This is a genomic window from Pseudoalteromonas sp. BSi20652 (assembly GCF_000239855.1).
Taxonomy (GTDB): Bacteria; Pseudomonadota; Gammaproteobacteria; order Enterobacterales; family Alteromonadaceae; genus Pseudoalteromonas.
Genome location: NZ_BADT01000210.1, coordinates 1 through 55,695 on the forward strand (window position 1 = coordinate 1; position 55,695 = coordinate 55,695).

Here is a 55,695-nt window from a genome sequence, read left to right on the forward strand (position 1 = left end):
ATCGGTGTTATCACCGAGTAATAGTGCCATCATCTCGTTTTTTTAATGTATTAACAGCCCCGACTATTTTAGCTAATGGCGTAAGCTCATCAGCCATTGCATAGGCTTGCTCTTTAAATGGCATTGTAACGTTAGCACCAACACCACCTTGCTCAAAAAAAGACGATACTGTTTTTTCAAAGTTATCGATAGGTGCTAATATTGCGCGATAGTCGATTTGCTCTCCCAGTGATTCAGCAAATTGTTTATGTATCGCGGGGGATTTTGAATGTTTAATTGGATTTCCAAAAACCGCATATTTGTCCATTTTAAAGCAACCTCTTTGCAGCTATATACTGCCTATTAACGATGATAAGTAATATGATTAAACGACTTTTTTCTAAATCTAAGCCAGCTCCCAAGCAACAGGCTCCTACCCCTGAAAAAACACCGTATGAAATAATAGGTGGAGAGAAAGGGGCGCGTGCTATCTCCAATCGATTCTACGACATAATGGAGTCAGATGAATACGCTAAACCGTTATATGATATGCATCCTCTGCCATTAGATCGAATTCGCCAAGTATTTTTTGAATTTTTATCTGGTTGGTTAGGCGGGCCAAACCTATTTACTGAAAAACATGGCCAACCAATGCTACGTAAAAGACATATGCCTTTTACTATAGATAAAGCATTGCGCGATCAATGGATGTACTGCATGAATAAAACGCTGGATATAGAAATAGACAACCCGTTGTTACGTGAAGGCTTAAAGCAATCATTCTCTCAACTAGCAACGCACATGATCAATCAGCATTAAATTTGTATTTAGCCACAATGCAAAAAGGCGCTAATTAGCGCCTTTTGGATTACTGTGTAATTGTTATAATTGCCACTCTCTGGCTATCAACTCACTTGGTTGACTAGTTAACCACTCTTGTGGGCGTAAGTAATACTTATATAGGTTAGCTTCTGGACTACTTGGCTCTGGTTTATAGTTATATTCCCAGCGTGCAAGTGGTGGCATAGACATTAATATAGACTCTGTGCGACCGCCACTTTGTAGTCCAAATAAAGTGCCTCTATCCCATACTAGATTAAACTCTACATAACGTCCGCGACGATAAAGCTGAAAATCACGTTGTTGCTCTGTGTATTCGTCATTTTTGCGACGTTCAATAATAGGTAAATAGGCATCTAAAAAGCCATTACCCACCGATTGCATAAACGCAAAGCTCTGCTCAAACCCTAGTTCGTTCAAATCATCAAAAAATAGCCCACCCACGCCACGTGTTTCATCGCGGTGTTTAAGATAAAAATATTCATCGCACCAGGTTTTGTATTTTGGATAAACTTCGCTGCCAAATGGCGTACAAATGTCGTGAGCAACTTGATGCCAATGCTGTACGTCTTCTAATACTGGATAAAAAGGAGTGAGATCAAACCCACCACCAAACCACCATATTGGCTCTTCGCCTTCTTTTTCAGCTATAAAAAAACGCACATTGGCATGACTTGTTGGTACATGGGGGTTTTTAGGGTGAATAACTAACGACACACCACACGCATGAAAGCTGCGTCCTGCAAGCTCTGGTCTATGTGCTGTTGCAGAGCCTGGCATTGAAGCGCCAAATACATGAGAGTAATTAACTCCACCTTGCTCTATTACAGCGCCATTAGTGGTTACACGTGTGCGACCTCCGCCGCCTTCAGCTCGCTGCCAGTTATCTTCTATAAATTCAGCACTGCCATCTGCAGCCTCTAAACCTTTGCAAATAGTGTCTTGCAAAGCCATAAAGTATGCTTTTACTTGATTTAATAATTCGCTTTGCATATTAACCTCTAAATATTTTTCCAGTCATGGCGTCTTTTATTGTACTTGGTTGAGTATTACCACCTAACGGCTCGTCAACGTAAAAGCCAACTTGTTCTGCAAATTGCGCTTTAGCTTGATCAATACTAATTACTGTTTCTTGACCGGTTAAGTTTGCACTGGTTGATACTAGTGGCTTACCAAACTCTTGGCACAAACGTTTTACTGTTGGATGGTTTGTTACTCTTACTGCGATGGTATCAAACTGCCCTGTGAGCCATTTAGGCGTATTTTTAGATGCCGGCATAACCCATGTAATTGCCGCAGGCCAACTCGAAAAAATATCAGCGCGTTTATCCATTGGTATTTTTGCATCATCTACGTATTTTAATAATTGTCCGTAGTTATCAGCAATTAAAATAAGCCCCTTTTCAACTGGGCGTTGCTTAATAGCTAGTAGTGCCTCAACGGCTTGTTGATTATCTGGATCACAACCTAAACCATATACAGCTTCTGTTGGGTATAAAATAACTTCGCCTTGCGTTAAGCATGTTATTGCAGTGGGCGTATTTGAAAGGTCTGACAAAGTAGTCTCCAGATATAATTAAACGTTATTCAGTTGGGGTGAGCTTATGCATGCAGCTTTTTTGTGGGCATTGCAATAATGTGCCGTTTGCCATATTTCTTTCTATGACGATGGGCCAGTTACATTCAGGACACGGGTGTTCAACCGGTTTATTATTAAGCGTGTATTTACAACTTGGGTAGCAATCACAAGAATAAAATACTTTACCAAACTTATTACTGCGCGCGACTAAATGACCCTTTTTGCATTTAGGGCAACTTGGCAAAGTGTCTTCGCTTTGTTTTTCTTCATTTTCGTTAGCAATGTAATGACACTCTGGATAACCCGTACACCCAATAAACATACCGTAGCGGCCATTTTTAACCACCAGCGGTTTGCTACACTCAGGACATGCAGAATCTTCTAATATTTTGATTTCGTTACTGTCGTGATGTGCCAAAGGCCTAATAAAATCGCACTTGGGATAACTTGCGCATCCTAAAAAAGGGCCTGATTTACTATTGCGGATCACTAACTCTGAACCACACTGTGGGCATATCTCGTATTCTTTTTCGAGGGCGTGCTTGCTCGCCGAGAAAAGCGAATGGTCGATTTTACTCATGGTGATCCTAATAGGTTGGTGAATTTTCGCCTAATATACCCAAACCACTTAAAGATACAAGCAATGCCGTGCTTATCCGTTTAAGTAATTTGAGTACAATTAAGATAATTATCTCTAATGAAGAAGTTCGCTGGGTTCATCAAAAATCAAATCTTCCATTTGCTCATATGCCTCTTCAGAGCCAGGAACATTAAACAAAATCATAAGTACAATCCACTTTAAATCTTCTAGGCTTATTGTTGGTTTATCGAGTGAGGCTAAACAGTCCATTACCATTTCACGTGTTACATCGTTAATTACGCCTATTTGCTCAATAAACATTAAAAAGCCACGACACTCAGCGCTGAGCCTTTGGCATTCACTATCGGTAAATATACGAACTGCATATTTAGGATTAGCAATAAGATAAGGAGACTCATCGCTGTGTTGTAAATCGGCGAGTTGCTCTAGCCAATCGAGTGCTTTAAATATCTCAGGCTTATTAAAGCCCGCACGCAGTAGCTCATCGGTTAACTCATTTTGCTCTGCAAATATATCCGCTTCGCTATGAATGTAATTTTCAAATAGATACAAAAGAATATCAAACATATTACCTTCCTGCGCTTAACTTAATATAACCATCTAGCACGCGCTCAATCTGATCGTCTAATTCTAAATCGAGTAACCGAGCTAATACTTTATCTATTGGGTATTGAACACGACGTACAATGTCGTCTACGCTGGTTACTTCAAAGCCAATACTATTTAAAACTTCGCATTCAGAGTTGACCTGTATGGGCGTATCCTTTACATCAACATCATTTTGATAAGAAAAACTAACCTCATCAAGAATATCGGTTACATTTTCCACTAACTTAGCCCCTTGTTTAATTAAAAAGTGACTTGCCTGCGCCAATGGGTTTTTAATAGAACCCGGTACTGCAAATACCTCTTTATTTTGTTCAAGCGCATAGCGTACTGTAATTAACGAACCACTTTTAATTTCAGCCTCAACAATAAGTACACCCAACGATAATCCCGAAATAATACGATTTCGACGCGGGAAATTATGCGCATGAGCAGCTGTGCCTGGTAAAAACTCACTCACCAGCAGGCCACTTTCTAACACTTGGTCTGTTAATAGTTTATGGCGTTTAGGATAGTAAATATCAACCCCAGTACCTAGCACAGCAATGGTTTTCCCCGTACCAGCAAGAGAGCCTTTATGTGCAGCACCATCAATACCTCTTGCCATGCCTGAGGTAACAGTTATTCCTGCTAAAGTTAACTCGTATGCAAACTCTGAGGCTATTTCAAGCCCAGTAGGTGTGGCATTACGACTCCCTACAATTGCAATTTGTGGAGTAGATAATAACGAGACATCTCCCCTACAAAATAGTAATAAAGGGGCACTGGCAATCTGCCGCAGATCTTCTGGATAAAGCGCATCAAAAATACACACTACAGTAATATTGTTTTGTACGATTAATTGCTCATAATGACTTACTTCCTGCCAATTAGTATTGAGCAGATTAGTTGCCTGATTAGCAGTTAAACCTAGCTGTAGTAGCTGGTCATGAGGTAAGCCAAACAATGACTCAAGGGAATGATTTTTAGATAGTGCTAAAAGGGTTTTTATACCCAACCCTTTACACATATAAAAGGCAAGCCAGTGGGCTAGCTTGCCAGATGACTGATCCATGCTCTCTCCTAGAGCACCGACTCGCTACTTCTTAATGAATAACTGCAATATCTCCAATGCGAATTGGGTGCTGGTTTTTAGTTATTAATGCATAACTTACTTTGTCATACACTTTAAATACAATTAGCTCGCCAACTTTTTCTTTAGGCATAGTCCACGTTGTGCTTTCTTCGTCAGACTCATCACTAAATAATTGGCTCACATCAGATAAAAACTTCTCATATTTACTAGAATCTTCTGGGTAACGAGGGCCGCGAGGACCATCAATAACTGTTGGCGATTGGCGTTCTAGATCTAATACATGTCCCGCCTCTATTTTTTGTTCTCGCCCTAAGTTTAGCACTACAACATCCATTGTGCTGAATTCTCTAACTTCGCGTGGTGAAGCAATAATATTACCTGTTACAGGCTCTAAAGGACGGTGTATATCAAAGTACGCAGGTAGCATTTGGCCTTCCATTGCCGGCATTAAAAAATCACCTTGCTGAATCTCCCGTTTAACAGACTCAACACGTAATGACGAAGGCACACCATTTTGCTCATCGCCCGCTCTAAACGCACGTGCTATACCCACATAAGATGCACGCGTTGCTAACACTTCACCGGTTAAATCTGTGTAAGGGTCACCCTTGTGGTAAATGGCATATGCTTTATGTACTTGTAAGTCGCCTTTAGCATATAAAATATGGCCTAATGTTTGTGTTTTGGTATTTTCGTTAGCACCTAAAATATAAGGTTTGCCTTTAATATCGTCACTGTTCATTGCTTGCTCATAACTGATATAAGGTTTAATCATTTCAAGTGGCAAAGTAGTAATTGCATTATTACCTTTTGGTGTAATACGCCCCTGAGGTGATAGTTTTCTATAAGCTTTATTAATCACCAAACGCGGGTTTCCATCAGCATCATATATGAGCGCTAATGCATCCCCTGGGTAAATAAGGTGCGGGTTATCAATTTGAGGATTCATTTGCCAAAGTTCAGGCCATAGCCAAGGTTCATCTAAATAGATGCCAGAAATATCCCAAAGCGTATCGCCTTTTTTTACAACATACTGTTTTGGTGCATCTTTTTTATTTTAAGTACATCAGCTATTGCGGGAAACGCAGCGCTTAATGTAAGCATAATTGCAAGTAATGGAGATTTCATTGAGCTTCCTTGTATTGTTTTTTCATTATTATTGCCCAAAACCTATTAAAGGTGAACGCGAATGGCTAAAATAAGAGCATACAATACCCTAAATTAAGCACAAGTGAAAAAGGTAACTATGGCTAGGTTAGAAGTTTTAAGATTTCCAGATGAACGTTTACGTACTATAGCAAAAGATGTTGCACAAGTTGACGACACAGTACGCCAAATTGTAAAAGACATGCTAGAGACAATGTACGATGAAAATGGCATTGGACTTGCGGCCACGCAGGTAGATATTCATCAACGAATTGTTGTGATTGATGTATCAGAAGAGCGCGATGAGCCACTGGTATTAATTAATCCACAAATCATTAAAAAAGACGGCTCTACCGTTAGCGAAGAAGGCTGTTTATCAGTACCTAACTCGTATGCAAAAGTAGACCGCGCAGAAACAGTAACAGTCGCTGCACTTAACGAAAACGGTGAAGAGTTTGTACTAGATGCAGATGAATTACTGGCTATTTGTATTCAACACGAACTAGATCACCTTCAAGGTAAGCTATTCATTGATTACTTATCTCCATTAAAGCGCCAACGTATTCGTAAAAAGCTTGAAAAAGAAGCTAAGTTTGCAGATTAGTAATAAGTACCTTAGGAAAACTCAGTGACTCAACCATTACGCATTATATTTGCCGGTACGCCGGACTTTGCAGCACGTCATTTACAAGCGCTGATACAAAGCGAACACCAAATAGTGGGTGTATATAGCCAGCCAGACCGCCCTGCTGGTCGTGGTAAAAAATTAAAAGCCAGTGAAGTGAAAGCGCTAGCGCTTGAGCACAACTTACCGGTTTTTCAGCCACAGTCATTAAAAAATGATGAAGCACTAGCAGAGCTAACAAGCTTAAATGCCGACATTATGATTGTTGTAGCGTATGGCTTAATTTTACCTAAAGCTATATTAGAAGCCCCACGTTTAGGTTGTTTAAATGTGCATGGTTCTATATTACCGCGCTGGCGCGGTGCTGCACCTATTCAACGCGCAATTTGGGCAGGTGATGAACAAACCGGCGTAACAATAATGCAAATGGATGAAGGGCTAGATACCGGCGATATGCTACATATAAGCCGCTGCCCTATTAGCACGACAGAAACTAGCGCTAGTTTATATACAAAGCTTGCTGAGCTAGGACCAGACGCGTTAATTGAAACCATTAATAAATTAGCGAATGGTGAAATCACGCCTGAACCTCAAAATGATGAACTTGCTAACTACGCTAAAAAGCTTTCTAAAGAAGAAGCTAATATCGACTGGTCAATGAGTGCGCTGCAAATCGAGCGAAACATTCGCTCTTTTAACCCATGGCCAGTGTGCTTTACCCAAATGGGTGGGCAAACAGTAAAGATTTATCAAGCGCAGGTTGTGCTGCAATTAGGTGATCCTGGGCAAATTTTATCAAGCGACAAAAATGGCGTAGTAGTGGCGTGTGGCGAACACGCTTTATGTATTACGCAATTACAGCCGCAAGGTAAAAAACCAATGGCAATAAACGACTTTTTAAATGGTCGTAGTGACTGGGTTACCCCTGGCACAATATTAGGCGAAAACAATGAGTAATGTTCCAAACGTACGAGCGCTGGCCGCTGAAACTTTATATAACGTAGTTGATAAAGGCGCATCGCTTAATCAAGAACTTCCATTTGCAAGCCAAGGCCTGCCGCCTAAAGATAAAGCGTTGCTACAGCAAATTTGCTATGGGGTTTTACGCTACTTACCTAGCCTTGAAAATTATTGCCAACATTTAGTGGAAGATCCATTAAAAGGTAAGCGCAGAATATTTCAATTTTTACTCTATGTGGGTATTTATCAGCTACAACATATGCGTGTACCGCCACATGCAGCTATTTCAGAAACAGTAAACGCACTGGCCCAACTACGCGCTTTAGGCTTAAAAGGGCTAATTAACGCTATATTACGCAGTTTTCAGCGCCAACAAGTTGAGCTTGAAGAAAAAGCAAAGCTAATTCCAGTGTGTTTATACAACCATCCAAATTGGTTTATTAAGCAAGTAAAAGAAGCCTATCCTGATAGCTGGGAAGGGATACTTGCAGAAAACCAGCAGCAAGCCCCGATGTGGCTGCGTGTAAATCAATCGCAATACAGCACGCAAGAATACAGTGATATGCTAGCTGCTAACGATATTGAACACACCGTTAATCCTGATTTTATAGACGGTATAAAGCTTACTAAGCCACGTGATGTATTTTCGTTGCCTGAGTTTGATACAGGTGCTTGTTCTGTACAAGATGCCGCAGCACAACTTGCAGCACGCTTTTTAGAACCAAAAGATGGCGATACCATTTTAGATGCCTGTGCAGCACCTGGCGGAAAAACATGTCACATATTAGAGCTTGCTGATGCTGACGTGCTCGCACTTGATAGCGACTCCACTCGCCTTGAACGCGTTAAACAAAACTTAACGCGTATAGGCTTAGGTGCTGATTTACAATGCGGTGATGCTTCACAACCGCATACTTGGTGGGACGAAAAGTTATTCGATCGTATTTTGCTTGATGTACCTTGTTCAGCAACTGGCGTAATTCGTCGTCACCCAGATATAAAATGGCTTCGACGTGCATCAGACATTGTTGACTTAGCAACCTTACAAAACGATATACTTGATAGCATTTGGCCATTATTAAAACCAGGTGGTACATTGGTATACGCAACATGTTCGGTTCTTCCACAAGAAAACCAACAACAAGTTGCTAAATTTTTAGCTAATAACGATGACGTAGAGCATATTCCACTTCATGATAAAGACACGATTACAACACCGGGATTACAATTATTACCGGGTGAAAGTGACGGGTTTTATTACGCTAAATTAGTTAAAAAAGTCTAATAGCTGCACACTAAATAGTTAGCCATTTATTAAATGGCTATTTTTTAATTAACACGGGTAAATAATGAAAATAATCATACTCGGTGCCGGGCAAGTTGGCGCTACGCTTGCTGAAAACTTAGTGGGCGAACAAAACGAAATTACTGTTGTTGATATTGACGGTAATCGATTACGTGAACTTCAAGATAAGTATGACTTACAAGGAGTAATGGGCCACAGCGCGCATCCTGATGTATTACGCCGCGCTGGTGCTGAAGATGCCGATATGATTATAGCGGTAACAAGCTCTGATGAAGTGAACATGATTGCATGCCAAGTAGCGTACAGTATTTTTAATACTCCCACTAAAATTGCCCGCATTCGCTCGGAGCAATATTTAAAGTACCGCGAAAAGCTTTTTCAAAACGATGATTTACCTATCGATCATTATATTGCACCCGAAGCACTGGTCACTAAATATATTCGCCGCTTAATTGACTACCCAGGCGCATTGCAAGTACTACAGTTTGCCGATGGTATGCTCTCCTTAGTGGCTGTAAAAGCTTATTATGGCGGTTTACTTGTAGGTTATGCGCTATCTGCACTTAAAGAGCACATTCCTAATGTAGAGACCCGAGTTGCCGCTATTTATCGTCAAGGTAAAGCAATAAAACCTCTTGGCACCACCGTTATTGAAGCCGATGACGAAGTCTTTTTTATTGCTGCAACCAAACATATTCGCGCGGTCATGAACGAGCTGCAAAAGCTTGAGCGCTCGTACAAAAAAATTATGATTGCTGGTGGCGGTAACATTGGGGCAGGACTGGCTCGATCTCTTGAAAAAAACCACACAGTTAAATTAATTGAACGCAGTAAAGAGCGTGCTGAGCAACTCTCAGAAATGCTCGATAACACGGTCGTTTTTTGTGGTGACGCATCAGATCAAGAACTACTTTCAGAAGAGCATATTGAACAAGTTGACGTATTTATTGCTGTAACAAACGACGATGAAGCTAATATTATGTCAGCCATGCTTGCAAAGCGCATGGGCGCACAAAAAACAATGGTGCTTATTCAGCGCGGTGCCTATGTTGATTTAGTGCAAGGTGGCGAAATCGATATTGCCATATCACCACAGCAAGCGACTATTTCAGCATTACTCACACACGTACGCCGTGGAGATATTGTTAATGTGTATTCACTGCGTAAAGGCGCAGCAGAAGCCATTGAAGCCGTCGCTCATGGTGATGAAAGTACATCAAAAGTTGTTGGTCGTGCGATTGCCGATATAAAACTTCCTGCTGGAACAACTATTGGGGCAATAGTACGTAATGACGATGTACTGATAGCCCACGACAATACAATTATTATGTCGGGCGACCACGTTATTATGTTTTTAATCGATAAAAAACACATCACTGTTGTAGAAAAGCTATTCCAAGTAAGTGCTATATTCCTTTAACTAGTTACTCTAATTAGTTTATTTAACACGCAAAAGCCGCTGACTCAAGCGGCTTTTGTGAAGTATATTCGCGTTTTAAATTCTGTACTTTTGAACACTATTCTGAAGAAATATCATCGTTTCAGTTCAGTACGACCCAACTAATACAACTTAAACACCAACACTTAAAGAATCACTATATTTCAATGCATCGGCATAAAAATAGGTATAATTACAAAGTATTTTTATCACTGAAAAGCAAGACGCTTTAAAGCTATAAAACTAAACGCTTGGACTTATTTGAAAAGATACAATTTTGAAGTGTAATTATTAAAAGGGTTATTTTTTAAATAGTTAAGTAAAAATCACTTATTCAATAATAGATTCGAGTACCGAAGGATCTATAAAATGTTCTTTCATAAAAACTTTCATTTCATCTTCTGTCGCTAATAACTTAATACCACAACGTACACCAGAGGAGTGGTCTTTAACGCTGCACACCTCTCCTTTAAAGTTTTTATCACTGCTATTGAGCATCACAGTACATTGCATATCTTTTATATTTTCGAGTTCTTTGTCGCTTTTAACGTCAAACATAACACCCGTAAATGAAATATCTTTAATTACTCCATTAAGTATTCGCTCGTCACTTAATTTTAGTTTTGCAGGTAATAAAGTGGGTATGCGTGTTTGCGAACGCAAAGCAAATAGCTGTACTTGTTTAGGAAAGTTTATAAAAATAAGCCGTGCAGGATGAGAAGAAACAGACATAATTTGCTGACGAAATGCTATAACTTGCCCGCCTTCGCCTTCTATAAGTGCCCTCACAACAACCGTTACACCATCTCGTAAATAGTCAACAACTGCAGGTAGGCGCTTTGTATTGGGATAATTTAGAATAATAAACTTATTCTCAAGCAGGCCTATAAACTCCGTTTTAATACGCTTACTGTCCGTTGGGGTTAATATTTCTAAATCGACTATACCTCCGGCTATTAACTGATGCAGTTTTGCTAGGTTTGATGCTGGCATATCCCTTTCCCAATACAAAGTTTTATGATTAAAGAATCACTTACCCGCGCCAAAATGTGGGGGTAAATAATACTAATAAAGTAAATATTTCTAGGCGACCAAACACCATTGCAATTGTAAGTAACCATTTAGCGCCATCGGTTATAGCACCATAATGCGACGCTACATCACCCAAACCGGGGCCTAAATTATTTAAACAAGCGGCAGTGGCCGAAAACGCAGTTATGTTATCCATACCGGTGCCCATAAGCGCAAGCATGATAATAATGAACACAAGCGCATACGCAGAGAAAAACCCCCACACGGCTTCTACTACTTTATCTGGCAATGCCTTTCGACCCAGCTTGATTGAATATATAGCACGAGGATGCACTAAACGATTGAGCTCACGCACGCCCTGCAAGTAAAGTAAAAACACGCGCACTACTTTCATGCCACCACCAGTAGAGCCTGCACAGCCACCAATAAAACTCGAAAATATAAGTAAAATAGGTAAAAACAAAGGCCATGTTGAAAAGTTATCCGTAGCAAAGCCGGCTGTTGTACTCATCGAAACAGCTTGAAATAACGCCTGATCGAGGGTTTCATCGCCATTAGCAAATATTTCGTTAGAGGAAAGTACGGTAAAACAAATAACCACCAGCGCTAATTGAATACACAAAAACACCTTAAATTCTGGGTCACGTATATACACCTGTATATTACGACTAGCCACAGCGGCGTAATGCAAAGAAAAGTTAACCGCAGCAATTATTAAAAAGAAAACACAAATAAAGTTAATTACAGGACTATCAAAATGCCCTATAGATGCATCGTAAGTAGAGAAACCACCAATAGCGACCGTTGAGAATGCATGACAAATTGCATCAAACCAATTCATTCCCGCAGTCCAATAGGCAAGCGTACATGCAACTGTTAACGATACATAAATATACCAAAGGTGCTTTGCGGTATCGGCAATTCGCGGGGTCATTTTTGAATCTTTTACCGGTCCTGGTATTTCTGCACGATATAACTGCATGCCACCAACACCTAGCATTGGGAGTATAGCAACAGCGAGTACGATTATCCCCATACCGCCAAACCACTGGAGTTGCTGGCGATAAAACAATACCGACTTGGGTAAATACTCAATACCGGTAAGTACTGTAGCGCCGGTGGTTGTTAAGCCAGAGAATGCTTCAAATACCGCATCAGCGAGCGATAAATTAGGTTCTTGTAAAAATATAAGCGGCAAGGACGCAAACGCCCCAAGTACCAGCCAAAACAAAACAACAATTAAAAAGCCTTCACGTGCTTTTAAATCACCGTTTTCATGGCGGTTTGGGTAATAAGCCATCATGCCAATAACAACACTAAAGATAAATGCTAAAACAAAAGGAACACCACCACCGTCTTTATATATTAAAGACACCAGTGCCGGAGGCACCATGGTAATACTAAACAGCGCAACAAGTTGGCCAAGAATTTTTATGATGGTACGAAATTGCATTTAGCTTGTCGCTTTTATTATTAGTAAATTCAGGCTGAGTAGTATCAACCAAATTAAATCGGGTCAGTATGCATTATATGCAATTTGTGTAGGTTATTACTCTTTAATAGTTAACTCAACTGCGCCGTGACTTAAATCAAAAATATCTTTGATTGCTTGCTGAGCTTCGCGGCTATCTATTGTAATCACCCATTCAATATTAGCAGTAAATTGCTTATCAATATTAAGCACTTGATACTTTGTTTTTAATAACTGCTCAATCGCACCTTGCATGCTGTACTCACTACTCCCTGTAATTTCAACACTGGGAACTTTAAGTACCGTTTGCAATTTTACTAGTGCATTATTTAATGAGCCACCATAAGCACGTACTAACCCGCCCGTGCCTAATTTTATGCCGCCAAAGTAACGTGTAACAACAGCTGTGATTTCGCCAAGGCCTGAACCCACCAGCACATTTAACATAGGTTTTCCTGCAGTGCCATTTGGTTCACCATCGTCCGAAAAACCATAAACATGGCTGCCACCGGGGTTGCCTGCCACATGTGCCCAGCAGTTATGACGCGCATCGCTATACTTTTCTTCAATGCTTTTAATAAATGCTTTAGCTGAATTTAAATCGGGGGTATGTGCAATGTGAACTATAAACGTACTTTTTTTAATTTCTTCTTGATGAAAAACGTCAGTAGCGGGATATTTATATTCAGACATATTTTAAACTTGTAAAAAGGGGGCCAAAAGGCCCCTTTAAATAATGTACGTATTTTAACGTGTATAAACTAATTAGTGTTAACTAGAATTAATCGAGCGCTAAATCTCGTGTCATATTCTCTAAGCTATCTTCGTGAACAATAATGTTGTCTTCAATACGAATACCGCCAAATGGTTTAAATGACTCAATCTTTTCCCAATTAATAAACTGCTTATTATCGGTTTGCGCTAAATCACCAAGCAGTGAATCAATAAAGTATAAACCTGGCTCAATAGTAAACACTTGGTTTTTTTCGATCAGGCGGGTACAACGCAAGAACGGATGCCCTTCAGGCGATGGTTGATGTGTGCCCTTTTCGTCGCTCATAAACCCCCCCATATCATGCACTTGTAGACCTAGGTGATGCCCTAGTCCATGCGGAAAGAAGGTAGAGGTAATTTTACGCTCAACAATTTCCTCAGCAGGAAGGTTAACAATTTTAAAGTCACTAAGTATTTGTGCGATACGATTATGGCATTCAACATGTAAATCACCATAAAGCATACCCGGCTTTAAACCTTTACCTAGTTCGATTTGTTGAACTGTCATCGCTTGTACAAGCTCAGCAAACTCACCCTGCTTTTTAAAATCATACGTACGAGTAATATCAGCAGCGTAACCATTAAAGTTTGCACCGGCATCAATTAAAAATGAGTTGTGAGTGTGTGGCGCTTTTGGATCAAAGTGGGTGTAATGCAAAATAGCGCAGTTTTCGTTAAGCGCAACAATGTTGCCGTACGGCATTTCATTTTCGCTTTGACGTGTAGCCATTAAGTACGCTTGTTGAATATCGAACTCACTGCCGCCATTAAAAAATGTATCGCGCGCAGCTTTATGCCCATCTACTGCAATGCGGTTAGCGTTGCGTAAACATTCAAGTTCGTACTGCGTTTTATAAGCGCGGTGGTAATGAAAATAGTTAAGTACAGGCTCAGGGTTCATAATACTAAAACCAAGTGCTTGTGCTACTTCAATGTATTCACCCATGTAAGCGTATTTAGCTTTATCGTATGGTAACAACTTTTCAACTTGATCAGGTTGTAGCAATAGCTCTATATCAAAGTACTCAGCCCAAAAGTCGCGAGGCTCGTCTGGCACTTTATGCCAAAAATCTACCGGGCGATAAAATATGAGTTTTGGTTTGTCGCTGCCATTTACCACAATCCAGCAATGAGGATTGTCAATAACCGGTAACCACGCTTTAAACTGTGGATTAACTTTAAATGGATAATACATATCATCTAAAAACTGGCGCTTAGCTTGGCCTGAATGAATGACTAATCCTTCTAACCCTTCGCTATTACAAATTGTACGAGTACGCTGTTGCAGTGTTGCAATATGTTCGGCGTATAAAACGGCTAATTTATCCATTGTTAATCCATCTGTTAAATTTAACTTGCTCTGAGTCTACCACTTAAACACTAAGCGCTCAAAAAAGGGGGATATTTAACATGTAAACATCCCCCTTATTAATACCTATACCAATCGTGTTAAGTTATTGGTCGTATATTCAACCGCCCATTTTCATTTCCAGTAGCGGCGCTAATACATTTCCATCTCGGCCCATTCTTGTATGGTAAACCTGTCTGTACGCAAATACATTTTTTACGTAATCACGGGTTTCGCGATACGGAATAAGCTCTACCCATAACTCAGCCGGAATAGCGTCATCAGGTAACCAACGCTTTATACGGTGATAACCCGCATTATAAGAAGCAGTAGCCAGCACCTCATTACCGTGGTTTTCTTTTTCAAGTACTGTAAGTAACTAGTACCTAACCTAATATTTGTTTTAGGTTGATATAAACGATTGCTTGTCACACTGCTTTTATTTACATAATCAGCGGTACTAGGTAATAACTGCATTAAACCACGCGCATTAGCATGCGAGCGTGCATCAGGTGCAAAAGAGCTTTCACGCCTTGCAATAGCAATACTCCATGCCACATCTATTTTGCTACGTTTACTGTAGCGCTCAAATACATCCTGAAAAGCAAATGGAAAACGCTGATCTACGTTATCCCATGCTTTAATTTTTGCTAGAGTAAAAATAGTACTGTCGTGCCACCCTAAGTCGGTAGATAACTGCGATGCTGCCAGCTTTTCCTCATCGCTAGACGTATCCGTTAAATAATTCCACTCACGGCGTGCCGACGTAAAGCGTTCAATATCATAAAGTGCTTTTGCACGCTTAAAGCCAGGTGCATTACTTACTTTATCTACAAGTACCTTATCGACTGCTAAAGGCTGATTATTTAAATCAACGGGCAAGCCCAAACGCGCTGCTGCTAAAAAGCCGTAATAATCACGGTTAGCAGCTACTTTTTCCCAGATGTCGTTTGCTTTTTTTTGCTCGCCACGCTGTGCATAGCTATAAGCTAACCAATATTGCTGACCAAGGCTTAAATTTTCTTTACCTGTAAAAAATGCAGCAATCCCTTCCCAATCTTGGGTTTTGAGCATATTGCCCAGTTGCCACTGAATAAGCTTGCTGTCTAATCGCTCTTTAGGCACTTTATTTAGCCAAAAGCTCGCTTGTTTGTGCCCGCTAGAGGCAAGTGACAACGCAAAAGTGTAATACACATCCGCTTTTTCTTCGTCACTGTACTTAAATATTTTTTCTAGTTTTTCCCATGCTTTTAAAGCAAGCTCTTTGTCGCGCCAAACCAAACGCTTAACACCATAAATTGCTATTTGGCCTTCTTTAGCCGACTTATTTTTATATCGATATAACCCAGCAGCTGCGCTTGGATCTTTTCGTACTTTTAAATATAAATCAGCTAAGTAACGCTCCTTACTTGGCAATAAAGTTTTTAAGTAAGGCAATAAACTTTGCTTCCCGCCTTCTGCTGCAAGTGTTACACGCTTCCAAACCGTTTCGTCTTTCATGTAGCCTTTTTTACGCCACGTAGAAAATAAACTATCACAACCATTAGGTTGCGATTTACCTACAGCCCATAAGTCGGTCACCTGATTTAGAATCGCCTTTTCAGGCGCACCTAAATCAAGCTGAAAATCTAAATAAGTACAGGTAAGCCCCGTGTTAGACGTTTCACGGTAGTTGCGTATATACGCCGCTTTTTCGTTGTTCTCTTTTAAATACTCTAACCACGCTTTGCGAACAGGCCACTCAAGCGGTGTATGCTGATATATATTTAAATAGTCTTCTATCTCTGCCTGATGCTTAATACTCGGGTGACGTTGCCAGTACATTTTTTCAACATACGGTTTTAACGGATGATTTAGGTTGCTAACCGCTTGTTTAAAGTCTTGATAGCTTCCGTGCCTTACTTTTTTTCGGCATCTAAAAAGGCATCGTTATCGATACTTGCCTCGGCAGAATGAAGAGGGAAAATGAATGCAGCTGCCGCAACACTTAATAAATATTTTTTCATAATGTCCTTTAATAAAAATTAAAGTAGTGAATAAAAACTTTTCAACCACCTTAGCACCAAACCAGCTATATTTTAACCAGTCGATTGTAACCGAGTTAAATTTTTCGTTGCATTTTTAATTTAAAGCAAGCACACTGATTGAAATGCAAACTCATCGTACCAGTCTTAGTTCGTCAACTAGGGAGAATAATAATGTTATATAAAAGCGATTCCTTTGAAGTTAGCTTCCTGAAGGAAAACATCGCCGAGTTTAAGTTTTGTGTTGCAGGCTCTGTAAACACATTATCTCAAAAAACTCTTTCAGATTGCGCAGCAGCATTAAAAGAATTAGCTGCCAATACTGATATCAAAGGCATGATTTTTACCAGTGATAAAGAGCACTTTATTATTGGTGCCGATATCTTCGAATTTTTACCTACATTTACTAAACCTGAAGAAGAATTAGTAGTGTGGATCAAAAACGCAACCGACGTTTTTGATGCAATCGAAGATTTACCATTCCCAACTCTAAGCGCTATAAACGGTATGGCACTTGGCGGTGGTTGTGAGTGGGCACTTGCTACCGATTATCGTGTGGCAAGCGAAACAGCTAAAATGGGCCTACCAGAAGTTAAACTTGGCATAATGCCAGGGTTTGGTGGCACAGTGCGCTTACCACGTATCATTGGCGCCGATAACGCGATGATGTGGATTACCTCAGGCGCAGAAAACCGCGCTGCAGATGCCCTTAAAGTAGGTGCGTTTGACGCGGTAGTTAGTGCTGACAAACTTTTAGAGTCAAGTGTATCAACACTTGAACTAGCAATTGCAGGCAAGCTAGATTGGCAAGCAAAACGCAACGTAAAACTACAGCCACTTAAATTAAACCGTGTTGAGCAAGGCATGAGCTTTGCTATGGCAGAAGGTATGGTAATGGGTAAAACCAAAGGCCACTATCCTGCACCGGTTATGGCTGTACGTACTATTAAAGCAGCGGCAAACTGTACTCGCGATGAAGCAATGGCAATCGAAAACGCTAACTTTGCTAAATTAGCACGTACACCAGAAGCAGCTGCACAAACAGGTATATTTCTAGCTGACCAATACATTAAAGGTAAAGCACGTAAATTTGCTAAGCACAGCGATGTAGAAATTAAACAAGCCGCTGTGTTAGGTGCTGGTATTATGGGTGGCGGTATTGCATACCAGTCTGCTTATAAAGGCACACCTATTATAATGAAAGACATCCAACAAGATGCGCTTGATTTAGGTATGGGTGAAGCGTCTAAGTTACTAGGTGCAAAAGTTAAGCGTGGCCACATGCCAATGGAAAAAATGTTGGCAACACTTAGCAAAATTAAGCCAACACTTAACGCGTCAGACCTACAAAATGCCAACATTATTGTTGAAGCCGTTGTAGAAAACCCTAAAGTTAAGCAAGCAGTACTCGCTGATCTTGAAAAGACCATGCCAGAAGGCACGGTACTTACTTCAAACACATCAACTATTTGTATTGATTTACTAGCACAAGCGCTAGATAAGCCAGAAAACTTCTGTGGTATGCACTTTTTCAACCCTGTGCCAAAAATGCCATTAGTAGAAATTATCCGTGGCGCAAAAACCTCAGATAAAACTATTAATGCAGTAGTTGATTACGCGCTTAAATTAGGTAAATCGCCAATTGTTGTTAACGATTGTCCAGGCTTTTTTGTAAACCGTGTTTTATTCCCTTACTTTGCAGGTTTTAGCAAATTAGTGGTTGAAGGCGCTAACTTTGCAAAAGTAGATAAAGTAATGGAAAACGTATTTGGCTGGCCTATGGGTCCAGCTTACCTACTTGATGTTGTAGGTATTGATACAGCGTTCCATTGTACTGGCGTAATGGCTGACGGTTTCCCTGAGCGTATGGCGCGTGCTGATAAAGACCCAGTGACTATTTTTGCCAACGAAAAACGTTTTGGTCAAAAGAACAAAGCCGGTTTTTACAAATACGAAACAGATCGTCGCGGTCGTCTTAAAAAGTCTCATGACGAGACAGCAGTTGAGCTACTAAGCCCAATTACAGACGCACCAAAAGAATTTGATAAACAAGAAATCATCGACCGTTGTATGATTCCAATGATTAACGAAGTGCTACTGTGTTTGCAAGAAGGCATTGTTGCCTCTGCGCAAGAAGCAGATATGGCATTAGTTTACGGTGTTGGTTTCCCTCCATTTAGAGGCGGCGCGTTCCGTTACTTAGATCAAACTGGTTTAGCTAACTTTGTTGCAGCAGCAGACAAATACGCTCACCTAGGTGCGATTTACCAAGTATCTGAGCAAACTCGCAAGTGGGCCGAAGAAGGTCGTGTTTTCTATAAGGTGGAAGGTTAATATCATGAATAATCCAGTAATTGTAGATTGTATCCGCACACCAATGGGTCGCTCTAAAAGTGGTGTATTCAAACATAAACGTGCTGAAGACTTAAGCGCACATTTAATGAAAGGCTTACTTGATCGCAACCCAGCAGTTGATCCAGCATCAATTGACGATATTTATTGGGGTTGTGTACAGCAAACATTAGAGCAAGGCTTTAACGTAGCACGTAACGCAGCATTACTTGCCGGTATCCCACACAGCGTACCTGCTGTTACGGTTAACCGTTTATGTGGATCGTCAATGCAAGCATTGCATGACGCAGCACGCGCAATAATGACAGGCGCTGGCGACACTTACCTAATTGGTGGTGTTGAGCACATGGGCCACGTACCTATGACTCACGGCAACGACTTTCATCCAGGTCTTGCAACATCAATTGCACAAGCATCGGGCTCAATGGGTTTAACAGCAGAATACCTTGCAACGCTTCATGGCATTAGCCGTGAGCAACAAGATGAATTTGCTTATCGTTCACATCAACGTGCACAAGCGGCAACTGTTGAAGGCCGTTTCCGTCGCGAAATTTTAGCAATGGAAGGTCACGCAGCAGATGGTTCGCTTATATTAGTTGAAGACGACGAAGTAATTCGCCCAGAAACAACAGTAGAAGGCCTATCAAAACTTCGCCCTGTATTTAATCCTGCATCGGGTACGGTAACAGCCGGTACGTCTTCTGCACTTTCTGACGGCGCATCTGCAATGTTAGTAATGAGCGAAGAGAAAGCAAAAGAACTTGGCTTACCAATTCGTGCGCGTATTAAAGCAATGGCAGTCGCTGGTTGCGATCCATCAATTATGGGTTACGGCCCAGTACCAGCAAGTAAAAAAGCACTTGCTCAAGCCGGTATTACAATTGATGACCTAGGCGTAGTAGAACTTAACGAAGCCTTTGCAGCACAATCATTACCTGTAATGAAAGATTTAGGGTTAATGGATGTTGTTGACGAAAAAGTGAATTTAAATGGCGGCGCAATCGCACTTGGTCACCCTCTGGGTTGTTCGGGTTCGCGTATTAGCACATCGCTTATTCACTTAATGGAAGACAAAAATGTACGATACGGTTTAGCAACTATGTGTATTGGTTTAGGCCAAGGCATTGCCACTGTATTTGAACGTGTTCAAGACTAATTAGTTTAAACATGTAAAACCATCTTGGTGATTAAAAAGGCGAACTGATTTTATTCAGTTCGCCTTTTTTATTAGTCTTAATATATCAAAACATTCGCAGTAGCTTAGTGTAAATACAAAACTATTTTATGATCGGGCTTAGTTTTTACTTAACTTTTTTAACTGTATAAATATTATCAAACTAAGTGCTGATCTAGATCTAAGTAAAATAGTTAATTTATACTTAAAATTGCGCTAAACTTCTAAATTGTTAAATAGCTATACCCGAACAGAACCAGCAGTTATAAATAATATTGAACAGGCAAACTTATTATGAGCTTTGATAACCCCGATCACCAATTAGATGCCATAGGCCTTCGCTGCCCAGAACCAGTAATGATGGTACGTGCTGCTATTCGTAAAATGAGCGATGGTGAAACGTTATTAATAACCGCAGATGACCCATCAACCACTCGCGATATTCCGAGCTTTTGTACGTTTATGGATCACACGCTGGTGGCTAAAGATGCTGAAGAAGCACCGTATAGGTATGTGGTGAAGAAAGGACTTTAAACTCACGTAGGTTGGGTTGAGTTTTACGAAACCCAACGTATTTTGTAATAATCGAAATAATTTCACTCATTGTATATATCGTTTAACTTATTATCACTCCCCCAGTTACTCAGTAATTTTGAATCTTTGACATATCGATGAAAACTCGAAAAAGGCCAATTACAGACTTCAGAGACATATTTATGTTTCACAGGGTTGTAGTGGATATAATTAATATGGTTATTTAAGTCTTCTTCATCTCTAATTTTATGCTCCCAATAACGACGCTGCCAAATCCCGCGCTCTCCCTTCGCTATTCGACTTTTATTACAAAATTCTTTTGCTGGCAGCTCTCGAGAAAAGCCTGATTTTATAAGCCGCCAACGCATTGCGTAATTATTATCATCTTTTGGTAATTGCCAAATAACATGAAGGTGATCGGGCATGATAACGATTGCAATCGTCTTTATTGGATGCTTTTTTGCAACCTTTGAATATACACGACGTAATAACTCTATATTTTCCACAAGCAAAGGCTGAGATCTATCTTCCAAATTTACCGTAAAAAAATAACATGCGCCCGCCTCTAGCATACGTTTATAACGCATATTTTTATCCATAAAATAAACAGATAAATAAGAGTATAGATTAGTTTTGTTAATTATAATCAAGACAAGTTTAAGTCAAACTTATCCACGATATTGTTGCACACTTATAGCAACCACATAAACTTGTGACTGTCGTAGGTTGGGTTGAGTTTTACGAAACCCAACGTATTTAATAACCACCAAAATAGTTTTGTTCGCCACACATGTTGGGTTTCGCTTCACTCTACCCAACCTACGAAACCCCCTTGGTGTTAATGCTGAATAAATACTACAACGTCCTTGTCACAAATCCATTAACCCACTAGGTCTATTAAATAGCTAAAAATTACTTCTTCGTTATCGTCACTTGTGGCTTGTCGTAGTCACTGTAATCAATACTTACTATGTATGTGCCTTTTATTGCTGGTGTGAAACTAAAGTAGTTATAAATAGTATTACAGTCTGCGATAGCTGGTTGGCCGAGTGTTAGGCTTTGCCCTGCTGGTTGTGCATCGCTGTAACCACAGTTGTAACCTTCACTAAAATCGGCATCGGCTATTTTAAATTCGTACACTTTACCAGGCGTCGAAAATTTAACTTGTGCTTGATAAAGCGATGGACCAACTGGCGCAAACTGATACTGGGGTTCTGCATCCCACAGTGTAAAGTCGCCACGTAAGTAAATTGTGCGGTCAAGCTCTTGCTGTGGCAATACATCGTTAATCGAAATTTGGCTTGTACAGGCAGTAAGTAAACCAGCAATTGCTAAGGTTAAAATTCGTTTCATAGAAATCATCAATGGGGTTTCCTTTGCATACAGTGAAAACTAAAAAGCCAGCAAAACGCTGGCTTTTAAAATTGCTAATCGGTGTTATTTTTGTAAAACAGAAATATCTGCAATACCTAAAAACAATCCGCTTAACTGGCTTAGCAGCGCAAGACGATTTTGCTTAACAGCTTCATCGTCGGCCATAACCATTACGTTGTCAAAAAAGTTATCAACACTTTCGCGAATACCTGCCAACTGGCTTAATGCTTCTTGGTAGTTTCCATCTGCGTAAAGTGGTGCAAGGTCAGTGGCAAATTTTGCTACTTGTGATGCCAATACTTTTTCAGCGTCGTCGCTTAATAAGCTCTCATCAACACTACCTTGGCTGGTAATGTCGTTTTTAGCCAGAATGTTACCTACACGCTTATTAGCTGCTGCAAGCGCTTCTGCTGCGTCTAATGTACGGAAGTGGCTTACGGCTTTAACACGGCGATCAAAATCAACAGGTTTAGTCGGACGACGTGCAAGCACTGCTTGAATTACGTCTACTTCAATACCTTCGTCTTGATACCAAGCACGGAAGCGTCCTAGCATAAATTCAAATACGTCAGTTGATACATTTAAGTTAGTTAACTTGTCGCCAAACAATGTTTGCGATTTAGCTACTAGGTCTAAAATATCAAGTGGTAGTTCTTTTTCTACCATAATGCGAAGTGCACCAATAGCAGCACGACGAAGAGCAAATGGGTCTTTGTCACCCTTAGGTGCTTGGCCTATACCAAAAATACCCACCAGCGTATCAAACTTATCAGCAATCGCTACTGCACAGCTAATTAAATTTGTAGGTAAGTTGTCGCCTGCAAAGCGTGGCATGTACTGCTCGTTTTGCGCTAAGGCTACATCTTCGGCTTCACCATCGTGGCGAGCGTAATGCATTCCCATTACACCTTGCACGTCGGTAAATTCCATTACCATTTCAGTCATTAGGTCAGTTTTACTTAATAAGCCTGCACGCTGTGCTAGGTCTTTATCAGCACCTAATTGCTCAGCAATATAACCTGCAAGCTCACTAATGCGCTGAGACTTATCTTTAAGCGTACCAAGTTGCTTTTGGAACAATACGCTATCAAGCGATTCTAATCGGCTTTCTAGAGTTTTCTTTTTATCTGTTTCAAAGAAGAACTGTGCATCGGCTAAACGCGGGCGCACTACTTTTTCGTTACCAGAAATAACCACACTTGGATCTTTACTCTCGATGTTAGATACAAACAAAAATTTATTTAAAAGTTTGCCGTTTTGATCTAATAACGGAAAGTATTTTTGATCGTCTTTCATGGTGTAAATTAACGCTTCGGCTGGTACATCTAAAAATGCTTCTTCAAATGTTGCCGTTAAAGTAACTGGCCACTCTACAAGTGATGTTACTTCTTCTAGTAAATCTTCATCCATTGCAACAACAGCATTAACTGCTTTTGCAGCCTCTTCTATTTGCGTACGAATTTGCGCTTTACGTTGTTCGTAATCAGCAATAACGTAAGCAGATTTAAGTACGTCAAAAACGTCATCTGCATGGTTTATACTAATTTTTTCTGGGTGGTGAAAACGATGACCCTGAAGCTGGTTAGTTATTTTCTTACCAAGGATCTCACCTTCAAGTAACTCATCACCAAACAAAATAGTTACCGTATGCACAGGACGAATAAATTGTGTTTTATTCGCGCCCCAACGCATTGGTTTAGGAATTGGTAATTTAGCCAACGCTTTAGTAATTGCACCTGTCATTAGCGTTTTAGTTTCTTGCCCTGCAACTTTAGCAATGTGCAATAACCATGCGCCTTTGTCTGTTTCGAGTGTTTGTGCGTCTTTTACTTCAATACCACAACCACGTGCCCAACCCATTGCTGCTTTTGTTGGGTTACCGTCACCGTCAAATGCGGCTTTAGTTGCTGGACCGCGTTTTTCAACTTCTTTGTCTTGTTGCTTAGCTTTAAGCGCTTTTACTTGTAAACCTAAACGACGAGGCGATGCATACCAGCTTACGCCTTGATGTGCTAACTCTAGTGTTTCAAGCTCTGCAGTTAAGTTTGCAGCAAAGGCTTCTGCTAATTTACGCAGTGCTTTTGGTGGCAACTCTTCTGTGCCAATTTCTACTAATAAATTTTGTGCTGACATACTTACTTATCCTTACACAGCGGGAAACCAAGCGCTTCGCGTTTGTCATAGTAACTTTGTGCACACGCTTTTGATAACGCACGAACGCGTAAAATATAACGTTGACGTTCGGTTACCGAAATTGCGTGGCGTGCGTCTAGTAAGTTAAATGCGTGCGATGCTTTCATTACTTGCTCGTAAGCCGGTAGTGGTAAGTTTGCTTCAATTAACTTTTGGCTCTCTGCTTCACATTTATCAAACTGAGCAAATAAGTCTTCTACGTTTGCGTGTTCAAAATTGTAAGTAGACTGCTCTACTTCATTTTGATGAAACACGTCGCCGTAGGTTACGCGCCCTAGTGGACCGTCTGCCCATACTAAGTCGTAAATACTATCTACGCCTTGAATGTACATTGCTAAACGCTCTAGGCCGTAAGTGATCTCACCCGTTACTGGTGAACACTCAATACCGCCAACTTGTTGGAAGTAGGTAAACTGCGTTACTTCCATGCCGTTTAACCAAATTTCCCAACCTAGGCCCCACGCACCTAACGTAGGTGATTCCCAGTTGTCTTCTACAAAGCGAACTTCGTGAGTTAGTGTATCGATACCCATAGCCGCTAAAGAGCCTAAATAAAGCTCTTGGATGTTATCTGGCGATGGCTTTAAAACTACCTGAAATTGGTAGTAGTGTTGTAAGCGATTTGGATTTTCACCGTAGCGACCATCGGTAGGACGACGACACGGTTGCACGTATGCACTCGCCATTGGCTCTGGACCAATAGACTTTAAAAAAGTTTGCGGGTGAAATGTCCCTGCGCCCACTTCCATATCAAGTGGTTGAATAATGACACAGCCTTGCTGCGCCCAATAATCCTGTAAAGCCAGGATCAAACCTTGAAAGGTTTTTACGTCATATTTTTGCATATTTGGCTTTTTACTATCTAAGAAGTAGCGTGAAAATTACCCTTAGTATACCGTGTGTACACTCAGGTTTTAAGCAGTTTGTGTAATTGAAGAAAATAAAAAAGGAGCCATTAGGCTCCTTTTTCTATGTAAGCAATATTTTTTACACGTCTAAGTTAACTACACGTAGTGCGTTCTTTTCAATAAACTCACGACGAGGCTCTACTTGGTCACCCATTAAGGTCGCAAATAATTGATCCGCGCCAACAGCATCTTCGATCGTTACTTGTAACATACGGCGAGCACTAGGATCCATTGTGGTCTCCCAAAGCTGGCTTGGGTTCATTTCGCCCAGTCCTTTATAGCGTTGAATATAGATCCCGCGCTTCGATTCTGTGATCAACCATTCCAAAGCATCCACAAAGTTATCAACAGGTTTTGTTTTCTCACCACGTTGAATATATGCACCTTCGCTAAGGATGTTTGCGATGTTAGTACCAGTCACAGCAATGCGTTGGTAGTCACGTGACGCAATAAAGTCATAATGAAGTACGTGTGCTTTATCTACACCGTGCTGACGAATATTCACAACCGGGTAATACATATTACGCTCAGCATCATGCTCTGTACCAGCATGGAAAATAGTCGCATCTTCATCACGTGCAATCAGGTCGTCAACCAACACTTTAGTCCAAGCAATTACTTTAGCTTCATCTGAAAGGTCATCAGTTTTCAATTCTGTTTGATAAATTAAGCGTTCCATTACCGTGTTAGGGTATTTACGCTTTAAACGCTCAATTACTTTAACTGTGTTTTGATAATCGTGAACGATTTCTTCTAGTGCCTCACCTTCAAGAGCTGGTGCATCTGTACTTGCATACAACGCTGCACCATTAAGAGCAAGCGATGTTAGGTATTCAACTAATGCAGGGTCATCTTTAATATAACGCTCTTGCTTACCTTTTTTCACTTTATAAAGTGGTGGTTGAGCAATGTAAATATAGCCGCGTTCTACAATTTCAGGCATTTGGCGATAGAAGAATGTTAATAGTAACGTACGAATGTGAGAACCATCCACGTCCGCATCGGTCATGATGATGATACGGTGGTAACGTAATTTCTCAGGGTTATATTCGTCACGACCAATACCACACCCTAATGCAGTAATTAGTGTTGCTACTTCTTGTGAAGATAACATTTTATCAAAACGTGCTTTTTCTACGTTTAAGATTTTACCTTTAAGCGGAAGAATAGCTTGGTTTTTACGGTTACGTCCCTGCTTGGCTGATCCGCCAGCAGAGTCCCCTTCCACTATATATAGTTCAGATTGGGCAGGATCTTTTTCTTGGCAATCAGCTAGCTTACCAGGTAAGCCTGCTAAGTCCATTGCACCTTTACGACGTGTCATTTCACGGGCTTTACGCGCCGCTTCTCGAGCACGTGAGGCATCAATAATCTTACCTACAACAATTTTGGCATCAGTTGGGTTTTCTAATAAAAACTCAGTGAATTTTTCAGCCATTGCTTGTTCAACTGCAGACTTAACTTCACTTGAAACAAGCTTGTCTTTAGTTTGCGATGAGAACTTAGGATCAGGAACTTTAACACTAACAACAGCCGTTAAGCCTTCACGGGCATCATCACCGGTAGCATTGCTGGTTGTTTTAGCTTTTTTGTTAAAGCCTTCTTTTTCCATGTAGTTATTAAGTGTACGTGTTAGCGCTGATCTAAAACCGGCTAAGTGAGTACCACCATCACGTTGTGGAATATTATTTGTGAAACAGTAAATGTTTTCTTGGTATGCATCATTCCACTGCATTGATACTTCAACGCTAATACCATCTTCTTCACGTTCGTGAGTAAAATGGAATACACCTTTATGTATAGGTGTTTTATTACGGTTTAAGTATTCAACGAAAGCTTGAATGCCGCCTTCGTATTTAAAGTGGTCAGATTTATTTTCTTCACGTTCATCATTTAAAATGATGCTCACACCTGAATTTAGGAATGAAAGCTCGCGTAAACGCTTAGCTAAAATTTCGTAATGAAAATCTAAGTTTGTGAATGTTTCACCACTTGGCCAAAAACGCAGTTCTGTTCCAGTCGTGTCCGATTCACCAATAACAGCTAAAGGTGCATCTGGAACACCCATAGTGTAAAACTGCTCATGAAGTTTACCTTCACGGCGAACTGTAAGTTTTAGCTTTTCTGAAAGTGCATTTACAACAGAAACACCAACACCGTGTAAGCCACCTGATACTTTATAAGAGTTATCATCAAACTTACCACCAGCATGAAGTACCGTCATAATAACTTCGGCTGCTGATACGCCTTCTTCTTCATGGATAGAAGTTGGAATACCACGACCGTTATCTCGTACTGAGACAGAACCGTCTAAGTGAATCGTTACATAAATATCATCACAATGACCTGCTAAGGCTTCATCGATCGAGTTATCAACGACCTCAAACACCATGTGGTGTAAGCCTGTGCCATCATCGGTGTCCCCAATATACATTCCAGGACGCTTTCTTACTGCGTCTAATCCTTTAAGTACTTTAATACTCGACGAGTCATAATTCTCAGACATGGTTAATCCCACTTATCTTGTTATTAGGTTGCCATGTTTCACGTGGAACATTTGTAGTTCTCGTTGCATGGGTTCCACCACAGCAGAAATACTTTCAGACAAAATTGAAGAGATAAAAATTTGAGAACTGCAGTGAGCAAGTAATTGTCCCACTTTCTCTTTTGTATCTTCGCCTAACTCTGAAGGTAGATCATCTATTAGCAATATAGATTGCTTATCTGTCTCTGACTCAATTAAGCTATTTTGCGTAACTTTTAACGCATATAATAGTAACTTCAATTGACCGCGTGAGAATGTATTCTCCACGCTGTTGCCAGCGACACTAAAACTAAAATCGGCCTTATGAGGGCCTTTACTTGTAAACCCTTGGCGAGCATCTCGCTCAAAGTTTTGCTCTAACGCATCTGCAAGAGATTCGGTCTCTTTCCAGCCTGCGTTAAAGGTCATTTCTAAATCACGTACAAGCGTTAATTCTGCACACATTTTATCAAAAAACTGCTGCTTAAACCTACTTATATACGCCAATCTTAATTTATTTATTTCTTCAGCCAGTCTAACAAATTCTTTGTCCCAAAACTTAATTTGGTCAAAATAATTCTTGGGCTTAGTTTTTAACAATGCATTACGTTGTTTAAGTACTTTATTGAACGATTGCCATAAAAAAAAGAACTCATGTTCCACGTGGAACAAACCTAAATCTAAAAACTTTCTGCGCTCTTTAGGCCCACCAAAAAATAAAGAATAACTCTCTGGTGTAATAATTTGCACTGGCATGAGTTGAGCTAGTTCGGATATTTTACGACTAGCCTTACCCTGAATTTTTAAATTAGTTTCACCCGTTTGAGTTTTACTAATACCAATTGGAATAGATAAGTCGTGTATTTTTTTGCGCCCGTGAATTACAAATTGCTCTTGCTGATGCGCGATAATACTTTTATGTTTTGGAGTACGAAAAGATTTGCCGTGAGAAAGGTAATAGATAGCCTCTAAAAGGCTGGTTTTTCCGCTGCCATTTTCACCATATATTATATTAACGCCGTTAACTGGTTCTAGCGTCAGCGCCTCAATATTACGAAAACATTTGAGGCTCAAATGACTTAAGCTCATTATATATTTATAGTCTTATAAACGCATAGGCATAACAACGTACATTGCTTCTTCATCACCTGCACCTTCAATTAATGCACTGCTATTTGAATCGGCTAATGTAAATAGTACGTCTTCTGTTTTTAAGGTGTTTAGTACGTCTAGTACATATGACACATTAAAACCTATTTCTAAATCCGCGCCTTCGTAACTTACTTCAACAACTTCTTCCGCTTGTTCTTGCTCTGGGTTGTTGGCCGTAATTTTTAGTAGACCATTTGATAAGTTTAAGCGTACACCACGAAACTTCTCATTCGATAAAATAGACACGCGTTGAAACGCACTACGTAACCATTCACGGTTAGCTGTAATTACTTTGTCGCCACCTCGTGGTAATACACGACGGTAATCTGGAAAGCGACCATCAACCAATTTACTCGTAAATATAAATTCAAGATCGATAATGCGAATATGGTTAGCACCAAACTGAATTGTTACCAACTCATCGTCAGCGACCATAAGACGCATAATTTCTTGTACACCTTTGCGAGGTATAATTAATTGGCGTTGAGTGTTAAGCGATTGCGTTAATTGCTTTTGCGCTATAGCTAAACGGTGACCATCAGTTGCCACTGTTTTTATATCAGTATTATCTACTTCAAACGACATACCATTTAAGTAATAACGTACGTCTTGATTTGCCATCGAAAAATGTGTGCTTTCGAGTAACTTACGAAGCTCTAAACGAGTTAGCTGAAATTCAACCTCTCCGTCCCACTGCTCTAAATTAGGAAAATCATCAGCAGATAAAGTCGTTAGTGAAAAACGGCTTTTACCACTGGTTAAAAGCAATTGATGCTCTTGTAAACTTAAAGTAATGTCTGAACCGTCTGGTAGACTTTTACAAATATCGAGTAATTTTTTAGCGGGTAACGTCAGTTTTGTATCGGCAATATCATCACCTACAAATACGCCAGAAACTAATTCAATCTCAAGGTCAGTACCTGTCATTGAAAGTTGTCCGTTTTCTACCACTAACAAAACGTTAGATAAAATTGGTAGCGTGTGTTTGCGCTCTATTGCGCCCGACACTTGCACCAATGGCTTTAAAAACTGTTGTCTTGATATTGTTATTTGCATAATAAAGTCAGCCCTAAGATGACAATGTTCTTATTAAGTTTTGGTAATCTTCTTTAATTTCGTGGCTTTCGTCACGTAATGATTTTATTTTACGACACGCGTGTAATACGGTCGTATGATCGCGTCCACCAAATGCGTCACCAATCTCAGGTAAGCTGTGATTAGTCAATTCTTTAGATAGTGCCATAGCAACTTGGCGCGGCCTTGCTATAGAGCGGCTGCGGCGCTTAGATAACAGGTCTGATATTCGAATTCGATAATATTCAGCAACTGTACGCTGGATGTTATCTATGGTAACCAGTTTATCTTGCAAGGCAAGTAAATCACGTAGCGCTTCTTTTACAAAATCGATTGAAATAGGACGACCAGTAAAGTTCGCATTAGCGATTACACGGTTAAGTGCACCCTCTAATTCACGAACATTTGAACGTAATTTTTTGGCAATAAAAAAAGCAACTTCGTGTGGTAAGTTAATCTTACTTTGCTGTGCTTTTTTCATCAAAATAGCAACGCGAGTTTCAAGCTCTGGTGGCTCAATCGCAATTGTTAATCCCCAACCAAAACGTGATTTAAGGCGGTCTTCAACCCCTTCAATCTCTTTGGGATAACGGTCAGACGTTAAAATAATTTGTTGGTTGCCTTCAAGCAATGCGTTAAAGGTATGGAAAAACTCTTCTTGTGAGCGTTCTTTATTAGCAAAAAATTGTATGTCATCGATCATCAATGCATCAACACTTCTGTAATAACGCTTAAATTCTTCTATTGCGTTATTTTGCAGCGCTTTTACCATGTCTTGAACAAAGCGCTCTGAATGCATATAAACGATTTTAGCATCTGGTTTGTTAGCTAATATACCGTTGCCTACTGCATGTAATAAGTGAGTTTTACCTAAACCGGTTCCACCATATATAAATACAGGATTAAAGGCAGACCCAGGATTGTCAGCAATTTGTGTCGCCGCAGCCTTAGCTAACTGGTTTGATTTACCTTCAACAAAGCTGTCGAATGTGTAATTTTCTTTGATGTTAGACTTGTAACCTGATTTAGGTGCAGGTTCAACAACTGGCTTTTGTTCGCGAGGCTGTTGTTTTGTTGAAACCTGTGCACTTGGTGCCGATTGAGTTTCAATAACCGGTGCAGCTTGTGCATTTATTAAAGGTTTACTCCCTACGTCAAAACGTAGTTTTGGTGCTTCAACACCACAAATTTCTACTAGTAGTTCGTTAATTCTATTTAGGTACTTTTCTCTCACCCAATCAAGCACAAAGCGATTAGGTGCATAAATCGTCAAGGTATCTTCGGTACTTTCTGCTTGAAGTGGTCTTACCCACATACTGAATTGCTGCGAAGGCAGCTCATCTTGCAATACATATAAACAACTTTGCCAAACCGACAGATACACAGTTAAACTCCCAGAGATATAATTTTTATTCCCGCACATCATTAATGATCATAAATCATACATTTATTGCGTTCAAATGGTCCAATAAGCGACCCAAGACCGCATATTATGAAGATACTTTATCCACAAGTAAAAGATTGATTTTTATAAAATTGTTTATATCAATGTATAAAATCATTAACAAGCTGATTTAAAACAGTTTTTATTTTAGATCCAGAGAAGAGATCATAACAAAATAACGCCAAGATCGCGAACCAAATTTACGATCCAATTTACTTTTCCCCCACTTTTATTCACTTTTTATACAGGGGCTGTGGAAAACTTCTTGTTTATGATGATCCTAACAGATCACCTTATATGATCTCTCATCATAGTAGTTGGTAGGTTATATACTCTTAACGTAATTATGATTGACTTTACATTACTTACTCTATAATATCTCGCGCTCGCAATGGCACCTATGCCAGGATCGCGACCTGTATAGGATGTTTTAACTTTAACCGATCGGATGAGATTGTTATGAAAAGAACTTTTCAACCTAGCGTTTTAAAACGCAAACGTGCACACGGCTTCCGTGCTCGCATGGCAACTGTAAATGGCCGTAAAGTATTAGCACGTCGCCGCGCTAAAGGCCGCAAAGTTCTTTCTGCTTAATTTATAAGTGGAAGACTTTAGCTTTGGCAGGGAGTTACGTCTGTTAACTCCCTCGCATTACTCTCGCATATTTAATGAACCCGCTCGGGCTGCAACTCCTTTCTTTACTCTATTAGCTAAACAAAATGACCAAGAAAAACCTCGGTTAGGTCTTACTGTTGCTAAAAAACGACGTAAAAAAGGCATGCCAACGAAACCGTATTAAACGTCTCGCTCGCGAAAGTTTTCGTTTAAGTCAACATAATATGGATAACATCGATATTGTGCTTATGGTAAAAAATGGTATTGATGAGCAGTCTAATGAAGAATTAACCAAGCAACTTACTAAGTTATGGCGAAAAATTAACGAACGCTGTAAACCAGGCGCTCCTAAACCGCCACCTTTTAAGAAACGCCCAAACAAATCAGCTAAATCTAATAAACAAACCTAATTGCAATAGAATTGCAGGGTTAATTAATGTATCTTTAGCTCACCTTTTAATCATGCATTTAAAATATCTAATTGAGTCTTTAAATACATGATATCTATCTCACTAAACTTAAGTTGGGGCATAAACATCATGAGGTTACTTAAACCACTGGTTGCTTTACCGAAGTTTTGTTTAGTGTTATTAATTCGCGGTTATCAAAAGTGGATTAGCCCGCTACTAGGTCCGCATTGTCGTTTTAATCCAAGCTGCTCATATTATGCAATTCAAGCAATTAACTTGCATGGATTTATAAAAGGGAGTTGGTTAGCTTTAAAACGCATATTAAAATGCCATCCTTTACATTCAGGTGGAGACGACCCCGTTCCTGAAAAATTAACCCATATTAACCACCAACACGAGAAATAAGAGCTGTTATGGAATCGCAACGCACGTTTTTATTAATTGGCCTAATGCTAGTGTCGTTTTTATTATTCCAAGAATGGGATAATGATTACAACAAGCCTAAAGTCAATCCAAGTGCCACAACACAAACACTACAAGCAAATTCACCAGAGTCGGATGATTATATTCCTTCATCGTCAGATTCTGAGTTACCTGCTTCAGCAACTTTAACCAAGCGTTCAGTTATTGAAATTACAACAGACGTTTTTAAAGTTAAAATTGACACTAAAGGCGGTGATATTGTTGAAACAGACCTTCTTCAATACGAAGACACCAAAGGTAGCGGCACTCCTTATACGCTTCTTGGTGAACTTATTGAAGGTCATCAATACTTTTCACAAAGTGGCTTAATTGGCTTAAATGGCCCTGACGCATCAGCTAACGGTCGCCCTACTTATAACACCGAACAAAAATCATATACATTAACGGGTGATGAGCTTCGCGTTCCACTTCAGTTTACTGATAGTAATGGTGTTAGTTTTACTAAAACGTATGTATTCAAAAAAGGTCAGTATGACGTAGGCTTAGAATACAAAATTAACAACACTACCAGCGCACCTCTTCAAGTACAGCTATACACGCAAATTAAGCGTACCGTACAAGAAAAAGGTAGTATGGTTGATCAAAACTATTTAGGTGCTGCATACGGTACTGACGAAGAACCATACGAAAAGTATAGTTTTTCAGATATGGCTGATAAAAACCTAAACAAAAACACGCAAGGTGGTTATGTTGCATTTATACAACATTACTTTGTAAGTGCTTGGGTTCCAATGCAGGATCAAACAAATGCAATTTATAGCTTAATTACAAAAAGTAATGCCGCTATTATTGGTGTGAAAGATGAAGCTGTAAATATTCAAGCTGGAAATGAGCAAACACTTACTGCTATTTATTATATGGGCCCGAAAGAGTCTGATATTCTTGAAGCGATTCACCCAGACTTAGACTTAACTGTAGATTACGGTTGGTTATGGTTTATTTCGCAACCTTTATTTGTATTGCTAAAATGGTTACATAGCATTTTAGGTAACTGGGGTGTAGCAATTATTGCCATCACTATTATCGTTAAATCGTTAATGTACCCACTTACTAAAGCGCAATACACGTCAATGGCAAAAATGCGTGCCCTACAGCCTAAAATGGCAGCTCTTAAAGAAAAGTTTGGTGACGACCGTCAAAAGTTCGGCCAAGCTACAATGGAAATGTACAAAAAAGAAAAAGTTAACCCTATGGGTGGCTGTTTCCCTATTTTACTACAAATGCCAATTTTCTTAGCCTTGTTCTACGTATTCTTAGAGTCTACTGAACTTCGCCATGCTGAATTCATTTTTTGGTTAACTGACCTTTCTGCACAAGACCCGTACTACGTATTGCCAATATTATTTGGTGCGAGTATGTTTGTGACGCAAAAGCTACAACCAATGACGGTTACCGATCCAATGCAGCAAAAAATGATGACCTTTATGCCGGTTATCTTCTCTGTATTCTTCTTATGGTTCCCATCTGGTTTAGTTCTTTACTGGTTAGTGTCTAACCTTATTTCTATTGTCCAGATGTTAATCATCTACCGTGGCATGGAAAAGAAAGGAATTAAAGTAAGAGGCTAATTGCCTATACCCAAGCCACATTAAGATGGTTTGGGTATATTACTTATATAAAGGCGACTTCGGTTGCCTTTTTTATTGCCTGTTTTTCACCAGAGTATTCGCGAGTGTTTATTTCATAGGTTACAATACCGCCATAAAGTTACTCATCGTTGGCAAATTAATAGCATGATCAATCAAGATACAATTGCAGCACAAGCAACAGCCCCTGGACGTGGTGGTGTTGGTATTATTCGCGTTTCAGGTAGCCTTGCTAAAAGTGTCGCCGAAAAAGTAGTAGGTAAAATACCTAAAGTTCGCTACGCCGATTACGTGCCATTTAAAAGCCTTGCTGGCGAGCAACTTGATCAAGGTATTGCTATTTACTTCGCAGGACCTAACTCATTTACTGGTGAAGATGTACTTGAATTACAAGGCCACGGAGGTCCTGTAGTACTTGATATGTTACTTAAAGAAATTAGCAAAATAGACGGCGTTCGTTTAGCCAAGCCTGGTGAGTTTTCTGAACGTGCATTTATGAACGACAAGCTTGATTTAACACAAGCAGAAGCCATCGCCGACTTAATTAATGCTACAAGCGAGCAAGCTGCCAAAAGCGCCCTACAGTCTCTCCAAGGTGAATTTTCTAAACACATAGAAACGCTTGTAGAAAAAGTAATTCACCTACGTATGTATGTAGAAGCGGCAATAGATTTTCCTGATGAAGAAATTGATTTTTTATCAGACGGTAAAGTATCAGGCGACTTAGACGCCATTATTACCCAACTTAACACCGTAACCAACCAAGCTAAACAAGGTAGCATCATGCGCGAAGGTATGCGTGTTGTTATTGCTGGTCGCCCAAATGCAGGTAAATCAAGCCTACTAAACGCCCTAGCCGGTCGTGAAGCCGCAATCGTAACAGAAATAGCCGGAACCACTCGCGACGTACTACGAGAGCATATACATATAGATGGTATGCCACTGCATATTATAGATACCGCAGGCCTACGAGAGAGTCCAGACCGCGTAGAACAAATAGGTATTGAACGTGCGTGGGATGAAATAAACCAAGCAGATCGCGTTTTATTTATGCTTGATGGCACTGATACTATAGATACTGACCCGCATAAAATTTGGCCTGAATTTATGGCAAAATTACCCGAAGGTATGGGGGTTACGGTCATCAGAAATAAAGCTGATTTATCGGGTGATATAGTCGGAATGGAGCAAGAGCAACAATACCCGGTCATCAGCTTAAGCGCTAAAAATGCTGATGGTATTGAGCTTGTTCGCGAGCATTTAAAAGCTTGTATAGGCTTTCAAGGCGCAATGGAAGGTGGCTTTATGGCGCGCCGTCGTCATTTGGATGCACTAGAGAGTGCTGCGTATCATCTCGATACAGGTAAAACACAATTAGAAATGCACATTGCTGGTGAAATATTGGCTGAAGAACTACGTTTAACGCAGCAGTATTTGAATGAAATAACCGGTGAATTTACCTCAGATGACTTACTTGGCAAAATATTTAGCTCGTTTTGTATCGGTAAATAAACACCCTATTACAAATATATTTTTATTATAAGAGCACTTAGGTGCTCTTTTTTATGTAAAATATTCACCATAAAATATGTATTTATACCGTCAATCCCAGCCAGTTCTGCCAATAAAATCATACCCAAAGCGATAATTATTACCAGCCAGATCATGTAGATTAGACAGTGGAAAGAGCCTATAAGTAAGGTATTAATAGCGCAAGTAACACCCATTTTAAGGTCAAAACCGATACATATTTCAAACAAAAATACGTTTTAAAATCGTTATCCTCCACATAAAAGATAGTTATAAATAGCTTTTTTATAATTACCTAGCTCATAAAAACTGATGTTATTTGCTCAATTTAAGAGCTAAAACGTGATGATCAATACTCTAAAAAGCCGACTTTATACAACATATGGACAGACGATCACTGTGGCTTTTTAATAAAAATGACTAGAGATTTGAGTACATCTAACTTTTTATCTACTAATCCACCAGCAAAATACATAAAAAAGCAGCTATAAATACGCATTAAATTAAATATGTTGAGATCACTTATCCACAAAACGTAATTTTTAACTCAAATAAATAGTAAATTGAGCTATCTCACAGAGAAAAACCTAATGATCTATTAAAAATTATCTGTTTATAGGCTTATTTTTAATTAATTTCGTTAGATCAGCTCAATTAGATCATTTAATAAAATTATTTTCGATCTAAATTTAAGGTTATCAACAACCTTTATATCCACATTATGATCACCTTGTACTTTTTATACCTGTATTTACAATTAAGTCTTTCCTAAATAGTAGTATCAATAACTTAGCGATTATTAAACAACCTAAAAAGTGAGTTTAAACAGAGCTTCCCCCACTGTTATCAACAACTTTATCAGAAGATTACATTTAAAGATATTTTGTTAATCTTTATAATATCAATAACTTAAGTAGATACTTTCAAATGAGAGTGAAATTAGCGCAAAAATAGTTATACAAAAAAGCACTCTTAACTTTACTGTTACCTACACTCAGTTATCATAGTCAGCAATTAAAACCAATGTGATCACTAATATTCATGAGTTCAGTAAATCTTATTGTTGGCAGCCAAATGGGATCAGCCGAGTATGTTGCAGAGCAACTAAGCGACGCGCTTAATAACCTTGGTATTACTACACAACTACATGATCAACCTGAATTTAGCGATATTGATCAGCAAAATACTATTTGGTTAATTTGCACGTCAACTTATGGCGCAGGTGATTACCCTGAAAACTTTATCAGCTTTGTTGAAGATGTGACTCAAGCTAATGATTTATCAGAATTAAAATACTCAGTAATCGCTTTAGGCGATACCAGTTATGACACTTATAACCTAGCAGGACGTAATATAGATGCCTTATTAACTCAAAAAGGCGCTATAAAAGTAGCAGAACGCTTAGAGCTTAATATTCTCGATGAAGCACTACCAGAAGACACAGCATTAGCATGGTTAGACTCTTGGATAACCAAAACAGGCTTAAAATAAATAGATCAAGTAAAAAGTTATATATAAAGTTACCCCCAATTTACTAATAATTTAATAGATTTTGTGGATAAATATTGAATAAACTGCGTTTTAAAGCATGCTTATCCATGGGATAAGATCCGACTGATGCAGGCCTGTGCATAAAGTGCCTTTTTGATCAGAGCTTATTTGCCTGATGATCCGATCATATTAACATCTTTAGATCTGATCTAATTACATGTTTTTAATGAAGATCTAAACCTTATCAACAGAAAAGCCGCTCAGTAGTAGTAATAGTAATAAAAGATCTCTTTAAAAGATCCTTTATATTATTAGAGATCACATACTTAGATCTTGCTCTTTGTTTAATCATTTATCTTCTGCCAATTTCTAGGTAGAATACGCTCCCCTTTGAAGTTTACTGGTTTGATTTAAGTAGGATCCCATAAATGATTTTTCACGAAAATTTTGACGTTATCGTAGTCGGTGGTGGACATGCTGGCACTGAAGCCGCATTAGCAGCTGCCCGAATGGGAATGAATACCCTGCTACTAACTCACAATATGGATACCCTTGGTCAAATGTCTTGCAACCCAGCAATTGGTGGTATTGGCAAGGGTCATTTGGTAAAAGAAATCGACGCGCTTGGCGGTGCAATGGCACAGGCCATTGATAAAGGCGGGATCCAATTTCGTACGCTAAATTCTTCAAAAGGACCAGCTGTTCGTGCTACTCGAGCACAAGCTGATCGTGCTTTGTACAAAGCCGCTATTCAAACAACATTACAAAACCAAGATAACCTTAAGATATTTCAACAATCATGTGATGATCTTATTGTTGAAAACGATCGTGTTACTGGCGTAGTAACTCAAATGGGTTTACGTTTTAGTGCACCAAGTGTTGTTTTAACCGTGGGTACTTTTTTAGGCGGCTTAATTCATATCGGTTTGGAAAATTACAAAGGCGGTCGTGCAGGCGATCCTCCTTCAATCGCATTAGCTGATCGCTTACGTGAGCATCCATTTAGAGTTGATCGTTTAAAAACAGGTACACCCCCGCGTATTGATGCACGTACTGTTGATTTTACAAAAATGGAAGCACAGCCGGGTGATACACCAACACCTGTATTTTCATTTATGGGTAAACAATCAGATCACCCACAACAAATACCGTGTTACATCACTTACACAAACGAAAAAACACATGATGTTATTCGTAAAAACCTACATCGCTCACCTATGTATTCAGGTGTTATTGAAGGTATTGGTCCACGCTACTGCCCTTCAATTGAAGATAAAATTGTTCGTTTTGCAGATAAAGATAAACATCAAATATTTGTTGAGCCTGAAGGTTTAACATCATACGAATTATATCCAAATGGTATCTCGACTAGTTTACCATTTGATGTACAGCTTGAAATTGTGCAATCGATTACAGGTTTTGAAAATGCACACATTTGTCGACCTGGCTACGCAATTGAATATGATTACTTTGATCCACGCGATTTAAAACAATCTTTAGAAACTAAATTTATTGAAGGTTTATTTTTTGCAGGTCAAATTAACGGTACTACCGGCTATGAAGAAGCTGGGGCACAAGGCTTAATTGCTGGTATGAATGCTGCGTTAAAAGTGCAAGGTAAAGATTCTTGGACACCACGTCGTGATGAAGCTTACGTGGGTGTATTAATCGACGACTTAGCAACATTGGGTACAAAAGAACCGTACCGTATGTTTACCAGCCGTGCTGAATATCGCTTATTACTTCGTGAAGATAATGCAGATATTCGTTTAACTGAAAAAGGCCGTGATCTGGGTTTAGTTAATGATGAACGCTGGCAGGCATTTAACGAAAAAATGGAAGTAATCGAAAAAGAGAAGCAACGCATCAAAGATACGTGGATTCATAAAGATCACGCCGTTGTAGATCAAGTAAATGCATTACTCAAAACACCGCTTACACGTGAAGCAAGTTTAGAAGAATTACTTCGTCGCCCAGAGATTCGTTATAACGATCTTATGGCTATAGATGGATTAGGATCTGAATTTACAAACAAAGCAGCACTTGAACAAGTTGAGATCCATACTAAGTACGCAGGTTACATTGCGCGTCAACAAGATGAGATCAACAAACAGCTTCGTCATGAGCAAACAATTTTACCAAAAGAGTTTGATTATAAAACCGTATCTGGTTTGTCAAATGAGGTAGTTGCCAAGCTTATTGAGTCGCGTCCTGACACTATTGGTCAAGCATCGCGTATTTCTGGTATCACCCCAGCGGCGATTTCGCTATTATTAGTGTATCTGAAGAAGCAAGGCTTATTACGCAAATCAGCGTAAAGGTAAGGGTACATAGTGTTACAGCAACAATTAACTACATTGTTAGCGCAAACTGATATTGCGCTAACAGAAAAACAACAGCAACAGCTAGTTCGTTACGTCGAGTTATTGAATAAGTGGAATAAAGCTTATAACTTAACCTCAGTACGCTTACCTGAAGAAATGATGATTAAGCATATTATGGATAGCTTAGTTGTTGCGCCCCACTTACCCGGTCATCATTATATTGATGTTGGAACGGGTCCAGGCTTACCGGGTATCGTATTAGCAATTGCATTACCTAACACACAATTTGTGTTATTAGATAGCTTAGGTAAGCGTGTACGATTTTTAATGCATGTTAAACATGAGCTTGGTCTTGATAATGTTACCCCTGTACAGTCAAGAGTTGAAGAATATCAACCAAGTGTTAAATTAGATGGCGTACTAAGTCGTGCATTTGCCTCTTTACAAGACATGGTAAAATGGTGTTCACATTTAATTGATGATTCAGGTAAATTTATAGCCCTTAAAGGTGTATTTCCTAGCGAAGAGCTGGAGTCATTGCCTGAAGGTATTAAGTTTGAGAAAAAAATTGCATTAGAAGTACCTAAGTTAGATGCACAACGACATTTAATTATTCTTTCTAAAGACTAGGGATCAGAGACACTGTGGCAAAAGTCATCGCATTAGCAAATCAAAAAGGTGGAGTGGGTAAAACTACAACCGCTGTTAACCTCGCTGCGTCTATGGCTGCAACGAAACGTAAAGTGCTGTTAATTGATCTTGATCCGCAAGGTAATGCAACTATGGGTAGTGGCATAGATAAGTATGGTGATGTGCCAACTATTTATGACTTACTTATTGAAGATAAACCTATAGAAGACGTTATCATCAAAGAAACATCGGGTGAATACCATATGATAGCTGCGAACGGCGACGTTACGGCAGCTGAAGTTAAATTAATGGAATTATTTGCTCGTGAAGTTCGTCTTCGCAATGCACTTGAAAAAATTCAGGATCAGTACGAATTTATTTTTATCGACTGTCCACCGTCTCTAAATATGTTAACCGTCAATGCAATGGCTGCAGCTGATTCTATTTTAGTGCCAATGCAATGTGAGTATTATGCACTTGAAGGGTTAACAGCATTAATGGATACGATTACGCAACTTGCTAGATTAGTTAATCCTAATTTAAAAATTGAAGGCATACTTCGTACTATGTACGACCCGCGTAACCGTTTGGCAAATGATGTATCAGAACAATTAAAACAACATTTTGGCGATAAAGTATACCGTACGGTGATCCCGCGTAATGTTCGTTTAGCTGAAGCACCTAGTTTTGGTACTCCTGCTATGTACTATGACCGGGCATCAAGTGGCGCTAAAGCGTATTTAGCACTCGCTGGTGAAATGTTACGCAGAAAAGAAAAAACAGCGTCCGTTGTCGCCTAACTTTGAGGTAAAAAAATAACATGTCTGCTAAAAAACGAGGTTTAGGCCGAGGACTCGATGCACTTTTAAGTTCGTCAAAGCCTGCACCGAGCGCAAGCAAGGAACAAGACACATCAAACGTGACTGGAGCTGTAAAAAATGCAGCTGGGCCAAATGACAGTGAATTACAAAAACTTCCAATAGAGTTTTTACACTCTGGTAAATACCAACCTCGTAAAGACATGTCTGAAGAGGCGCTAGAAGAGCTTGCTAGTTCTATTCGCTCACAAGGTATTATTCAACCTATTGTTGTGCGCCCTGTTGCACACAATAGTTTTGAAATTATTGCTGGTGAACGTCGTTGGCGTGCTGCCCAAATAGCTAAACTCGATACTGTACCGTGCATTATTAAAGACGTGCCCGATGAAGCTGCGGTTGCTATTGCACTTATTGAAAATATTCAGCGTGAAGATTTAAATGCAATGGAAGAAGCCGTTGCACTTAATCGTTTACTTATAGAATTTGAGTTAACACATCAACAAGTAGCTGATGCGGTGGGTAAATCACGTACGACTGTGACTAATTTACTACGCTTAAATAACTTAAATAGCGATGTAAAAATTCTGTTAGAACATGGTGACATCGAAATGGGGCACGCGCGGTGCCTATTAGCCCTTGAGGGCGAAGCACAATCAGATGCTGCACGTTTAGCTGTAGCTAAAGCACTTACTGTTCGCGAAACAGAGAAGTTAGTGCGCTCAATTTTAGAGCCCGTACCGGTTAAAGAAATAACAGAAAAAGACCCAGATGTTAAACAGTTAGAGCAACAGCTCGCTGAAAACCTAGGTGCTAAAGTAGAGATTAACTACAATAAAAAAGGCAAAGGTAAGCTTGTTATTTCTTATACAAATTTAGACGAACTTGACGGCATTTTAAACCGCATTAACCAAGACAATACCCACCATTAGTTTTCTACATGTCTATTAAGAGACATTTGTAACTATTTAGTGATACAAAACGTCTACTCAAGTTGCAAAACTGGCAGGATTAAGTATAATTTCGCCAGTTTTCACACCCTAACAATTAGAATGCAATAAAGGTTAACTAACTGTGACTAATAAGTTAGCGAGTCCATATAGACTTGCCGTATTAAAGTTAATTTGCCTTCAGGGTGTTGTAGCATTAATTGCTGCTGTAATTATTTTTTTAAGTTTGGGAGTCAATGCGGCACTTTCATCACTTGCTGGCGGTGTTGTAGCAGTACTTCCACATTTTGTATTTGCGCTCTATGCATTCAGATATATGGGAGCTAGTAAAGCAGAGCAAGCGTATGCCTCGTTGAAACGCGGCAACGGATTAAAATTTATGCTAACAATTGTATTGTTTGCGCTGGTACTAAAGCATTTTCCGGTAATATTATTACCTTTTTTTAGTACTTACATACTGGCGCTCTTTACTGGATTGTTCGCACCCGTTTTTTTTAAACATTAACTTTGGGATATAACATGGCAGCAGAAGAAGTGACTCTATCTGGCCATATCCAGCACCATTTGACCAATGCTAAGATGTGCTCGACCGATACCGGTCTCGCCTTCAATAAAGCATGTACGGACAGTGGATTCTGGACATGGCATATAGATACCCTTGCATGGTCTATCGGTTTAGGTCTTATATTTTTATGGATCTTTCGTAGTGCCGCTAAAAAATCAACACTAGGTGTACCTGGAAAATTTCAGTGTTTTATTGAAATAATTGTCGAATTTGTTGGTGACAACGTACGCGATACTTTCCATGGTAAAAGCAAACTTATTGCACCATTAGCCTTAACGATTTTCGTTTGGGTGTTCTTAATGAACTTAATGGATTTAATTCCAGTTGACTTTTTACCAGCATTTGCCGGTTTCGTTGGTGAAACTGCATTTGGTATGGATTCACACGATGTGTACATGAAAATTGTACCAACGACTGATATTAATATGACTTCAGCGCTAGCGCTGGGTGTATTTATACTAATGGTTGGCTTTTCAATCAAAATAAAAGGTATTGTCGGGTTTATTAAAGAGTTAACGCTTCATCCGTTCAGCTCAAATAACATGCTTGTTCAAATTATTTTGATACCATTTAACTTATTACTTGAGCTGATTGCACTCGTTTCTAAACCGTTTTCATTAGCACTGCGTTTGTTTGGTAACTTATATGCTGGTGAGTTGATTTTCATCTTGATCGGCGCTATCGGATTTTTGCAATTACCATTGCATTTTGTTTGGGCTGTATTCCATATTCTAGTTATTACACTGCAAGCATTCTTATTTATGATGCTAACAATTGTATACCTAAGCATGGCAAGTTCAGATAATCACTAATTTTTAGATTTACAATTTTACTTTTACTTTTAACTTTACAATTGAAACTTTGGAGAAATAAATGGAAGCTTTAGAACTTTTAAACGGCTTAAAATACATCGCAGTAGCTTTACTAATCGGTTTTGGTGCAATCGGCACAGCAATCGGCTTTGGTAACATGGGCGGTAAATTCCTTGAAGCATGTGCGCGTCAACCTGAGCTTGCACCTTCGCTACAAGTTAAGATGTTTATTCTTGCTGGTCTAATCGATGCTGTAGCAATGATTGGTGTTGGTATCGCTATGGTATTGTTGTTCGTACTTTAATTTTATTTTTTGAACAGCTTACTATTTAAGGAGGAGCGGTTGTGAATTTAAACGCCACTCTTATCGGTGAATTGATTGCGTTTACGGTGTTCGTATTATTTTGTATGAAATACGTATGGCCACCACTAAACGGTGCAATTGAAGCTCGCCAGAAAAAAATCGAAGATGGTTTAGCTGCCTCTGATAGAGCCGAAAAAGACTTAGAACTTGCGCAAAAGAAAGCTGCTGAACAGCTTAAAGATGCAAAAGCTCAAGCGGCTGATATCATTGATCAAGCTAAAAAACGTGCAGTGCTAATTGTTGACGAAGAAACACTTCGTGGTCAACAAGAGCGTGAAAGTATCATTGCTCAAGGGCACTCTGAAGTTGAGTCTGAACGTAATCGCATAACAGAAGAACTACGTAAGCAAGTAGCAACTCTGGCAGTGATTGGCGCAGAACGTATTTTAGAGCGTGAAATTAATCAAGCCGCACATAGTGACATCGTTGAAAAACTTGTCGCTGAGCTGTAATTAGGAGGGTATGAGCATGTCTAATTTGACTACTATCGCTCGCCCATACGCTAAAGCGGCTTTTGAACTTGCCGTTGAGAAAGGCACTCTAGAAAGCTGGAACGATATGTTGTTCTTTGCAGGCCATGTAGCCAGCAATGAGCAAGCATCGTCTGTTTTAGCGAGTATGCCTACAGCTACTGCACAAGCTGAATTATTTATTCAACTTTGTGCTGAGCAGCTCAACGAACAAGGTCAGAACCTAGTTAAGGTGATGGCTGAAAATGGACGTTTGACAGCTCTACCTGAAGTTGCACAGTTATTTGCTGAATTTAAAGCACAATACGATAAAGAAATCGAAGTAGATGTGATTTCTGCAACTCCTCTTGTTGCTGCGCAACAAGAGTCATTGGTAGCGGCACTTGAAAAACGTTTCGCACGCAAAGTTAAGCTGAATTGTAGTGAAGACGCGTCAGTGGTTGGTGGACTTATTATTAGGTCTGGTGACACTGTAATCGACGGTACTATTCGCGGTAAATTAAACCGCTTAGCTACAACACTACAATCGTAATTGGGAAAAAGAGCATGCAACTTAATTCCACTGAAATTTCAGATCTGATCAAACAACGTATTGAGAAGTTCGAAGTTGTAAGTGAAGCTCGTAACGAAGGTACTATTGTATCTGTTACTGACGGTATCATCCGCATCCACGGTCTTGCTGACTGTATGCAAGGTGAAATGATTGAGCTTCCAGGCAGCCGTTATGCTATCGCACTAAACCTTGAGCGTGACTCAATTGGTGCAGTAGTAATGGGTCCGTACGCTGACCTTACTGAAGGCGTAAAAGTATATACAACTGGTCGTATTTTAGAAGTTCCTGTTGGTCCTGGTCTACTTGGTCGTGTTGTAAACACACTTGGTGCTCCAATCGATGGTAAAGGCGCTCTAGATAATGACGGGTTTGAACCTGTAGAAAAAATTGCACCAGGTGTAATCGAGCGTAAATCTGTAGATGAGCCAGTTCAAACTGGTTATAAATCTATTGATGCGATGATTCCAGTTGGTCGTGGTCAACGTGAACTTATCATTGGTGACCGCCAAACAGGTAAAACTGCACTAGCAATCGATGCAATCATCAATCAAAAAGACACAGGCGTTAAGTGTGTGTACGTTGCGATTGGTCAAAAAGCATCTACTATTGCAAACGTAGTTCGTAAATTAGAAGAGCATGGTGCACTAGCAAATACTATCGTAGTTGTTGCATCTGCTTCTGAATCTGCGGCACTTCAGTACTTAGCACCGTTCGCGGGCTGTACTATGGGTGAATACTTCCGTGACCGTGGTGAAAACGCATTAATCGTATATGATGATTTGTCTAAGCAAGCAGTTGCTTACCGTCAAATTTCATTACTACTTAAGCGTCCACCAGGCCGTGAAGCATACCCAGGTGACGTATTCTACCTTCACTCTCGTCTTTTAGAGCGTGCATCGCGTGTAAACGCAGATTACGTTGAAAAGTTCACTAATGGTGAAGTGAAAGGTAAAACTGGTTCATTGACGGCATTGCCAATCATTGAAACTCAAGGCGGCGACGTTTCTGCGTTCGTACCGACTAACGTTATCTCTATCACCGATGGTCAGATCTTCTTAGAAACTGACTTATTCAACTCAGGTATCCGTCCGGCAGTAAATGCTGGTATTTCGGTATCGCGTGTTGGTGGTGCTGCACAAACTAAAATCGTTAAGAAACTAGGTGGCGGTATTCGTCTAGCCCTAGCTCAGTACCGTGAATTAGCTGCGTTCTCGCAGTTCGCGTCTGACCTTGATGATGCAACTCGTGCTCAACTTGAGCATGGTGAGCGTGTAACAGAGCTAATGAAGCAGAAACAGTACGCGCCAATGTCTGTTGCTGATATGTCTTTGTCGTTATTTGCTGCTGAAAAAGGCTTCCTTCAAGACATCGAAATCGCGAAAATCGGTGACTTTGAAGCAGCTTTACTTTCTTATGCAAATAGCACATACGCAGAGCTTGTGGCTCAAATCAATGAAACTGGTAACTTGAATGCCGAGATCGAAGCGCAACTTAAAGAACTTCTAACGAAGTTCAAGTCTACGCAAACTTGGTAATTTAGTTATTAATGGTGCGCTTTAGGAAACTAAAGCACACCTTGATTCGGAGAGAGAGTCATGGCCAGCGGAAAAGAGATTAAAAGCAAGATCGGGAGTATTAAAAATACTCAAAAGATCACTAGCGCAATGGAAATGGTTGCTGCGTCTAAAATGAAAAGGGCGCAAGAACGCGTTGCTTCAAGCCGTCCATACGCTGACAAATTACGTGAAGTAATTGGTCGTGTTGCTCAAGCAAATCTTGATTTTACTCACCCGTTCTTAAAAGATCGTGAAGTGAAACGAGTTGGTTATATTGTTATCTCTACAGACCGTGGTCTGTGTGGCGGTCTAAACTCAAATGAGTTTAAGAAAGTTGCACTTGATGTTAAAGCGTGGAAAGAAAAAGGTGTTGATGCTGAATTTGCTACTTTAGGTAGTAAAGCAGCTGGCTTCTTTCAACGTTTTGGTGGTCAACTACTCGCTAAAAAAGCGGGCCTAGGAGATAAACCTTCAGTACAAGACGTTATTGGTCCTGTAAAAATAATGCTTGATGCATTTTCTGAAGGCAAAATAGACCGTTTATTCTTGGTATATAACAAATTCGTTAATACCATGAAGCAAGAGCCAATTATAGATCAGTTACTCCCTTTGCCAAAAGCTGAAGAAGAAGTATCTGCTCACACATGGGATTACTTATACGAGCCAAACCCAGAGGCTATTTTAGAGTCTTTGTTAGTACGCTTTATTGAGTCTCAAGCATACCAAGGTGTGGTAGAAAATGCTGCCTCTGAACAGGCTGCTCGTATGGTTGCAATGAAAGCTGCAACTGATAACGCAGGTGACCTTATGGATGAGCTACAGCTTGTTTATAACAAAGCTCGCCAAGCAGCAATCACACAAGAAATTAGTGAGATTTGTTCTGGCTCAGCAGCAGTTTAATGCTTCGGGTAAAGATTAACGAGAGGAATAGACATGAGTTTAGGTAAGGTCGTCCAAATTATCGGCGCCGTTGTGGATATTGAGTTTCCACAAGATAGCGTGCCAGCGGTATACCACGCACTAAGAGTAACAGATGGCGATTTAGCTGGTTTGACTTTAGAAGTTCAACAACAGCTAGGTGGCGGTGTAGTGCGTACTATCGCTATGGGTACTACTGATGGTTTACGTCGTAGTGCTTTAGTTATGAATACAGGTGAATCGATTCAAGTTCCAGTTGGTAAAGCAACACTTGGTCGTATCATGAACGTACTTGGTGAGCCAATCGATGAAGCGGGTCCAATCGGCGAAGAAGACCGTATGTCTATTCACCGTGCAGCACCTTCATACGAAGAGCAATCAAGTTCAGTTGAACTTTTAGAAACTGGTATCAAGGTTATCGACCTTGTATGTCCGTTTGCTAAAGGTGGTAAAGTTGGTTTATTCGGTGGTGCCGGTGTTGGTAAAACTGTAAACATGATGGAACTTATCCGTAACATCGCAATCGAGCACAGTGGCTACTCAGTATTCGCAGGTGTTGGTGAGCGTACACGTGAGGGTAACGATTTCTACCATGAGATGAACGATTCAAACGTACTTGATAAAGTATCGCTTGTATACGGCCAGATGAACGAGCCTCCAGGTAACCGTTTACGCGTAGCGTTAACAGGTCTTACTATGGCCGAAAAGTTCCGTGACGAAGGTCGCGATGTACTTTTCTTCGTAGATAACATCTACCGTTACACTCTTGCTGGTACAGAAGTATCTGCACTACTTGGTCGTATGCCATCAGCGGTAGGTTACCAGCCTACGCTTGCTGAAGAAATGGGTGTGCTTCAAGAGCGTATTGCTTCAACTAAGACGGGTTCAATTACATCAATCCAAGCGGTATACGTACCAGCGGATGATTTAACAGATCCATCTCCAGCAACGACCTTTGCTCACTTAGATGCAACTGTAGTACTTTCACGTGATATCGCATCACTTGGTATTTACCCAGCGGTAGACCCACTTGATTCATCTTCACGTCAACTTGACCCACAAGTAATTGGTCAAGAGCACTACGATACAGCACGTGGCGTTCAAACAGTTCTTCAGCGTTACAAAGAACTTAAAGACATCATTGCAATCCTAGGTATGGACGAGCTTTCTGATGAAGATAAGCAACTTGTATCTCGTGCACGTAAAATCCAACGTTTCCTATCTCAGCCATTTTTCGTGGCAGAGGTGTTTACAGGCGCGTCTGGTAAATACGTATCACTAAAAGATACAATTACTGGCTTTAAAGGCATTTTAAACGGTGAGTTTGATGACCTTCCAGAGCAAGCGTTCTACATGGTTGGCTCTATCGAAGAAGCTCAAGAAAAAGCCAAAGGCATGTAACTAGGAGGGTAGTATGACAGCTATGACTGTACATCTTGACGTAGTAAGCGCTGAGCAGAGTTTGTTCTCTGGTCTTGTTGAATCGATTCAAGTATCTGGTAGTGAAGGCGAGTTGGGTGTAAACCTAGGCCATGCTCCACTACTAACTGCCCTTAAACCTGGTATGGTACGTTTAGTTAAGCAATTTGGTCACGAAGATGTGATATATGTTGCTGGCGGTACATTAGAAGTTCAACCAAATCACATTACGATTCTTGCAGATACTGCGGTTCGTGGTGAAGATTTAGATGAAGATTCTGTACAAAAAGCTAAACGTGAAGCTGAAGAACATATGGCGAATTCGTCAGCTGTTGAGTTTGATTATCAGCAAGCGGCTACGCGACTGGCAGAAGCAGTTGCTCAGTTACGCGTAATTCAGCAATTACGTCACAAGTAAGCCTATCCGGTTTTGAAAAGCCCACTTTATGTGGGCTTTTTTGTGCCTGTTACTTTTGTATTTACACTAAATACCTTAGTCCGATTATTATCTACACTTTTACACTTATATCCTGCCGGAATCCCCGCTACAATAATGCCTTTAAATTAAGTGTGTTTTTCAGTCAAGATTCAGTACTAATAAACTAACCTACTGAGTATTTGCACAAGAAGTGATTTACGTAGTCTTCTGCACAAACATAATACTTATTTAGCTAAAACAACGGAAAAAGGAAATTGTTTTAATGGCTTTAACAACAGTAATTCTTGCTGCGGGTAAAGGTACTCGTATGCGCTCTGCTCTGCCTAAAGTTTTGCACAAAGTTGCAGGTAAACCAATGGTACAGCACGTTATTGATAATGCGATGGCATTAGGCGCAACGACTACAAACCTAGTTTACGGACACGGCGGCGAACTATTACAACAACAACTTGCTGATAACAATGTAAATTGGGTACTTCAAGCAGAACAACTTGGTACTGGCCACGCAGTAGCGCAAGCCAACTCTCATATTAACGATGAAGACACAGTATTGATTTTATACGGTGATGTACCACTAACAAAGCAATCAACACTAGAGCGTTTATTAGCCGCAACACCTAAAAATGGTTTAGCGGTATTAACGGTAAATTTGGTAAACCCAAATGGCTATGGTCGCATGCTTCGTGTCGGTGGTAAGTTAGTTGGTATTGTTGAGCAAAAAGATGCAAGCCCAGAGCAGTTACTTATTAACGAAGTAAATACAGGCATTATGGCTGTTAACGGTAAGCTATTAAAAACATGGTTAGGTAACTTATCTAATAATAATGCACAAGGCGAGTACTACTTAACAGATATCGTTGCAATGGCTCACAGTGAAGGCGTAGAAATCACTTCAGCTCAGCCAGACCATGCAATGGAAGTTGAAGGCGCAAACAACCGCGTACAACTTGCAGGTTTAGAACGCGCTTACCAAGCATGGCAAGCAGAAGAGCTAATGTTAAATGGTGCAACACTTGCTGATCCTGCGCGTATTGATGTGCGTGGAACAGTTACCACCGGTGAAGATGTACTTATTGATATAAACGTTATTTTTGAAGGTAATGTAACGCTTGGTAGCAATGTACATATTGGCCCTAACTGTGTACTTAAAAACTGTACCATAGGCGATAACGTTATTATTAAAGCTAATACGCTGATTGAAGATGCCACGGTTGCAGATAAGTGTACGCTTGGTCCTTATGCTCGCCTTCGCCCAGGCGCTGTAATGGAAGAAGACTCACACATTGGTAACTTTGTTGAGATGAAAAAAACTCGTTTAGGTAAAGGCTCTAAAGCCAACCACTTAAGTTATTTGGGTGACGCCGAAATTGGCGAAAAAGTGAATATTGGCGCTGGCACGATTACCTGCAACTACGATGGTGTTAACAAAGCAAAAACTATTATTGGCGATAATGCCTTTATTGGTTCTAATTCATCACTCGTTGCCCCAGTAAATATAGGTGCAACTGCAACAATTGGTGCAGGCTCTGTGATCACCAGTACCGTTGAAGATGACCAATTAGCAATAGCACGCTCTAAACAGCGTAATTTAACGGGTTGGAAACGCCCAGTTAAAAAATAACAATAGAGGCTACTTAGGTAGCCTTCTTTATTTTAACTGAAGTTTAAATTGCTCTTTATAGCGTCTAGACAAGTTAAGTACTTTACCTGTAGTTAATTTTATTTCACTGTCGCCACTGGGTAGTGGTGTAATAGACTCCACTTTATCGAGTTTTACGCCATGGCTGCGGTGAATTCTACAAAACCCCTGCACTTCAAGTTGTTTACTTAATGCTGTAAGCGTTGCCCTTAACGGATATATACGTGAGCCTATATGTAGGTTTACATAATTACCCGACGATTCAAGCCAATCAACATCCTCTATTTTTATAATGAATTCTTTTCCGAGCTTTTTAACCAATAAGCGATTTATGGTCGATGTTGTTTGCTGCTCACTTTCTTCAATTGAAGAGGCTTCACCTAGTAACTGCTGTACCACATATTGATATACTTTGATAAGTACGATAAAAAACACAAAGCTTATAGCGTCTTTCTGGTATTCATAAATAAGCTCAAACCAGCTAAGCCCAAAGTTGTAAGACCCATCATTCAACAAATATATGAATTTACGAACCCCTACCATAATACCAACGTGTAACACGCTAAATATAATAGAGGCACCAAAGTACATACCTAATGAGGCCGTAATATTTTGCCAATTAAAAGATAAGTGTTTTAAAAACCAAATTAAAATAGGGAATATAAGCAAAGTACTCAAGGCACTTGAATACTCCCAAACAAATGGCTCCCACATTAAAAATGTTAAAGCGCCTTCTCTTTGGGCTTCCATTATTTGAGTTGTAGCGTTTACTGTATTATTAATTAATACGTAAGCACACAGTAATACTGATGCGTAAATGCTTTGAAAACGTTGAAAGTGCTGTAGGTTCATAAATGTATGCTTATTGCTGACGTGGCACGTTTATCCCTGTATACCACCTTTTATCACTATTGCTTGTAATATAAGCACTTATAGATAGTTTTAGCGAGAGCTTTAGGTATGAATAACGCATAACATACATAAAGTAGTAAAAGCATGAGCACTCAAGTACAACAACCTTCATTAGTTAATTCGCGTAAATATTATCTTGATTGGCTTAGGGTAATCGCATTTGCGTCGCTAATTTTTTATCACATTGGCATGTTGTATAGCGAAAACTGGGGATTTCATTTTAAAAGTAATTATACATCACAGTATGTTGAATATTTAATGTTGGCGTTTTCACCTTGGCGCATGTTGCTCATTTGGTTTATATCGGGCGTAGCACTGCGTTTTATGATTGATAAAGTAAGCAGCTTTAAGTCTTGGTTACATTTCACCTTATACCGCTCTATTTTTTTACTATTACCCTTGCTGGTGGGGTTATGGTTAATAGTGCCTTTACAGCTGTTTGCAGAAATGTCACAGCAAGGTGTTATTGATATTAGCTATTGGCAATTTTATTTAGCTTTTATAGAGACGAACAATACGCTTTTTATTAATTATCAGTCTGGAGTGTGGCCGAATGTGGATGTAAATCACTTATGGTATTTGCGCTCGTTGTGGCAATTTATGCTGATCATTATTGTTTTAACTCTTTTTGCACGCTTGCCCTTTATTACGCCTTTAAAAACATTTGTTAAGGGGGGTATGTCATTTGGGGTTTTAATTACCTTGCTCACAATTGCCACACTATTTACAAGCCATTACTTAACTGGCGATTCAATCAGAGAGACTAACGGCTTAATACTGCTACTCGCAGGATACATACTTGCTAAAAACACTTACTTTTGGAACTGCTTAAATAAAAACTTGGTATTACTAGCTTTGAGTTTTGCGGTTTTGTTTGTACTTATAATATTAAGTTATCAGAAGGTGTTTACTCTTCCTCATTTTATTTTAAGCGCTAGCTACAATATTCAACGTGTTATAGGTGTATTTTTTGTACTCGCGTTCGCTCACCGATTTTTAAATTTTAATACTTACTATTTAAAACAGCTCAATGTATGGGTGTTTCCCTTTTATTTATTGCATCAAAGCATTTTGATTATTTTGTGTTTTTTACTACAGCCTTTAAGTTTAGGGCCTGTTGCTGAACCATTCATCATTATTACAGGGACTTGGTCTTTTTGCGGTGTTTTTACATGGGGTATTACACGTATTGATGTACTTAGACCTTTGCTAGGGGTGGCAATTAAACGAGATTATTCCCCTACTGTAAAAATTCTTGGTTATACGGCCGCTTTAATTTTAATAACTCCGCTAGCGTATAAGCTAATTACTTAGGCTAAGGGGCTGTATTAAAACTGCCATAATCTTGTCATGCCTGTGTGTTGATATTAAGCAAATACAATACTAAGGAAAATCACATGTTTAAAAAATCAATTATTGCGCTGTCACTTATATCTGTTCTTACTGGTTGCTCACTTGATGGTGACGATGGTCAAAACGGCTCTCAAGGATTACAGGGAGAACAAGGCACAGGTGGGACTAATGGGTTAAATGGTATAAATGCCAATTCAGCATTAAATATTAACCTTGTGGGAAGAGGTGTATTAAATGCACAAAGCCCAGAAGGTGCAGCTGAAATAGTTGCATATCAAGCATCTAAAAAATGGATTTACGCTATTAACAGTTCAGGAGATGACGCTGTTGTTAATATTTTACCCGCCGACATCTTTGATACTGCCGCACTCCTTAAAGATAACGAAGGAGTTATAAACGGCACAAATTTAACATCCGTTATTACGTTGCCTTTAAACGAGTTTACCCAAGGCGATGCAAACAGCATTGCTATTGATGAAAATAACAATCTACTTGCAGTGGCAATGGCTGCTGAAAGCACGGGTGATACAGGTCAAATTGCTTTTTACGATATAAGCGGCGACTCACCTGTATTTATTAAAAATGTTACAGTCGGATTTTTACCAGACATGGTGACGTTCACCCATGATGGCGCAAAGGCAGTGGTTGCTAACGAAGGTGAGCCAAGTGGCGACTACAGCGTAGATCCTGAAGGTTCTATTAGTATTATCGATATAACAAATAATGTAATAGCCGATACAGCAATAAATATTGATTTTAAAGCCTATAACAACAAACAAACCGAACTAGAAGCGCAAGGGGTAGTTTTTGCAAACCCAAATGGTCGTACTATTAACGGTAATCTAATAAATACCACAGTAGCTATGGATTTAGAGCCCGAGTACGTTAGCATTTCTAAAGATAACAAATATGCTTATGTATCTATTCAAGAAAACAATGCACTTGCAATAGTTAACCTACAAGACAACAATCTTGAGCTAAAGGGCTTAGGCTTTAAAGATTGGTCAAGCTTACAACTTGATGCCTCAGATAAAGACGGCGGCGTGAATTTTAAATCATACCCAGGGCTCTATGGTATGTACCAGCCCGATACTATCTCAAGCTTTAGTTGGAAAGGCGCTAACTTTATAGTTACTGCCAACGAAGGTGACGCAAGAGAATACTTTTTTAATACAACGGATGAAGCAGACTGTATAGCAAAGGGCGGACTTGATTACGATAAAGACGATGGCTGCTTAGCTTATATAGATGAAAGCCGCGTTGAAGATTTAACGCTTGCTGCTAATTTTGATTACTTAAATAACGACGATAACGATATTGGTCGCTTAAAAGTAACAACAATAAAAGGCGATACTAATAACGATGGTCAATACGAATCGCTTTACGGCTATGGCGCACGTTCTTTTACTATTTGGGATAGCAACGGGCTGGTGGTTTTTGATTCAGGTGACGATATAGCACGTATAACAGCATCTGTGCATGGTGAATCATTTAACAACAATGAAGATGAAAACAAAGGTGACTCACGTTCAGATGATAAAGGCGCAGAGCCTGAAGCGCTGACTATTGGTAAAATTGGCGAGCGTACTTTTGCTTTTATTGGATTAGAACGTATGGGCGGTATAATGGCTTACGACATTACTAATCCATACAATGTGCAATTTGAAGACTACTTCTATAATAGAGGCTTAATCAAAGGAGCGAATATTACAGGCGATTTAGCACCTGAAGGAATGGTATTCGTTTCAGCTGAACAAAGTGCAACAGGAAATCCACTCTTAATCGTTGGAAATGAAATATCAGGCTCTATTGCCGTATGGGAAATAGCATCTAAATAAATCTTTAATTTTAAATAAAGCTGTGTGTTGTTTGTTTAACATACAGCTTAGTTTAAACCTTACTAATACATCATCAATTGATACATAAATTATGAGTGTTTTTTAAACTAAAAGTATCCTGCAGCCCTTTATTTGTATAGCTTTCATACTAAATTCATTTAATTGTCAAAAAGCTGAAATAAAACATTGACCCCCGCTCGAATCTCCCTATAATGCGACCCCACTGAGACGGGAAACGCCAACGCATAGCGAGGCACATACTACTCAGAGAGTTAAATAAAACTTGAGTTTTAAATCTTCCAAAAAGAAAGTTTAAAACTAAGTATTGACTCGAAAAATAAAGGGTGTATTATTCGCATCCCTTGAGACGCTAAAGCGACTCAAAACGTTCTTTAACAATATAAAGCAATCATCTGTGTGGGCACTCGTACAGATTGAGTTCTAACAGCCAACCTACTTTGTTCTTTATTGAGCAAGTAGTGAGGCAAAT

47 protein-coding genes and 4 pseudogenes are annotated in these 55,695 nt (G+C 39.7%); 30 read left to right on the forward strand and 21 right to left on the reverse strand.

Annotation, left to right across the window (positions count from 1 at the left end; all coding sequences use genetic code 11):
• Positions 1-307: pseudogene (locus P20652_RS02365) on the reverse strand (shikimate dehydrogenase); the annotation flags it as partial.
• Positions 308-360: 53 nt separating this feature from the next.
• On the opposite strand from P20652_RS02365, the gene P20652_RS02360 reads away from it, so the two are divergent.
• Positions 361-798 carry a group II truncated hemoglobin gene (locus P20652_RS02360; protein ID WP_008171972.1) on the forward strand — a complete coding sequence of 146 codons (438 nt, stop codon included), beginning with the start codon at positions 361-363 and terminating at the stop codon, positions 796-798.
• A gap of 63 nt (positions 799-861) precedes the next feature.
• Here P20652_RS02360 and hemF read toward each other — a convergent pair whose 3' ends face one another.
• The 6 genes and pseudogenes from hemF to P20652_RS02330 form a co-directional block, all read right to left on the reverse strand.
• Positions 862-1,812, reverse strand: coding sequence for an oxygen-dependent coproporphyrinogen oxidase (hemF, locus tag P20652_RS02355; protein WP_008171973.1), 951 nt, complete (start codon positions 1,810-1,812; stop codon positions 862-864).
• A 1-nt stretch (position 1,813) separates the two neighbouring features.
• Positions 1,814-2,377, reverse strand: a complete 564-nt coding sequence (locus P20652_RS02350) for an L-threonylcarbamoyladenylate synthase (RefSeq protein ID WP_008171974.1) — start codon at positions 2,375-2,377, stop codon at positions 1,814-1,816.
• Between the two features lie 25 nt (positions 2,378-2,402).
• On the reverse strand, positions 2,403-2,978 hold the full coding sequence (locus tag P20652_RS02345) for a type I DNA topoisomerase (protein ID WP_008171975.1): 576 nt from the start codon (positions 2,976-2,978) through the stop codon (positions 2,403-2,405).
• A 114-nt stretch (positions 2,979-3,092) separates the two neighbouring features.
• A complete protein-coding gene (locus P20652_RS02340; RefSeq protein ID WP_008171976.1) occupies positions 3,093-3,566 on the reverse strand; it encodes a DUF494 family protein in 474 nt (157 codons plus the stop codon).
• 1 nt (position 3,567) lies between these two features.
• Entirely contained in the window at positions 3,568-4,659 is a 1,092-nt protein-coding gene (gene dprA / locus P20652_RS02335; protein ID WP_008171977.1) for a DNA-processing protein DprA, read from the reverse strand.
• Positions 4,660-4,690: 31 nt separating this feature from the next.
• Positions 4,691-5,808 (reverse strand): annotated as a pseudogene (locus tag P20652_RS02330) (LysM peptidoglycan-binding domain-containing protein).
• Between the two features lie 118 nt (positions 5,809-5,926).
• Between P20652_RS02330 and def the strand changes: the two are divergent.
• The 4 genes from def (at position 5,927) to trkA (ending at position 10,137) form a co-directional block, all read left to right on the forward strand.
• Entirely contained in the window at positions 5,927-6,430 is a 504-nt protein-coding gene (def, locus tag P20652_RS02325) for a peptide deformylase (protein ID WP_007584168.1), read from the forward strand.
• A 24-nt stretch (positions 6,431-6,454) separates the two neighbouring features.
• Positions 6,455-7,408: a methionyl-tRNA formyltransferase gene (gene fmt, locus P20652_RS02320; RefSeq protein WP_008171980.1), complete on the forward strand. Its 954-nt coding sequence runs from the start codon at positions 6,455-6,457 to the stop codon at positions 7,406-7,408.
• Positions 7,401-8,696 carry a 16S rRNA (cytosine(967)-C(5))-methyltransferase RsmB gene (rsmB, locus tag P20652_RS02315; RefSeq protein ID WP_008171981.1) on the forward strand — a complete coding sequence of 432 codons (1,296 nt, stop codon included), beginning with the start codon at positions 7,401-7,403 and terminating at the stop codon, positions 8,694-8,696. The genes fmt and rsmB overlap by 8 nt, the downstream gene beginning before the upstream one ends.
• Before the next feature lie 64 nt (positions 8,697-8,760).
• Positions 8,761-10,137, forward strand: a complete 1,377-nt coding sequence (trkA, locus tag P20652_RS02310) for a Trk system potassium transporter TrkA (protein ID WP_008171982.1) — start codon at positions 8,761-8,763, stop codon at positions 10,135-10,137.
• A gap of 348 nt (positions 10,138-10,485) precedes the next feature.
• Here trkA and P20652_RS02305 read toward each other — a convergent pair whose 3' ends face one another.
• The 5 genes and pseudogenes from P20652_RS02305 to P20652_RS19090 all read right to left on the reverse strand — a co-directional run bounded on the left by P20652_RS02305 (position 10,486) and on the right by P20652_RS19090 (position 16,786).
• Positions 10,486-11,148, reverse strand: a complete 663-nt coding sequence (locus P20652_RS02305) for a flagellar brake protein (protein ID WP_008171983.1) — start codon at positions 11,146-11,148, stop codon at positions 10,486-10,488.
• Between the two features lie 40 nt (positions 11,149-11,188).
• Positions 11,189-12,640 (reverse strand): TrkH family potassium uptake protein, encoded by a 1,452-nt coding sequence (locus P20652_RS02300; protein ID WP_033018029.1) that lies wholly within the window; start codon positions 12,638-12,640, stop codon positions 11,189-11,191.
• Positions 12,641-12,736: 96 nt separating this feature from the next.
• On the reverse strand, positions 12,737-13,351 hold the full coding sequence (locus P20652_RS02295) for a YigZ family protein (protein ID WP_008171987.1): 615 nt from the start codon (positions 13,349-13,351) through the stop codon (positions 12,737-12,739).
• 88 nt (positions 13,352-13,439) lie between these two features.
• A complete protein-coding gene (gene pepQ, locus P20652_RS02290) occupies positions 13,440-14,762 on the reverse strand; it encodes a Xaa-Pro dipeptidase (RefSeq protein ID WP_008171989.1) in 1,323 nt (440 codons plus the stop codon).
• Positions 14,763-14,901: 139 nt separating this feature from the next.
• A pseudogene (locus tag P20652_RS19090) lies at positions 14,902-16,786 on the reverse strand (transglycosylase SLT domain-containing protein).
• Between the two features lie 192 nt (positions 16,787-16,978).
• Here P20652_RS19090 and fadB point away from each other — a divergent pair.
• The 3 genes from fadB to tusA all read left to right on the forward strand — a co-directional run bounded on the left by fadB (position 16,979) and on the right by tusA (position 20,864).
• Positions 16,979-19,138: a fatty acid oxidation complex subunit alpha FadB gene (gene fadB / locus P20652_RS02285; RefSeq protein WP_008171995.1), complete on the forward strand. Its 2,160-nt coding sequence runs from the start codon at positions 16,979-16,981 to the stop codon at positions 19,136-19,138.
• Between the two features lie 4 nt (positions 19,139-19,142).
• On the forward strand, positions 19,143-20,312 hold the full coding sequence (gene fadA / locus P20652_RS02280) for an acetyl-CoA C-acyltransferase FadA (RefSeq protein ID WP_008171997.1): 1,170 nt from the start codon (positions 19,143-19,145) through the stop codon (positions 20,310-20,312).
• Between the two features lie 312 nt (positions 20,313-20,624).
• Positions 20,625-20,864: a sulfurtransferase TusA gene (tusA, locus tag P20652_RS02275; RefSeq protein ID WP_007377644.1), complete on the forward strand. Its 240-nt coding sequence runs from the start codon at positions 20,625-20,627 to the stop codon at positions 20,862-20,864.
• 62 nt (positions 20,865-20,926) lie between these two features.
• On the opposite strand, the gene P20652_RS02270 is transcribed toward tusA, so the two are convergent.
• The 8 genes from P20652_RS02270 to dnaA form a co-directional block, all read right to left on the reverse strand.
• Entirely contained in the window at positions 20,927-21,451 is a 525-nt protein-coding gene (locus P20652_RS02270) for a transposase (protein ID WP_008172000.1), read from the reverse strand.
• A 325-nt stretch (positions 21,452-21,776) separates the two neighbouring features.
• Complete coding sequence (locus P20652_RS02265) at positions 21,777-22,226, reverse strand: hypothetical protein (RefSeq protein WP_008172002.1); 450 nt, start codon at positions 22,224-22,226, stop codon at positions 21,777-21,779.
• 75 nt (positions 22,227-22,301) lie between these two features.
• On the reverse strand, positions 22,302-24,371 hold the full coding sequence (glyS, locus tag P20652_RS02260; RefSeq protein ID WP_008172003.1) for a glycine--tRNA ligase subunit beta: 2,070 nt from the start codon (positions 24,369-24,371) through the stop codon (positions 22,302-22,304).
• 2 nt (positions 24,372-24,373) lie between these two features.
• A complete protein-coding gene (glyQ, locus tag P20652_RS02255; protein WP_007584197.1) occupies positions 24,374-25,276 on the reverse strand; it encodes a glycine--tRNA ligase subunit alpha in 903 nt (300 codons plus the stop codon).
• Between the two features lie 142 nt (positions 25,277-25,418).
• Positions 25,419-27,845: a DNA topoisomerase (ATP-hydrolyzing) subunit B gene (gyrB, locus tag P20652_RS02250; RefSeq protein WP_008172005.1), complete on the reverse strand. Its 2,427-nt coding sequence runs from the start codon at positions 27,843-27,845 to the stop codon at positions 25,419-25,421.
• A gap of 12 nt (positions 27,846-27,857) precedes the next feature.
• Positions 27,858-28,952: a DNA replication/repair protein RecF gene (gene recF / locus P20652_RS02245; RefSeq protein ID WP_033018033.1), complete on the reverse strand. Its 1,095-nt coding sequence runs from the start codon at positions 28,950-28,952 to the stop codon at positions 27,858-27,860.
• 15 nt (positions 28,953-28,967) lie between these two features.
• The gene (dnaN, locus tag P20652_RS02240) at positions 28,968-30,071 is read right to left on the reverse strand and encodes a DNA polymerase III subunit beta (RefSeq protein WP_008172008.1); all 1,104 of its coding nucleotides are present in this window, start codon (positions 30,069-30,071) and stop codon (positions 28,968-28,970) included.
• A 13-nt stretch (positions 30,072-30,084) separates the two neighbouring features.
• Entirely contained in the window at positions 30,085-31,473 is a 1,389-nt protein-coding gene (gene dnaA, locus P20652_RS02235; RefSeq protein ID WP_008172011.1) for a chromosomal replication initiator protein DnaA, read from the reverse strand.
• Positions 31,474-31,992: 519 nt separating this feature from the next.
• Here dnaA and rpmH point away from each other — a divergent pair.
• The 20 genes and pseudogenes from rpmH (at position 31,993) to glmU (ending at position 51,084) form a co-directional block, all read left to right on the forward strand.
• Complete coding sequence (gene rpmH / locus P20652_RS02230) at positions 31,993-32,127, forward strand: 50S ribosomal protein L34 (RefSeq protein WP_004335215.1); 135 nt, start codon at positions 31,993-31,995, stop codon at positions 32,125-32,127.
• A gap of 7 nt (positions 32,128-32,134) precedes the next feature.
• Positions 32,135-32,558 (forward strand): annotated as a pseudogene (rnpA, locus tag P20652_RS19095) (ribonuclease P protein component).
• A 129-nt stretch (positions 32,559-32,687) separates the two neighbouring features.
• The gene (gene yidD, locus P20652_RS02225; protein WP_008172017.1) at positions 32,688-32,963 is read left to right on the forward strand and encodes a membrane protein insertion efficiency factor YidD; all 276 of its coding nucleotides are present in this window, start codon (positions 32,688-32,690) and stop codon (positions 32,961-32,963) included.
• Between the two features lie 8 nt (positions 32,964-32,971).
• Positions 32,972-34,609, forward strand: a complete 1,638-nt coding sequence (yidC, locus tag P20652_RS02220; RefSeq protein ID WP_008172018.1) for a membrane protein insertase YidC — start codon at positions 32,972-32,974, stop codon at positions 34,607-34,609.
• A 165-nt stretch (positions 34,610-34,774) separates the two neighbouring features.
• The gene (gene mnmE, locus P20652_RS02215) at positions 34,775-36,139 is read left to right on the forward strand and encodes a tRNA uridine-5-carboxymethylaminomethyl(34) synthesis GTPase MnmE (protein ID WP_033018035.1); all 1,365 of its coding nucleotides are present in this window, start codon (positions 34,775-34,777) and stop codon (positions 36,137-36,139) included.
• A gap of 1,059 nt (positions 36,140-37,198) precedes the next feature.
• Positions 37,199-37,648 (forward strand): FMN-binding protein MioC, encoded by a 450-nt coding sequence (gene mioC / locus P20652_RS02210; protein WP_008172026.1) that lies wholly within the window; start codon positions 37,199-37,201, stop codon positions 37,646-37,648.
• 428 nt (positions 37,649-38,076) lie between these two features.
• Positions 38,077-39,966 (forward strand): tRNA uridine-5-carboxymethylaminomethyl(34) synthesis enzyme MnmG, encoded by a 1,890-nt coding sequence (gene mnmG, locus P20652_RS02205; protein ID WP_008172028.1) that lies wholly within the window; start codon positions 38,077-38,079, stop codon positions 39,964-39,966.
• A 15-nt stretch (positions 39,967-39,981) separates the two neighbouring features.
• Positions 39,982-40,602, forward strand: a complete 621-nt coding sequence (rsmG, locus tag P20652_RS02200) for a 16S rRNA (guanine(527)-N(7))-methyltransferase RsmG (RefSeq protein WP_008172030.1) — start codon at positions 39,982-39,984, stop codon at positions 40,600-40,602.
• 14 nt (positions 40,603-40,616) lie between these two features.
• Complete coding sequence (locus P20652_RS02195) at positions 40,617-41,402, forward strand: ParA family protein (RefSeq protein WP_008172032.1); 786 nt, start codon at positions 40,617-40,619, stop codon at positions 41,400-41,402.
• 20 nt (positions 41,403-41,422) lie between these two features.
• Positions 41,423-42,349 carry a ParB/RepB/Spo0J family partition protein gene (locus tag P20652_RS02190; protein ID WP_008172034.1) on the forward strand — a complete coding sequence of 309 codons (927 nt, stop codon included), beginning with the start codon at positions 41,423-41,425 and terminating at the stop codon, positions 42,347-42,349.
• A 142-nt stretch (positions 42,350-42,491) separates the two neighbouring features.
• A complete protein-coding gene (locus P20652_RS02185; RefSeq protein ID WP_008172037.1) occupies positions 42,492-42,872 on the forward strand; it encodes an ATP synthase subunit I in 381 nt (126 codons plus the stop codon).
• Between the two features lie 14 nt (positions 42,873-42,886).
• Positions 42,887-43,744 carry a F0F1 ATP synthase subunit A gene (atpB, locus tag P20652_RS02180; RefSeq protein WP_008172038.1) on the forward strand — a complete coding sequence of 286 codons (858 nt, stop codon included), beginning with the start codon at positions 42,887-42,889 and terminating at the stop codon, positions 43,742-43,744.
• A gap of 61 nt (positions 43,745-43,805) precedes the next feature.
• Positions 43,806-44,048 (forward strand): F0F1 ATP synthase subunit C, encoded by a 243-nt coding sequence (atpE, locus tag P20652_RS02175; RefSeq protein WP_008112128.1) that lies wholly within the window; start codon positions 43,806-43,808, stop codon positions 44,046-44,048.
• A 41-nt stretch (positions 44,049-44,089) separates the two neighbouring features.
• The gene (gene atpF / locus P20652_RS02170) at positions 44,090-44,560 is read left to right on the forward strand and encodes a F0F1 ATP synthase subunit B (RefSeq protein WP_004335264.1); all 471 of its coding nucleotides are present in this window, start codon (positions 44,090-44,092) and stop codon (positions 44,558-44,560) included.
• Between the two features lie 16 nt (positions 44,561-44,576).
• On the forward strand, positions 44,577-45,110 hold the full coding sequence (gene atpH, locus P20652_RS02165; protein ID WP_008172040.1) for a F0F1 ATP synthase subunit delta: 534 nt from the start codon (positions 44,577-44,579) through the stop codon (positions 45,108-45,110).
• Between the two features lie 14 nt (positions 45,111-45,124).
• Positions 45,125-46,666 (forward strand): F0F1 ATP synthase subunit alpha, encoded by a 1,542-nt coding sequence (atpA, locus tag P20652_RS02160; RefSeq protein ID WP_007585976.1) that lies wholly within the window; start codon positions 45,125-45,127, stop codon positions 46,664-46,666.
• Between the two features lie 60 nt (positions 46,667-46,726).
• Complete coding sequence (atpG, locus tag P20652_RS02155; RefSeq protein ID WP_008172041.1) at positions 46,727-47,587, forward strand: F0F1 ATP synthase subunit gamma; 861 nt, start codon at positions 46,727-46,729, stop codon at positions 47,585-47,587.
• A gap of 33 nt (positions 47,588-47,620) precedes the next feature.
• Positions 47,621-49,006, forward strand: coding sequence for a F0F1 ATP synthase subunit beta (atpD, locus tag P20652_RS02150; protein ID WP_008172043.1), 1,386 nt, complete (start codon positions 47,621-47,623; stop codon positions 49,004-49,006).
• A 13-nt stretch (positions 49,007-49,019) separates the two neighbouring features.
• Positions 49,020-49,442, forward strand: coding sequence for a F0F1 ATP synthase subunit epsilon (locus tag P20652_RS02145; RefSeq protein ID WP_007377666.1), 423 nt, complete (start codon positions 49,020-49,022; stop codon positions 49,440-49,442).
• 283 nt (positions 49,443-49,725) lie between these two features.
• Complete coding sequence (glmU, locus tag P20652_RS02140; RefSeq protein ID WP_008172047.1) at positions 49,726-51,084, forward strand: bifunctional UDP-N-acetylglucosamine diphosphorylase/glucosamine-1-phosphate N-acetyltransferase GlmU; 1,359 nt, start codon at positions 49,726-49,728, stop codon at positions 51,082-51,084.
• A gap of 27 nt (positions 51,085-51,111) precedes the next feature.
• Here the strand turns inward: glmU and P20652_RS02135 are convergent, their stop codons facing one another.
• Positions 51,112-51,954: a LytTR family DNA-binding domain-containing protein gene (locus tag P20652_RS02135; protein WP_008172048.1), complete on the reverse strand. Its 843-nt coding sequence runs from the start codon at positions 51,952-51,954 to the stop codon at positions 51,112-51,114.
• Positions 51,955-52,098: 144 nt separating this feature from the next.
• Between P20652_RS02135 and P20652_RS02130 the strand changes: the two genes are divergently transcribed.
• Both P20652_RS02130 and P20652_RS02125 read left to right on the forward strand, forming a co-directional pair.
• On the forward strand, positions 52,099-53,328 hold the full coding sequence (locus P20652_RS02130) for an acyltransferase family protein (RefSeq protein ID WP_008172051.1): 1,230 nt from the start codon (positions 52,099-52,101) through the stop codon (positions 53,326-53,328).
• A gap of 83 nt (positions 53,329-53,411) precedes the next feature.
• On the forward strand, positions 53,412-55,205 hold the full coding sequence (locus P20652_RS02125; RefSeq protein ID WP_008172054.1) for a choice-of-anchor I family protein: 1,794 nt from the start codon (positions 53,412-53,414) through the stop codon (positions 55,203-55,205).
• Positions 55,206-55,695 lie beyond the last annotated feature (490 nt).

Bases quoted from the DNA above. Each gene is read 5' to 3' on its own strand.
- P20652_RS02360 (WP_008171972.1), top strand. From the start codon at position 361: ATGATTAAACGACTTTTTTCTAAATCTAAGCCAGCTCCCAAGCAACAG.
- hemF (WP_008171973.1), bottom strand. From the start codon at position 1,812: ATGCAAAGCGAATTATTAAATCAAGTAAAAGCATACTTTATGGCTTTG.
- P20652_RS02345 (WP_008171975.1), bottom strand. From the start codon at position 2,978: ATGAGTAAAATCGACCATTCGCTTTTCTCGGCGAGCAAGCACGCCCTC.
- P20652_RS02340 (WP_008171976.1), bottom strand. From the start codon at position 3,566: ATGTTTGATATTCTTTTGTATCTATTTGAAAATTACATTCATAGCGAA.
- dprA (WP_008171977.1), bottom strand. From the start codon at position 4,659: ATGGATCAGTCATCTGGCAAGCTAGCCCACTGGCTTGCCTTTTATATG.
- def (WP_007584168.1), top strand. From the start codon at position 5,927: ATGGCTAGGTTAGAAGTTTTAAGATTTCCAGATGAACGTTTACGTACT.
- rsmB (WP_008171981.1), top strand. From the start codon at position 7,401: ATGAGTAATGTTCCAAACGTACGAGCGCTGGCCGCTGAAACTTTATAT.
- trkA (WP_008171982.1), top strand. From the start codon at position 8,761: ATGAAAATAATCATACTCGGTGCCGGGCAAGTTGGCGCTACGCTTGCT.
- P20652_RS02305 (WP_008171983.1), bottom strand. From the start codon at position 11,148: ATGCCAGCATCAAACCTAGCAAAACTGCATCAGTTAATAGCCGGAGGT.
- P20652_RS02300 (WP_033018029.1), bottom strand. From the start codon at position 12,640: ATGCAATTTCGTACCATCATAAAAATTCTTGGCCAACTTGTTGCGCTG.
- P20652_RS02295 (WP_008171987.1), bottom strand. From the start codon at position 13,351: ATGTCTGAATATAAATATCCCGCTACTGACGTTTTTCATCAAGAAGAA.
- pepQ (WP_008171989.1), bottom strand. From the start codon at position 14,762: ATGGATAAATTAGCCGTTTTATACGCCGAACATATTGCAACACTGCAA.
- fadB (WP_008171995.1), top strand. From the start codon at position 16,979: ATGTTATATAAAAGCGATTCCTTTGAAGTTAGCTTCCTGAAGGAAAAC.
- fadA (WP_008171997.1), top strand. From the start codon at position 19,143: ATGAATAATCCAGTAATTGTAGATTGTATCCGCACACCAATGGGTCGC.
- tusA (WP_007377644.1), top strand. From the start codon at position 20,625: ATGAGCTTTGATAACCCCGATCACCAATTAGATGCCATAGGCCTTCGC.
- P20652_RS02270 (WP_008172000.1), bottom strand. From the start codon at position 21,451: ATGCGTTATAAACGTATGCTAGAGGCGGGCGCATGTTATTTTTTTACG.
- P20652_RS02265 (WP_008172002.1), bottom strand. From the start codon at position 22,226: ATGATTTCTATGAAACGAATTTTAACCTTAGCAATTGCTGGTTTACTT.
- glyS (WP_008172003.1), bottom strand. From the start codon at position 24,371: ATGTCAGCACAAAATTTATTAGTAGAAATTGGCACAGAAGAGTTGCCA.
- glyQ (WP_007584197.1), bottom strand. From the start codon at position 25,276: ATGCAAAAATATGACGTAAAAACCTTTCAAGGTTTGATCCTGGCTTTA.
- gyrB (WP_008172005.1), bottom strand. From the start codon at position 27,845: ATGTCTGAGAATTATGACTCGTCGAGTATTAAAGTACTTAAAGGATTA.
- recF (WP_033018033.1), bottom strand. From the start codon at position 28,952: ATGAGCTTAAGTCATTTGAGCCTCAAATGTTTTCGTAATATTGAGGCG.
- dnaN (WP_008172008.1), bottom strand. From the start codon at position 30,071: ATGCAAATAACAATATCAAGACAACAGTTTTTAAAGCCATTGGTGCAA.
- rpmH (WP_004335215.1), top strand. From the start codon at position 31,993: ATGAAAAGAACTTTTCAACCTAGCGTTTTAAAACGCAAACGTGCACAC.
- yidD (WP_008172017.1), top strand. From the start codon at position 32,688: ATGAGGTTACTTAAACCACTGGTTGCTTTACCGAAGTTTTGTTTAGTG.
- yidC (WP_008172018.1), top strand. From the start codon at position 32,972: ATGGAATCGCAACGCACGTTTTTATTAATTGGCCTAATGCTAGTGTCG.
- mnmE (WP_033018035.1), top strand. From the start codon at position 34,775: ATGATCAATCAAGATACAATTGCAGCACAAGCAACAGCCCCTGGACGT.
- mioC (WP_008172026.1), top strand. From the start codon at position 37,199: ATGAGTTCAGTAAATCTTATTGTTGGCAGCCAAATGGGATCAGCCGAG.
- mnmG (WP_008172028.1), top strand. From the start codon at position 38,077: ATGATTTTTCACGAAAATTTTGACGTTATCGTAGTCGGTGGTGGACAT.
- P20652_RS02190 (WP_008172034.1), top strand. From the start codon at position 41,423: ATGTCTGCTAAAAAACGAGGTTTAGGCCGAGGACTCGATGCACTTTTA.
- atpB (WP_008172038.1), top strand. From the start codon at position 42,887: ATGGCAGCAGAAGAAGTGACTCTATCTGGCCATATCCAGCACCATTTG.
- atpE (WP_008112128.1), top strand. From the start codon at position 43,806: ATGGAAGCTTTAGAACTTTTAAACGGCTTAAAATACATCGCAGTAGCT.
- atpH (WP_008172040.1), top strand. From the start codon at position 44,577: ATGTCTAATTTGACTACTATCGCTCGCCCATACGCTAAAGCGGCTTTT.
- atpA (WP_007585976.1), top strand. From the start codon at position 45,125: ATGCAACTTAATTCCACTGAAATTTCAGATCTGATCAAACAACGTATT.
- atpG (WP_008172041.1), top strand. From the start codon at position 46,727: ATGGCCAGCGGAAAAGAGATTAAAAGCAAGATCGGGAGTATTAAAAAT.
- atpD (WP_008172043.1), top strand. From the start codon at position 47,621: ATGAGTTTAGGTAAGGTCGTCCAAATTATCGGCGCCGTTGTGGATATT.
- P20652_RS02145 (WP_007377666.1), top strand. From the start codon at position 49,020: ATGACAGCTATGACTGTACATCTTGACGTAGTAAGCGCTGAGCAGAGT.
- glmU (WP_008172047.1), top strand. From the start codon at position 49,726: ATGGCTTTAACAACAGTAATTCTTGCTGCGGGTAAAGGTACTCGTATG.
- P20652_RS02135 (WP_008172048.1), bottom strand. From the start codon at position 51,954: ATGAACCTACAGCACTTTCAACGTTTTCAAAGCATTTACGCATCAGTA.
- P20652_RS02130 (WP_008172051.1), top strand. From the start codon at position 52,099: ATGAGCACTCAAGTACAACAACCTTCATTAGTTAATTCGCGTAAATAT.
- P20652_RS02125 (WP_008172054.1), top strand. From the start codon at position 53,412: ATGTTTAAAAAATCAATTATTGCGCTGTCACTTATATCTGTTCTTACT.